Raw genomic sequence first — 57,671 nt, 5'->3', positions numbered from 1 at the left:
TTTCTACTTTAAAAGCAGAACTCAATACATCATATACAGTCATAGCCTCATCAAACTTCGGAATTTGTGCGACATGACCAATACGTGTACCTTTCTTCATATGAATGGCTCCTGCATCCAAACTCTCCATTCCCGTTAGAAGCCCAAAGATTGTTGTCTTCCCACTACCGTTACGACCAACTAATCCAACACGTTCACCATTCTTTATTTCAAGCGATATATTTTCAAATATAGTGTTTCCACCAAAAGATTTCGTTACATTATTTACACTACAAATAGTCATTTTCCGTACTCCTTTCAATATAAAAAACCATGAGAAAGAAACATTCCCCATGGTTTTCGGCATAGAAAAAGGAAGCCAAATAGCTCCCTTTTCACACGTTTATTAAAAATGGGTGAAGAGATTTCTATCGTTCAATAGTCACTATGCAATTGTTAAAAAAGGGCATACGTATCCCGTTAACAACTACATCATGAAAAATCGCACGACAAAAATAGATAAAATCTAAAAATTTGGCACGTGCAGCTAAAGAACGTTTCATCTCATTCACCCCTTTCGTACGGAATTTAATACTTACTTCTTTATTATACTTTCCAATTTCATGTTTGAATAGTCATTTTTCTGAAAATAATGAAGATAGACTAAACATTTCAATAAGTGACATCAAATCTTACAAAACTGTTATGTTCACGTAATGGAAAGCGATAGTACGAAAAGATGCCTCCCTATACAATAAAGATGTAAACAAGAGAGACAAACAAAAGGAGGAAACAAACATGATGAAAGAAATCGTAAAAGCAATCTTTGAGGTATTAGTGAACGGACAAGCAGTTGTAAAAGAACTAAATGAACTATAAAAAGGAGTGAAGAAATATGATGAACATGGTGAAAATGATTTTACACGCTTTAGTCGATGCAAAAGCAGTTAGCCAAGAATTAAACCAACAATAAAAAGGGGTATATGAATATGAAGAAAGCCATTATTATCATTGCAAGCACAGCAATTACTTTATACACAATAAAAAATAGAAAAAAGAGAAATAATGAAAATGTTCTATATTATCCATACACACTATTAGAGAAAAAATAAAAGACAAGGTACCCTATCGTAATGAGGATATCTTGTCTTTTATTTTTTCTATATTGCCTTTAGAGGATTTCCTTCTCCTTTTCCCGAATGTATTAAGCGGGATTTTTACACATATTTTAAAGGGGCATATATATAAATGGATACACAACAACTATATTTTTTAAACGATATCGGTAAACAAAAACCAGAAAGTATTCGGAATAGAAGCGCTGCATGTCCATTTTGCGATAAAGAACATTTAACGGATATTTTAGCAACTGATGGTTCTATTATTTGGTTAAAAAATAAATTTCCTACATTACAAGATACATTTCAAACAGTGTTAATTGAAACCGATAATTGCGAAGATCATATCGCAACATATACAGAAGAACATATGCGGAAATTAATGCAATTTTCTATTCAACATTGGTTACACTTACAGAAGAAAGAAGAGTTCGCGTCTGTGATTTTATACAAAAATCACGGTCCATTTTCAGGTGGAAGTTTGCATCATGCACACATGCAAATTATCGGAATGAAACATGTAGATTATCTTGAAAATATTGAAGAAGAAAATTTCCAAGGGGTAATTGTTCAAAAAAACGAACGCATTGAGCTTAACATTTCAGAGCGTCCCATTATTGGCTTCACTGAATTCAATATAATCATTGATAATATTTCATATATAGATGATATGGCAAATTACATTCAGCAAACTGTACGTTACATACTGACAGATTTCCATAAAGGATGCAGTAGTTATAACTTATTCTTCTATTACTTAAATGGAAAAATTATTTGTAAAGTTGTTCCTAGGTTTGTCGTTTCACCGCTGTATGTAGGATATAAAATACCTCAAGTTTCTACAAAACTAGAAGACGTAAAAATACAACTAGCGGAGTATTTCACAAAATGACACGATTATCAAAAAAAATAGAGTAGGTTAAAACCTACTCTTTTATTACACCTTTATTTCGATAGTACACATCTTCTAATCCGATGTTATACTTCATGTTATTATCCGTCCACTCTGGCCCTAAATTCCCTGGCCATCCAGATGTATTCGCTATATATTTCAGTAATGCAAAATCAGTCAAACCTTTTTGCACCCCGCGCTTATATCCTTTCAGTAAATGCGGCATTGCAATTTGTGCATTTGTACGTGGATCTTTTAGCTCATCATCAGTTAAATGTTCTGGTGCAAGCCCGCCGCCGCGGTGCAGTTGAAACAATCCGAATGAAGTTCCATTATCTCCAACACTCCTTGGATTTAATCGACTTTCATGCTCAGCAATTGCAAGAGGTATCCATTCCGGAAGATTTACTTTCTTCGCTTCCTCTATAATGATTTGTTTCACCTGTTTTGCTTCTTCTGAATCAACATAGCTTGTTCCATTCACTAGCTTATCCATTCCTTCAGACTTTCCTTGGAAATATAAATATACTCCAAGAACAACTAAAAATCCTACAAAGAATTTCTTCACTACCTCTACCTCTTTCTCCGCTGAAATTTTTCCCCTTTCAGCCTTCCCTTTACAATTACCTACATTCTATTACTCTTTTATCATAGCAAATAACTATACATATTATCATCATGCTTTAGACCGATTTTGTGAAAAAACAGCTGGTAAATACGTGCAAAAATGTAACTTTCATAGACTATAACGCATTTATTGTATATAATTGTAAATTGAATTCTAAATATAAACTAGGAGAATAATAATATGAAAAAATGGCTGTTACTCTTATTTAGTTTACTACTATTAATTCCTGTCCCTATTTCCGCACAAAAAACTGAACAACCAAAAACCCTTATTTTATATAGTTCAAACGATGATCAAATTACAAGCGATATCCAAATACTTAATACACAAGTAGGGCATTTCACTAATAATATAACAATTAAAAACATAAAACAGTTAGCTGAAATAACTGATAAATCTTCGTATACACATGTTATTTACATGGGTGAAAAACAAGAAGAACTTTCTACTGAAGCAAAGGAATTTCTAGAAGGCTTCCCAGGACCATTACTAGTTTTAGGTCAAAATATAGAACAGTTATCTACTCGTTTTTCATTTATCACACTTAAAAATGAAGATATAAACTCTGATACAATTGAATATCCAACACGTAAACTAAAGAATATATTAGAAGAAGAAAGATCAATTAAACAACTTGATACAAACGGAACAATTCTCGCACATGCTTTAAGAGGAAATAATACTTATCCATTAATTGTACAGCAAAATAATTCTTATTATGTAGCTACTTCTAACCTCTTTGATTGGATATCTTATTATATTGGCGAAAGCCTATTTTCTTATTTTCAGCAAAAACCCGAAACCAATAAAAAATTAGCTTATTTACGTCTTGAGGATGTTCACCCAGCAGCAGATATAAATCAATTGAAAGAAATTGCTGAATTACTAAAAGAGAAGAAGATCCCTTACATGATCACTGTTATTCCTGTATATACAGATCCAGATACAGGTAAAACACTACATTTAAAAGATAAACCCGAACTAGTCGATCTTTTACGCTCTATGCAAGATGATGGCGCAGCGATTATTATGCATGGTTACACTCACCAATTTTATGATAGTGAAACTGGGGAAGGTTTTGAATTTTGGGACGTAAAGACGGATCAACCAATTCGCCAATCGAAACATGAAAAACCGAAGAGAAAAGATGAATTTCCAAATATAGAGTCATATAACCAATATGTAAAAAAAGGGGAAGAGTTTGAGGAAAAATATACGACAGATCATATCGAAAAGGGGATTCAAGAACTTGTAGATGCTAAACTATATCCTGTCGCCTTTGAAGCACCTCATTACACAATGTCTCAAAAAGGGTATGAAATATTATCAAGATACTTTTCAACTTATGTAGGACAACTACAGTTAAGTGATACAACTTGGAAATCCATGCACTCTCCAGCATATAGAAGTACACCATCATTTCTACATGGAATGAAATTAATGCCTGAAACAGTCGGTTTTATTGAAGAAGATAAGCCACAAGCTATTGCTAAAATGAAAGCAAATGCTTTATCTGTTGCTAAATTATCCGATGGGATTATTGGAGCATTCTATCATCCTTACTTAGGTGTGAAACCATTAAAAGAAGTGTTAAAGGATCTAGAGAGTATTCCAAATATAGAATGGATTGATTTACAAAAGGAAAAGAATGAAGTAAAAATGAAAGATATTCATATTACTACGAATAAAGACGGCATTCACGTTAAAAAACCAACAAGTGCAAATGACATAATTGATTATATAAAGCAATATGGCTTCTTCCTTATACTAGGATTCGTTATCATTGTCTTTCTTTTATTATTAAAACGTGCGAAAAAATTAGAATCCTAATACAAAACCACCGAGCGGAACGCTTGGTGGTTTTTTGTCATATATCAAACCGTGGCATTTTACTAAATAAATTCAACTTTTACTTTTTCCGTTACATGATTAAAACTATAATTCCCCTATCCTTTCAAATAAAATTGACTTGTATTTTCATATATTGTTTTTGCGACCTTATCAATGGATATGTTTTTTATAGAACTAATTTCCTTTAATACCTCTCGAATCATTCTTGGGTGCGTTATAACATCCTCTTGAAATTCCCACGGACCATCTGTTTCTACCATCATATATTCAAGCGGATAATACGAAACGATTTTTCTAATCTTCTCCTTATGTAAAACATCCGGTGTAATCGAAATATAATAACCATTTCTCATCATCCGTTTCATTGTTTCATCGCTTCCTTTAAACCAATGGAAGTGTGCACGTGAAACTTTATATTTCTCTAGCAAATCACATACAATGTCAGCATCTTCATAAACTGCGTGTAATACAATCGGCAAATTATACTTACTAGCTAGTTCTATAAATTTTTTCAATACAGCTATGTATGGATCTGCAGCAATTCTTTCATCTTCTTTTCTCAAATAATAGGGCAAACCTACTTCACCAATCGCAACAATTTCCTCTGCGTTCTGTTCAATAAGTTGATAAATCTGTTCACACTCTTCTTTATGAATCTGTTGCTCTGGATGAAACCCTATCGCTGGATATATAAAGGGATACTTCTTCGCTAAAGATAACGTTTCCTTACAAGATTGATAATTCATAGATACCGCAATAAGCCCCTTTATTTCTTTACTATTTTCCACCTCTTTTAGTAATCTGCTCTTCTCTTCATCCTTATATTGATCAACATGTATATGACTATCAATCCATTTCATCTTTATGCCCCCATAAAAAAAACAAGAAAGGACTTCCTTTCTTGTTTTAGCATCTATATTATTTAACAATTAAGTTTGTTATGATATCAAATAATCCAATACACACTACGGCAACAGTAAAGTAGCTACAGAAATCTTTAATTGGTAACTTCACTACTTCTTCTTTACGCATCCCATTTTTCTCCCTTCTTACTAGATCCCTAATTATTTTTCTATCTGTATCTATTATGCAAAAAATATGACAAATTTACTATCGAATTAACTTACGTAAACCTTACAATGTTGTAAGGTTTAAAAAAGATCCCCATCTTTATTCAGATGAGGATTATTAAAAATTAGTTGGTTTTTCATTCTTCATTACAAACAGAAAGTAATACATTGATACTTTCTAGTTACACTATATGAAAATTACTATCTTTTAACTATCGAATTACATTACAGAAGGCTTACATGTTTGTAAGTTATGTGTAATGTAATTCGATAGTTCTCCTTACTTATATTTCGTACAATAAAGTTAGAAAGTAAGCCAAATAAGAAGAACAATCACATAACCAAATTACATTGCTAGTAGCTACTCTTCTTATACCTTTCACCCATGCTACTACAATGTACCCCCTTCCCCTTTATATAACAAAAAAGCCTTAGTCTATATGGACTAAGGCTTTTTTGTTAACCTTAAAAATACCCTTACCCAGTATTTTTATTTTCGACAAAAAATAGCTGGGGGTATATTTCGCTATCTCACCGTTAAAAGTTTACTCTTCGCATTTATAGGAATATTTGCAACCTCAATCTCTTCAATGGACTCACCGTAACGCCCTTTTGCAAAAACCTTTAATGCTTCATCTCTCTTTAACATATGCTTAACCGTTTTCTTTATTTTCTGCTCTCTACCACGTTCATCGAATGCAATAAATTCATATTCATACCACTCATCACCGATATGCTGACCAATTGTATTCACAACCGTATAGTATTCTTTCGTCTTATAAAATGGATTATATTTATCGATAACCGGTCCAAGTTTCGTAGGCAGTAACATTACTACTATCACTATCATCGCTATTATAGTAGTGATCATTTTTTTCTTCATAATAAACATTCCTCCTCTGCAGGATATATATACATCCATTTTAAAAAGGGGGAATAAAATCTACTATTGAATCTCATTACATTACACTTACATTTTTGTAAGAATTAAAAAAGGTGAACGAATTTACTCGTTCACCTTTTAGCTTGCTTTAAAGCCACCGCCAAGTACATCACGTACATCATGTATAACAACGAAAGCATCTTCATCTACCCGGCTAATAACTTGTTTTAACTTAACAAGCTCTTGTTTATTAATAACAACATATAAAACTTCTTTATTTTTACCAGTATATCCGCCGCGCCCTTCTAATACAGTAACACCGCGTGTCATATTTTTCGTAATAGCTTCACGAATTAAATCTGGTTGATTCGAAATAATCGTAACAGCCGTTTTTGTGTCCATTCCTTCTACAATGAAATCAATCACCTTCGCTCCAATGAACACAGCCACAAGTGTATACATCGCCTTTTCTTGCCCTATTATAAATACAGAACCAGCAATTACAACAATATCAATAATTAGTACGCCTTTACCTACACTCCAACCTAAATATTGATTTGCTAACTGAGCTAAGATTGCTGATCCTCCCGATGTACCTCCGGCTTTGAACATACAGCCTAATCCAATGCCCACAAATAAACCAGCAAATAAAGCTGCTAATAATGTATCACTATTTACATGATACTCAATATGTTCTGTAACGTATAAAAACAAAGATGTTTCTACAATCCCTAAAATTGTATAAATCATTGTTTTCTTATCAAAAAATTTATAACCAACAGCTAGTAAAATTGCATTTATAGCAAAGTTCACAATTCCTGGTGACCAATCAAATAAGTAGTACGTAACAACCGTTAAACCAATAATTCCACCTTCCGATAAACGGTTTGGAATTGCAAAGTAATTAATACCAATTGCGAATAATAATGAACCAATTGTAATTAGTGTTATTTCCTTTATACGTTGATTAACCATAGTTCATACCCTCCCCCCATTTGACATTGTATCACTATCTCCTAGAGGTTTAGAAGTGGTTTTTATTCCGCATTTTCCCTCTTAAAAATTGAAATATTATGTTTAAACAGAGGGTTGATTAATTATTCATATTTGCTCTAACTGCACGGACAAATCGCTCCACATTCCCTTTCTGAATATACTTAGCGCGAATGGTTTCATGACTACAAGTAAATTCAAAATACGGATGAAAATCTATGCTATCTATATGCAAATATGAATACTCTTTAAATGTTGAAGAATAGTACGGAAATTTCCCGTAAAAAAGGAGACGTCTAGTAGTGGCAACAAAAACCCCATGTTGATACGATAATATAAAATTATCCTTCTCAAATATCCCTACCACAAAAGCCAGAATCTTTTCATCATCATCTACATACTTTTTCATACTCGATAAAAGTTCATTCATGCATATTCCTCCAAATTCTATTCACTGCATTAACACTTGAAAAGAATCCATGGATTATTACAGACCGGTTTAACTCCTTTATAAAGTATGAAACGCGTTTCCTGTCAAAGATATTTCAAAAAAATAATCCGTTATGCGATTATACACATAACGGATTACGATTAAACTGTAGAGCGTTCCACAAGTTCGTATGGAATTTCCAGCTTTTCTTGTTCAGAACTCTCGTCATTCACTTTTCTATGCAACATTTCAAAAGCAGTTTTCCCTATCTCCTTTAAATTTTGATCAATAGTTGTCAATTGTAACACTTGCGAGATAGGTTGATTATCAAAGCCAATAATCGCTAAATCCTCAGGAACTTGAATCCCTAATTTTTCAACCTCTGTCATAACCCCAATCGCAACTTCATCACCTGCTACTATTAATGCTTCAGGAAGATCCTGCATCTCTTTTAACTTATGAGCCACTTTTACACCATCTTCTAGTGTAAAACATTCTGTAAAGATCCATTCTTCATTAACCTCTTCGTCTATAGATTGCAATTGCTGTTTATAAACATCAAAACGTTTTTGGCTACTTGGCCCTAATTTCCTTCCCGTGCAATAACCAATTTTTTTATAACCTTTCTCAATCAAATAATCCATTCCTAATTGAAAGGCCGCTGAATGATTCGTATATACACTTGAGATGTTTGAAATATCATTGTCTTCACAAGCAATTATTGCGCCGTAAGAAGCATACGGTTCTATCGTTTCCCAATCATTTGCACGTGAACAAATAATAAGACCATCCAATTGTTTTGTTTTTAACATATGTAAACTTTTCATTTCTTCTTTTTTATTATAATTCGTTTGGCAAAGTAGCACCCTGTAATTATGCGCTAACGCAGTCTCCATCATTCCGCTCACCATCGCATCAAAACACGGATGATTAATATACGGTAAAATCACACCAACAATATTCGTTTTTCCTTTTGATAAATGAACAGCATTTGCGTTTTGCGAGTAATTCAATTTCTCAACTATCTCTATAACCGCTTTCCTTTTTTCTTCACTTACATATGGGTGATCATTCAACACTCTCGAAACAGTCGTAACTGAAACTCCCGCCATCTTTGCAATATCTTTAATATTAGCCATTCACTCACCTCTACCTTTAACTTAATGAATCTCATGAACATATGTCAAATCTTCTTATCATTACACCTTCATTCGTTTCTCTTACAAAAGTGTAATTTTTCTGTAAGCTAATTCGATAGTTACTTTCCGCAACATTTCATACAATGGAGTCAGAAACAGGGTAACAACTATTCGAAAAGGAGCGGATTAATATGCTGAACAAAATGAAAACGAACAATTTCTTAAATACAATGGGCATGGTATTTTCCGCTCTTATCGACGCAAAAGCTGTTGCTTCTACATTAAACAAGTAAGGAGAATATATTATGAATAACATCACTTTTAACAAATTAGATTTTTTAGGACTAGCTAGTGGCTCGCTTCTTCTTACTGCTTTTATTTACGCCGCTACGCTTGTATAACTTTGTGTCCCCTTTCCCCTTTATTATAAATAGTAATAGAAAAGACGACCGTCTATGCCCGGTCGTCTTTTCTTATTTTTGATTTGATTGCAAAGCTTCTTTTAACTCCTCAAACTTCTCATTTAATTGATCTGTCATCATTTTCATAGCGGTTTTTCGATCTATTTGTTCTCCAGCCTCAATTTGAATTGGATCTCCAAAAATCAATTGTGCCTTTTTCCCCTTTATTAATTCTTTTACACTTGATGGACCAACATAAGCTGCCGGCACTAAAGGTACATTAGAACGCATCGCAATTGTCACAGCACCCGCTTTTAATGAAACATCTTCCGCTGATCTTGTTCCACTCGGAAAAATCCCTACTACCTTTCCTTCTTTTAATAAACGTGATGGAATTTTAAGTGTACTTGGTCCTGGATTCGCACGATCTACAGGGAATGCATTTACATTTTTAAAGAACCAATTTTTGAATTTCCCTTCAAATAATTCTTTTTTGGCCATGTAATGAATTTGAGTTGGATACATCCCTGTAGCTAACATTAATACATCCATAAAACTTGTATGTGTACATGCAACAACATACGGTCCACCTTCTGGTAGCTTTTCTCTTCCTTGTACTTCTACTTTCCCAGCTGTTTTAAATATATATTTCAACAAAAATGTAATTGGTTTATACATTTATTTCGTTCCTTTCTAAACATCCGAAGTATAATCATATTCTTATAATAATTATAACACTAAGTTTTAGGAGTTGGTAATAAAATTAAGGATGAATTGTTAAATTTCAATTCTTACAAAAGTGTAATTTTCTTGTAAGCTAATTCGATAGTTACTTCTTACTATATTTCATACAATTAAGTCAGAAACAGGGCAACAATTATTCGAAAAGGAGTGGATCAATATGATGAACAAAATGAAAACGAACAATTTCTTAAATACAATGGGCATGGTATTATCGGCTCTTTTCGATGCAAAAGCTGTTGCTTCTACATTAAACAAGTAAGGAGAATGTATTATGAATAACATTGCTTTTAACAAATTAGATTTTTTAGGATTAGCTAGCGGCTCTCTTCTTCTTACTGCTTTCATTTACGCTGCTACGCTTGTATAACTTTGTGTCCCCTTTCCCCTTTATATAGAAAAAGACGACCGTCTATGCCCGGTCGTCTTTTTAATTTTTTCTTTCTTTCAATTCTTTTAAAAGCTGTATCAGCTCAGCTTGTTGTTTTATCTTTTTACGACCATTTCGATTAATTGCTGCAAGCTCACAGGCAACTCCGACGGCGAAGAAAAACAATAAACTTTCTAACATGTGAAATCCTCCATTTGCCTATTAAACAGCTTGACGTAATTGCTCTTCTTGTAAAACTCTCTTATTTATATTTTCTTCTTTTCTCTGACAAACGTTATTGCGAATAAGCGCTGCAATAACAAGTACAGTCCCTATAATATCAAACATTGTGATCTGATACCCTTGCATCATCATAATAACTAAAGTCGTAATTGGTACAAAATTAATAAATAAAATCCCATTAATGGATGATAAAATTTTCACACCATAGTTCCAAGCAAGTAGCGCTACAATACCTGGCAATGTCATCATAAATAACAAATCGTACTTCACAATAGAAATCGTTCCCATACTAGGAACTGAAACATATCCAAGCGACGTAATAATTACCGTTATAATTCCTGTAACAGTCGTACCGAATACACACGTCAACGTAGAATAACGTAATGTTGACCAATCACTACACATTTGACCACCCATCGTATAAATAACCCAGCCTACAACACCAATAAATATAAATGCTAATGAGAACATATTATCTTTCAATGTTACAAAGAAACTCATGTCACCTTTTGTAATAACAAACACAGCTCCTACAAAAGCAATAACCATACTCGTTATCATATACTTCTTCGGTTTTATATGCTTATATCCCCATAAAATACAAATAGAAATCATCGGCATAAGTGATTCCATAATGGAAGCTACCATTACACCCGACTTACCCATTAACATTTGCCCTAAAAATATGAGGACATTATATACTGTAAATGCCATCGTTCCAAAAAAGACGAGTAACTTTCCTCTTCCCTCTAAACGAAATGCCTGTTTTCCTTCTTTCATTAACAACAATACAATCAGCATTATCGCCACTGCTCCATAACGAATAAGAGAAAAATAAAATGGATCTATGTATTCTAGCGCATGATCAGCAACTGGAAACATCGCTCCCCATGACATACTCGCAATTAAACACGCTAAAGCCCCTATTATCATTTGACCTCTTCTCACCGCAATCCCCCGTTTCTTTCTATTTGCACAAAGAGAATTGTAAAAGAAAAAATATATCACGTAAAATGATTCAAAATGATGTTAACTATCATTTATAATGATAGTTAACATCAAGGGGGATTACAAAATGGAATTACGAGACTTACAAATCTTTAAAAGCGTTGCCGACCAGGGTAGTGTAAGTAGCGCAGCAAAGGAATTAAATTATGTACAATCAAATGTAACTGCACGTATTAAACAACTAGAAAACGAATTAAAAACCCCACTCTTTTACCGCCATAAACGAGGAATGACTTTAACAGCTGAAGGAAGAAAAATGCTCGTTTATGTTAGTAAAATTTTGCAAGATGTCGACGAACTAAAACAAGTATTTTTAGATAGCGAAACACCCTGCGGTATATTAAAAATCGGTACAGTCGAAACAGTAAGTACACTGCCTACCATTTTATCTTCTTACTATAAAAGCTATCCGAATGTCGATTTATCATTACAAGCGGGTCTAACAGAAGAATTAATTAGAGAAGTACTTGATCATCAATTAGATGGCGCCTTTATATCAGGTCCTATTAAACATCCACTAATCGAACAATACGATGTTAGTACAGAGAAATTAATGCTTATAACACAAAATAAAGCCTTTCATATAGAAGAATTTACAACAACGCCTCTACTCGTTTTTAACCAAGGATGCGGATACCGTTCCAAACTAGAACGTTGGCTTAAAGACGAAGGTTTGCTACCAAAAAGAATTATGGAATTCAATATATTAGAGACAATATTAAACAGCGTTGCACTCGGCCTCGGAATTACACTCGTACCACAGTCTGCTGTCCATCATCTTTCTAAAGCAGGTAAGGTACATTGTCATGCAATCCCTGAAAAATACGGCAGTATTTCAACGGTTTTCATACGCCGTAAAGATAGCTATATGACGAATTCAATGCGTAGTTTTTTAAAAACAATTGAAGAACATCATCATATCAATATGCTGTGAAAGACATTCTTACATGAATGTCTTTTTTTCTTACAAAAGTGTAAGTCTTTCGTAAGCTAATTCGATAGTTGCAAGTGGACATATTTCCTATAATTAAGACATAAGCAGGGCAACAACAATTCGAAAAGGGGCGGATACGCATGATGAACAATATGAAATCAAATAAATTTTTAAATACAATGGGCATGGTGCTATCCGCACTTGTCGATGCAAAAGCTGTTGCAACTACATTAAACAAATAAGGAGAGATTATAATGAACAACATTACTTTCAACAAATCAGACTTTATCGGACTTGCAAGTGGAGCTACTCTTCTTACGGCTTTCATTTATACACTTGCTCAAGGTCTTGTTTAACACTTTGTTTCCCCAAACCCCTTTATATATAGAAAAAGCTGCTCGTCTTATAGACAAGCAGCTTTTTAGTTTGTTTCATATATAATTTGACCTGTTTTCGTAATATCATATCCGCCAATTGCATTTAATTCATTATGAAATTCTTCCGATTGCAGAATGTCTTTCACGACTTCAATCAGCTCTTCATTTTCTTTATTCTTCAAAATTACTAAATCATACTGTTCTTTCATGATTGGAATAAAGTCCACATTTACAATTTGCGAAAACTTTTCTGAACCTACTCCTACATCAGCTTTTCCATTTGCAACTTGCGTGGCAACACCCAGATGATTCGATTCTTCCCATTCATATCCACTAATATCAGCTTTATTTAATTTTTGGATTCGTAATTGTTCATCCACTAACACTCTAATACCAGAACCCTTTTCTCGATTTACAAACTTTATAGTGGATCCAGATATGTCGGCCCATGTCTTTATTTTCTTCGGATTTCCTTTTTGGACATAAAATCCTACATTTCTGGACAATAAATTAATCATAATACATGGCTGGCCTACTAAAATGCGTTTTACATAAGGAACATTATATGTACCCGTTTCACCATCAAACAAATGCAAACTAACGATACTTCCTTCTCCTTGATACATTTTCACTAAACTTGTTAAGCTACCTTGATACGCCCTTAAAACATTAGAACTTGGCAAACGATTTTCTATACGTTTAGCTAACATATCTAACGTTAGTTCTTGACCACTAATAATACACGTGTTCAAGATACTACTACCATCGTTTTTTACAGGAGTAACTTGTACCTTTCCTGTTTTCATTTGTTTTATATATTGATCTAAATCTGCTGCATCAATGCGCATCTGTCTACCAACTCTATAAGAAGGAAGTTCTCCTTTTTTAATTAAGTCGTATACAGTTAATTTTGATACTTTTAATCGCTTTGCTACTTCTTCCGTTGTGTAGGAATGATGATCCATAGACGATTCCTCACTTTCTTCTTTCATTGTAACAAAGAAAAGAATATTTCTCCTATTTTTTAAAAATAGATATATGTTCAAATTATATTCAATTATAACTAGTTATATTTAGTTATATTTAGTTATAATTAGATGTGTCAAAACGAAAGGGGATTTTTTTATGAATAAATTTACATTACGTTCGATTGGGGCACTTATACTTTCTTTTCTTCTTATATTTAGTGTTGCATGTATAAACGGAGATAAGAAAGAGAAATCAACTGCTAAAGAAGGAAAAGCAGTTGAACTTACTATCTCAGCTGCTGCAAGCTTACAAGATGCATTAAAAGAAATTGAAAAACAATATAAAGAAAAAGAACCAAATATTAAACTTTCTTTTAACTTCGGTGCTTCTGGAGCACTTCAACAACAAATTGAACAAGGTGCACCTGCTGATTTATTCTTCTCTGCTGCAGAAGATAAATTCCAAATCCTTGTAAAAAAAGGATTCATTAATGAAAAAGAAGGGAAAAATCTTCTTGGAAATGAACTAGTTCTAGTCATCCCTAAAGATAGTTCTCTTACAAAATTTCAAGATTTAAAAGATGAGAAAATCAAAAAAATCGCACTTGGTACACCTGAATCTGTACCTGCTGGCAAATATGCAAAGGCCTCTCTAACACACGAAAACCTTTGGAATGATGTTCAAAATAAAGTCGTATTTACAAAAGATGTTCGCCAAGTGTTAACATATGTAGAAACAGGGAATGTCGATGCTGGTATCGTATACAAAACAGATGCTCTCATTTCAGATAAAGTAAAGATTGGTGAGGCAGCAGCAGCTACTTCTCATGAGCCAATCCACTATCCTTTAGGTGTTATAAAAGAATCTAAACATAAGAAAGAGGCGAATTCATTTTATGAGTATTTGCAGTCAAAAGATGCACAATCTACCTTTAAGAAATATGGATTTACAGTCCTGTCGTAATTACTATGAGCATTGATGCTATTATATCGCCTGTCTTTCTATCTTTAAGAGTAGCTGCGTGTGCCACTATTCTCGTTACAATTTTAGGGACGATTGTCGGACGAGCACTAGCTCGCTCCTCATGGCGATATAAAGTACTATTAGAAACCATATTTTTATTACCAATGGTACTTCCACCAACTGTTATCGGCTTCTTTCTCATTATCATCTTTGGAAACAACAGCCCGATCGGAAGGTGGGTTGAATCATTATTTCAGCAGTCTATTATGTTCACATCTACCGCTGCGATCATCGCTTCTACAGTTGTTGCATTTCCACTTATGTACCAATCAGCGAAAACGGGATTTTCTATCGCAAATGTACAAATTGAAGAAAGTGCTCGTGACCTTGGCGCAAGTGAATATCAAGTTTTTCTGCACGTTACACTTCCGCTCGCATTTCCTGCATTACTAAGCGGGATGATTTTGAGCTTTGTCCGCGCGCTCGGTGAGTTTGGTGCTACACTCATGTTTGCCGGGAATATCCCTGGTAAAACACAGACAATCCCGACTGCAATTTACATGGCCATTGACGCAAGTAATATGCAACTCGCCTGGACACTTGTGGTTATCACTATTAGTATGTCACTCCTATTTCTGCTATGTATTCAGCTTATTAACAAAAGAATTACTAACCCTTAAAGCAGCTTTTTTGGAAGCTGCTTCTTTATTTCTTAGGAAATAAAATATACCACCGGGAAATAACTGAATTTTACCTCTTATTTAAATATACATTTTATTTGAATTCACTTTCTAAAATAGGCAATTTCCTGTTATTATATGGAGGTGTTTCAAAAAATGAAGAAATGAAAACGCATTTATATCGTGAATTCTTCATCCTGTTTTAGCGATCGGTAATCTTCTACTCTATTAGTGGGGCATTACCGATCGTTAGAACGATATGTAACTATATTGGTATAGCAAACCGAAGGGAGTTTTGTAATGGACATTTTATTAGCGCTTCTTCCTGCAATTGCATGGGGAAACATCTTATTAGTAAGCGTAAAAATGGGCGGTGGTGCATATAGCCAAACGGTAGGTATGACAATCGGTGCTCTATTCTTCGCAACAATTATGTATGTATTTACTCAACCAGCTTTAACAATGACAGTCTTAATTGTTGGGTTTATTTCAGGTTTATTCTGGGCTTTAGGACAAGTAAACCAATTAAAAACAGTTGAAAAACTAGGTGTTTCAACTACCGTAACAATTTCTACTGGTATGCAACTTGTTGCAACTTCTATCTTTGGGGTTATCGCTTTCCGTGAGTGGACTACTACTACAACGATTATTCTGGGAACGATTGCAATCCTATTAATCGTAGTTGGTGTTGTATTCACATCACTAGATGATAAAGAAAATGCTCAGCCACCAGGACAATTGAAAAAAGGACTTCTTACTTTAATTGTTTCTACTTTCGGCTATCTTGTATATGTAATTATTATTCGTTGGTATAATATCGATGGTTGGTCTGCTATTTTACCACAAGCAGTTGGTATGTTTGTTGGTGCGGTTGTACTGACATCTAAACATAAACCATTTAACAAATATGCAATCCGTAATGCTTTATCTGGTTTACTATGGGGAACTGGAAACTTATTCTTACTTCTTTCATTACCACGTGTTGGAGTAGCAACAAGCTTCCCATTATCTCAAACTGGAATCGTTATCTCAACATTCGGTGCGATTGTATTCTTAGGTGAAAAGAAAACAAAACGTCAATTGATCTTTATTGCACTAGGTAGTGTTTTAATTATCGGCGGCGCTGTATTACTTGGTATGACAAAAGCATAATCTTATATTCTATTAGTAAACCCCTGAAGCATATGTACTTCAGGGGTTTTTTAATTCTAATTATTTTCTAGATATAATTATTTGTATGTTCTTGCCCCTTATAATTGCTCTTCCACTCTAGCAAACCAGCTACACATATAAAGAGATTAATAATAGCTAATATTAGCATGACGTATAAACCAGTAGAAATATAAATTACAATGCTAACTACGTTATATAAAATCCATAAATGCCAGTTTTCTAATATTTTTCGACTTAACATAAATTGAGCCACTAGTCCCAATACGGCATTTAAAGCGTCTAAATATGGACTTGTTGACTCTAAATAACGGACTTGATAATAACCCCAACCAATCCAAGCAACTAAAATAAAACTTATATAAAAAGTCCACCCTTTCAAATCTAAACGAACTGTTGCTTTTACTTCTCCCTCCCCACTTTGTGCAATCCAATAATACCAACCATATACATTAAATATAAATTGAAAAGCGGCTAATACTGCCATTGCATATAAACCTTGTGTAATAAAAATGTATAGAAATACCGCAACAGTAATCATGCCAAATAAAAAATTGGATACTTTTTCTCTCGCTAATAACCAAACATTAATGATTCCCATAATTGATGCGAAAATTTCAATATAACTCGATTGAATATACAATCCAACTAATACACAAATAATACTAGAAACAAGTAAAAAAAGTGGACTTCTAACCATATTTATCTCTCCCCAGATGTGTAATAAATTCCCTATCACCAGTATAAGGAATAGCCCTTTCCTTTACCATGAATTTCCTCCTTCTCATTATCCATTCCATCTACGGTAAGTCTTTTCTTTTTACAAAATTCTCTTAAAGATGATATCGTTTTTATAACATATCTCTACTAGAAAGGAATAAAGGATATGCCTAACAAACATCGAATTTTATTTATTGGTGCTGGTCGTATGGCAGAAGCTATATTTTCCGGATTACTTAAAACAAGCAAAGAATACATCGAAGAAATTATCATCTCTAACCGAAGCAACGTAGAAAAGTTAGAACAATTACAAAGGCGATATAATGTGTCTATTACAACGGATTGGAAGCAGCATATTACATCTGTCGATACGGTTGTTTTAGCAATGCCACCTTCTGCTCATGAAGAATTATTAGCTGAGCTATCTCCGTTAATATCAAATCAACTTGTCGTAACAGTAGCAGCTGGCATTGGACCATCTTATTTAGAAGCTAGACTCCCAAAAGGCACACCTGTTGCTTGGATTATGCCTAATACAGCTGCTGAAATTGGAAAGTCTATCTCCTTATATACAATAGGACAATCAGTAGCCGAGATGCATCAAGAAACCCTGCAACTGCTTTTAAGAGGTATTGGTACTTCGCAACTTTGTACTGAGGAAGAAGTTCATCAGCTTACTGCAGTTACTGGAAGTGCACCAGCCTTCCTTTATTACTTTGCTGAAAGCTTAATTGAAGCAACAAAAAGTTATGGAGTCGATGAAGAAACCGCAAAACATCTTGTCATTCAAATGATTTCTGGCTCTGCTTCTATGCTTGAACAAACGCAAAATCCAGCTAACCTTCGCGAACAAGTAACAACGCCAGGTGGTTCCACAGCTGAGGGTCTCAAAACTTTATACGAATATAATTTTTCAGAGGCAATTCAAAAAGCAGTAGAAGCAACAAACAAAAAAGCTAGGGGGAAATAATATGATTTTAACAAGTTTAAAAGATTATACAACATTACATAACGGTGTAAAAATGCCTTGGTTTGGTTTAGGTGTTTTTAAAGTAGAAGATGGTTCAGAAGTAATTGATTCTGTAAAAGCAGCAATTAAAAATGGCTACCGCAGCATCGATACTGCAGCAATCTATCAAAATGAAGAAGGCGTTGGACAAGCGATTCGTGAATCCGGTGTTTCACGTGAAGAATTATTTATTACCTCAAAAGTATGGAATAGCGATCAAGGATATGAAACAACACTTCAAGCATTTGAAACTACATTAGAGAAATTAGGTCTAGAATATTTAGATTTATATTTAGTACATTGGCCTGTAAAAGGGAAATATACTGAATCATGGAAAGCATTAGAAAAACTTTATAAAGATGGCCGTGTTCGCGCTATCGGTGTGAGTAATTTCCACATTCACCACTTACAAGACGTATTTGAAATTGCTGAAATTAAGCCAATGGTCAACCAAGTGGAATATCACCCACGTTTAGCACAAGAAGAGCTACATGCATTCTGTAAAGAACATAATATCCAGCTTGAAGCTTGGTCACCATTAATGCAAGGACAACTACTAGATAATCCAACGTTACAAGAAATTGCGACAAAATATAATAAATCAACTGCGCAAATTATTTTACGCTGGGATTTACAAAACGAAGTTGTAACAATCCCTAAATCAATTAAAGAACATCGCATTATTGAAAATGCAAACATCTTCGACTTTGAATTAAGTGCTGATGATATGAAAGCAATTCAAGCTTTAAATGAAGATCGTCGCGTTGGTCCAGATCCAGATAACTTTAACTTCTAGTAGAAAAACCACTGCCATATGCAGTGGTTTTTCTGTTTAAGAAAACTGAAAATTTAAACTATATTCCATTTGGTTGACACTTCATTATTCAAGGTGTAAGATTTTCAATTATCAAAGAAACACAAAAATTAATAAAATTCATTCGTTTACTCATTGTATCAAGAGAGGTGGAGGGACTGGCCCTTTGAAACCTCGGCAGCAGGTTCATTTTGAATACTGTGCCACTTCCTGCAAGCTTTATGCTTGAAAGATAGAATGAGGGACTTCGTTTATATACGGGTGCATAACTTGTACGTAAAAATCCCTCTTTCTCAATATGAAAAGAGGGATTTTTTATTTTTCATTTCCCTCATCATCATCCAAACTTAATTATTTAGGAGGAAAATCAAATGAAAAAGAAGTTTGTACCCGGTATTGCATCAGTTGTAGGAGTAAGTATTTTATTAACTGGTTGCGGTAGTTATAAAAACGAAGCAAGCGGAGCAAATGCAAAAGACGAGGCACCTAGCAAACAGGTTTTAAACTTATCTTCACCTACTGAAATACGAACAATGGATACGGCCCGTGCTACAGATACTGATTCTGGTCAAGTAATGAGAAACGTATTTGAAGGTTTGTATAATCTTGGTGAAGGTAACAAACCTGTTCCTGGTGTTGCAAAATCTCATGAAGTAAGTGGCGATAAAACGAAATACACATTCCATTTGCGAGATTCAAAATGGTCAAACGGCACTCCTGTTACAGCGAAAGATTTTGTGTTCGCTTGGCAACGTGCCGTAGATCCAGCAACAGCCTCTGAATATGCATTTCTATTCTTTGATATTAAAAATGCAACAAAAATTAACAACAAAGAACTTCCAGCCGACCAACTTGGTGTAAAAGCAGTTGATGACCATACGTTTGAGGTAGAATTGGAGCGTCCTGTTCCGTATTTTATTAGCTTAACAGCGTTCCCAACATTTCTACCAATTAACGAGGAATTCTTTAAAGCACAAGGTGATAAGTACGCTTTAGAAGATAATACAATCTTGTACAATGGAGCTTTTACACTAAGCGATTGGAAGCACGAACAAAGCTTTAAATTTAAGAAGAACCCTACCTATTGGGATAAAGATACTGTCAAACTAGAAGAAATCAATTTTAACGTCGTAAAAGAAAAATCAACAGAAGTAAATTTATTCGAGTCAAAACAATTAGATCGTATAAAACTAACATCTGACTTCGTTGATAAATATAAAAAAGATGCTAACTTTAAAGAACGTCCAAATGTAGGCGTACAATTTTTACGCATGAATCAACAAAACAAAGTACTTCAAAACGTTTCTGCACGCCAAGCAATCGATCAAACAATTGATAGAAAATCCTTTGTAAATACGTTATTAAATGATGGCTCTACACCAACATTTGGTCTCGTTCCAAAAAACTTTGCAAAAGGACCTGAAGGAAAAGACTTCCGTACTGCAAACGGCGATTTAACAAAAGTTGATACAAAATCTGCACAAGAATTATGGAAAAAAGCTAAACAAGAGCTTGGTTCTGAAAAGATAACATTAGAATTATTAACGAGTGATGCTGACCTTGATAAGAAAACTGGTGAATTCTTAAAAGGGCAACTAGAAAAGAATCTAGATGGATTAACAGTAAATATAAAACCGCAACCGCGTAAGCAACAAGTTTCGCTTTTATTAAAAGGTGACTACGAAATCGGAATTGACGGCTGGAGCCCTGACTTTGCGGATCCAATTACATTCCTTGAGCTATTTACAACGAATAACCCTTATAACTTAGATCATTACTCTAATAAGGAATTCGATGAAACAATAGCAAAAGTGAAAACAACTTTAGCTGGTGATGAAAAAGCTCGCTGGGAAGCATTACTAGAATCCGAGAAAATATTATTTAAAGACTCTGTTATCGCTCCTCTTTACCAAAAAGGCGAATCTTATTTAGAACGTTCTTATGTGAAAGGAATTGTGCAAGTAGACTTTGCGGGTCAATTAAACTTCAAGTGGGCAAAAATTGAAAAATAAAGTAAAACCGTAATAAGTGGGGGTTCTTCATCCCCACTTATTATTAGCCCACATCAATTGTTTTTTTAGCAAAATATATTAAAAGTAGGTTCTCTCACACAAGAGAATCTACTTTTTTAATATATTATTCCAAGAAATTAACATTCTATTTTTATTATTGACATATAGTTCTTTCCAGTGTTAATATTCTAAATAATCAAAGAAACAAAATATTTCACCATCAAAATATAATGTCTACTAAGTTGAAACATATAACGATAGATTATAGCTCGACATGTATATACATATAGAACACCTGATTACCTATAAACAAATATTTATAATAGGTTCCATCTCCTTCTATAGCCACTTCAAGACATGGACATTATGACGTTACGAACAACACATTTAGGGAGGAACGAACAATGAAGAAAAAAGTTGTACCTGTTGTTGCATCTGTTTTAGGGGCAAGTCTATTACTAACTGCTTGCGGGGGAAATAAAGATAATGCAGGCGGAGCGAAAGCAAACGATAAAGTACCTGATAAACAAGCAATTAACTTATCATTCGCTTCAGAAATTCCAACAATGGATGTTGCAAAAGCAACGGATGGGGAATCCATGAATGTAATGCGCAATGTTTTTGAAGGCTTATATGCAATGGGAGAAGATAATAAACCGATTCCTGGTGTTGCTGAGTCGGTTGACATTAGTCCCGATAAAACAAAATATACATTCCATCTGCGTGATTCAAAATGGTCAAACGGTACTCCTGTTACAGCAAAGGACTTCGTCTTTGCTTGGCAACGTGCCGTAAATCCTGATACAGCAGCTGAATACGCATTCTTATTCTTCGATGTACAGAATGCGAAACAAATAAACCAAAAACAATTACCAATTGATCAACTAGGGGTCAAAGCTGTTGATGACAAAACGTTAGAAGTACAACTAGACCGTCCTGTTCCTTACTTCTTAAGCTTAACGACATTCTCAACATTCTTGCCAATTAATGAAGAGTACTTAAAGTCTCAGGGCGATAAATACGGTTTAGAAACAAATCATTTAATTTACAACGGTGCTTTCACATTAGATAACTGGAAACACGAACAAAGTTTCCAATTGAAGAAAAACCCTAACTATTGGGATGCTAAAACGGTAAAATTAGAAGAAATCAACTTCAATGTCGTTAAAGATAAGTCTACAGAAGTGAACTTATATGATTCAGGACAAATTGATCGCGTTGCTTTAACTGCAGAGTTTGTTGATAAATATAAGAGCGATCCAAACTTCAAGGAACGCGCTGAAGTCGGCATTCAATTCTTACGACTAAATCAGAAAAATGAAACATTAAAAAATCAACATGCACGCCTTGCTATTAACGGCGCAATGAATAAAAAGGCTTACGTAGAAACAATTTTAAATAACGGTGCTATTCCAGCTGAAGGAATGGTTCCTGCGAAATTTGCAAAGAGTCCAGAAGGCAATGACTTCCGTAAAGAAAATGGAAATCTAGTCAAGGATGATGTGAAAACAGCGAAAGAAAACTGGAAAAAAGCAAAACAAGAACTTGGTACTGACAAAGTAACAATCGAACTATTAACAAGTGACAATGCTTTAGCTAAAAAGACTGGTGAATATTTAAAAGGTGAATTAGAAAAAAACCTAGATGGATTAACAGTGAATTTAAAACCACAACCACGTAAACAACAGTTGAAACTACTATTAAGTGGTGACTATGAAATTGGTATTGACGGCTGGGGCCCTGACTTCGCTGATCCAATTACATTCTTAGATTTATTTACAACAGATAGTGCTTATAACTTCGATAAATACTCTAACAAAGAGTACGATGAGCTAATTCATAAAGTGAAAACAGATTTAGCTGGCGATGAAAAAGCACGCTTTGAAGCAATGAAGCAAGCTGAAAAAATTCTATTACAAGACGGCGCTGTCGCTCCTTTATACCAACAAGGTCGTTCTTACTTACAACGCTCTTTCATTAAAGGACTTGTAACGACTGACTTCGGCGGTGAATTTAACTACAAGTGGACAGAAGTTGCAAAATAACAAAAGTAAAAAGGTATCCTACGAAGGATACCTTTTTACTTTTATACAACTTTAACTACAGAGCTTCTTCTTCCCTTTACCATTCCTTTTATAGCTAAAGTCTTCACTGCTACTAATTGTGTAACCAATACAATAGCTAATAATGAAATAATATTTCTCTCTAAACTAACTCCTCCGAATATTATTGTATAATAGCCATTTGCTGCATATGTTACTTGAAATGGTTTGATACGTTTTAGAAAGCATTTCAGTACCTCCCTCACAACTTCAATTTACCATATACATACAAATCATTTTTGATTTAAATTGCGGATTAATCCTTGAAGCTACAAGTCAAAATTTTATTTTCAACACATACATAATTACATGATTTTAGGAAAAACTTGTATAGAACAAATTTACATAAGGAGGAATTTATAATGAGAATTTTACTATCAGTTTTATTAGCTCTTATGCTAGTACCTGCATTAACAGGATGTAAAGCTCCTGCAAAGGAAGACACGACTTCTAATAAAAAGACTACAGAAGAGGCGAAGAATGAAGCCCCTGCTGATTTAAAACTAAATTTCAATGAATTCGATTTAAAGGCAGACTACCAAGATACTAAGAAAGACTACGAAGCAGACTATAAAAATGTAGCAGCTGATAAAAAAATGGAAGCAAAAATTGAAGATCATAAAGCAGATGTAAAATTAACAGGAGATGAGGCTATCACAAAATTAAGCCCACTTCTACAAGAATTAAAATTTGATAAAGATACTGCTGACCAAGAAGTAATCGATCAAGTAGTGAACGTGTTCAAACTTGATAAAGACTACCAAAAATTCGATTTAGAAGTTGTCTTCTCTGATGGAACGAAAAAAGAATATAAAAGAGAAATAAAATAAAGAAGTAGGCAATTGCCTACTTCTTTATTTTTTAATTTTTGCGTATCTTAGTTCTGGACTAGAACCGATAATGAACTGAACACCAGATACTGATGGTTTTTGTAAATATGAAGCACTTGGGAAAATAATTGGGATTAATGGTGAATCTGTAAACATAATATCTTCCGCTTTATGCAATAAGTCAAAACGCTTATCTTCATTTTGTTCAACTTCTGCTTCCTTCACTAAAGCATCAAATTCTTTATTATGCCATTTTGCATAATTGTTTGGACCATCACCTGCATATAAATCTAATTTAGTAATTGGGTCTAATAGAGAACCGCCCCATCCCATATATGCTAATTGGAAATCACTTTGCTTATATGTGTCGATGTAACTCTTCCACTCTTTATTTTCTAATTTAATATCTACGCCCAGATTTTTCTTAAACATTTCTTGCATTGCTTCTGCTACTTTTTTATGTTGTGTATCTGTAGTGAATTTTAATGTTACTTCAGGTAATGTAGACCAGCCTTGTTCTTTCATGCCTTCTTCTAATAATTTTTTCGCTTCTGCTGGATCAAATTTAACGTAACCACCTTTTTCTTTACGGAAATCACGCCCACTTTGTGTTTTTGCTCCTTCTGGAACGAATGCATTTGCTTCTTGTGCATTGTTTTTATACAGTTTTTCAACAATAAACTTACGATCAACTGCTAAAGAGAATGCTTTACGTACTTTCGCATTTGTGAAAGGCTCTTTTTCTACGTTAAACGAATAAATATAAGATGAAAATCCTGCAACACGTTTATATTCTTTATTTCCTTTTTCTTTTTCAATCATCTCTTGTGGTAAACCACTTAGTAAATCTAATTCTTTTGATTTAAATAATTGATACGCTGTTTTAGAGTCTGGAATAATACGAAACTCAATTTCTTTTAATGTTACCTTTTTATCGTAGTATTCTTTATTTTTTTGTACTGTAATACCCTGGTTATGCTTCCACTCTTTTAACTTGAATGGTCCATTCGTAATTAACTCTTTTGGATCTGTTTTTAATTTATTATTATCATCAATTGATTTTTTAGATAATGGAATGAATAATGAACTTGCTAATTTCTGTTTAATAGAAGCAACTGGATGTTCAAGAGTTACCTTTAATGTTTGAGGATCAACGACTTGAATACCAACTTGTCCCTCTTCACCTTTTCCAGTATTATATGCCTCTGCCCCTTTAATGAAATACATTTCTGTCGCATTCATAGAACCCGTTTTCGGATTTAATAATCGCTTCCATGCAAATTCAAAATCATTTGCCGTAATAGGAGAACCATCTGACCATTTAATATCTTTCTTCAAATGGATTGTATATTCAGTTCCATCAGCATTTACTTCTTCTTTCTCTGCTAATTCATTTTGATATTTCCCATCACTATCTTGCGTATATAAACTTGAAAACAACTGCCCAATGATATAACCTGACGTGCTATCTGTTGCAATAGCAGAATCAAGTGTGTATGGATCACTACTAATATTCGTTACTAATCGATCGCCTTCTCCCTTACCAGCACTCGCCTTTTGCGTCTCTTTCTTACCGCAAGCGACCGAAGTAATCGCTAAAACAGTCATAATGATAAACAGTAAAAACTTCTTCATCCTACATTCTCCTTTAACCCGAAATTTTTGGTGTTGATGCTAACAATGTTTTTGTATAAGAATGTTGTGGATTACGGAACACTTCGTCCGTATTTCCAAATTCAACAAGTTCTCCTTTATATAAGACAGCCACTTTTTCACATAAATAGTGAACCATCGGCAAATCATGTGCGATAAATAAATATGTATAGCCTTGTTCCTTTTGAATTTTTTGCAGCAGATGTACAATTTGAATTTGCAATGAAACATCTAATGCTGAAATTGGTTCATCAAGAATCAATACTTCTGGCTCACACAATAACGCTCTTGCAATAGCAATTCGTTGACGTTGTCCTCCGCTAAATTCGTGCGGATAGCGATCGATATATCGTCTATCTAATCCCACACGTTCTAGCGCATCACCTGCTACTTTATCCTTTAATCCTTTATCACCTAAACCGAATGAAATATAACCTTCCGTTACGCTATCGCGTACTTTCCAGCGCGGATTTAATGCTGCTGTGGAATCTTGAAAAATGAACTGTACTTTCTGTAAGAAATCACGTTTATGAGCTGCCTTCAACTTGTGAACGACTTGACCGTTATAATCAATTTCACCAGACGTTGGGCTCTCGATCCCAGCTATGAGCTTACCAAGTGTTGTTTTTCCTGAACCACTTTCACCAATAATGCCAAGTGTTGTTCCTTTCGGAATAGAAAGTGATATGTCTTTTAACGCTGTGATTTTTTTACTTTTACTTCCATACGTTTTCTTTACTTGCTTTATAGTAATTAAATCTGTCGTCATGAGGCATTCACCTTCTCTTTTGATTTCGCTTTATTATGCTCTAGAACATGTTGCCAACAATGTGAACTATGCTCCTTAGAATATGTGGTTCTCTCTGGAAAACGATGAATACATTCTTTTATCGCTACTGGACAACGATTTACAAAAGGACAACCAAAGCTATTTAATGTTTCAATGGAAGGTGTGGTTCCTTCTATAGCACGTAATACCTTTTCAGAATCATCCATATTCGGAATTGCTTGTAGTAAGCTTTTTGTGTATGGATGTTTAGGGGAACCTATCACTTCCTCTATCGTTCCTTTTTCAACGACACGTCCCCCATACATAACAACTACTCGATCAGCTACTTCACGTACAAGTGCCAAATCATGTGTAATTAATAAAATACTCGTATTTTGTTTTTCTTTTCTTTCTTTTAATAGCCCCATAATTTGTTTCTGAATCGTTACATCTAACGCTGTTGTCGGCTCGTCTGCAATTACAAGCTTTGGGTGACAAGCAAACGCAATTGCTAAACAAATACGCTGCCTCATACCTCCGCTTAATTGATGTGGGTACTGTTCAAAGCGTTTCTCTGCTTCATGTATCCCTAAACCTGTTAACAAGTTAATCGCAATTTCCTTCGCTTCTCTTTTCGATTTTTTCCCATGTTGCAAAACTACTTCTGTAATTTGTTTGCCTACCTTCATCGTTGGGTTTAAAGATGAAAGCGGATCTTGAAATATAAAGGAAATATCTTTTCCGCGAATTTGATTCCATTCTGACTCTTGTAAATTCGTTAATTCCTTTGCTTGGAAAGCTATATTCCCATCATCGATATGAATTGATTCTTGATTCAAGCCGATAATGGATTGTGCTGTGACACTTTTTCCCGAACCACTTTCTCCTACAAGTGCAACTATTTCACCTTCGTTAATAGAAAAGGAAACATGTTTCACAATCGCTTGCTTACTATTCTCTTTTTCAACGGCTAACGTTACGTTTTCTAAAGATAAGATTTGTGCCATGTTTTTTCTCCTTTCGATTTCGTTTGACGATTTTTGGATCAATCGCATCTTGCAAACCATCACCAATTGCATTAAATGCGAACATAATGAGAGCAATCATGATTGCTGGGAAGAATAGCTGCCACCATTCCCCACTCAATAATGTCCCAAGTGCATCATTCGTCATCGTCCCCCAGCTTGCTGCCGGTGATTGCACTCCTAGTCCGATAAAGCTTAAAAATGATTCTGAAAAAATAGCTGCTGGAATTGTAAATGATAAATTCACGATAATAATCCCTGTTAAATTCGGAATTAAATGCCCATATATAATTTTCATATGTGATGTACCTAATCGCTCTGCTGCAATAACAAACTCTCGTTGTTTTAAAGACAATACTTGTGCTCGAATGAGACGAGCCATTCCAATCCATCCCGTTAATGCAAGAGCGATAATAATGGTGAAAAGACCTGGTTTCATAACAATTAATAGTAAAATAACAATTAATAAATATGGGATGCCGTATAATACTTCAATTCCTCTTATAATCCACTCATCAATTAACGTTCCAAGGCGATTACGTCCTCTCACATATCCACTAAATCCACCAATCAGTACACCAAGACCTATATCGAGGGCAGCTGCTACTAATCCAACTGTTAGTGAAATCTTCCCACCAGCCCAAGTACGTGCCCAAATATCTCTCCCTAGATCATCTGTTCCAAACCAATGTTCACTACTCGGCGGTAAATTTGTTGCCTCTTTTACTTGTTCACTCGCAGTAAATGAAGTTAAACTTTCGCCAATAAGCGAGAAAACAATAATTAGCAATAACGTCACTGTTCCTAAAACTGCGATTGGATTCGATATAAACTTACGAAACACTTCTTTCTTTCTGCTAATCTTTTGCTGATCTTTATTTATCGTTAATTCTTTTTTCTCTTCTTTCGTTAATAACTGTTCATTAATCTCATAAGCCCCCATTTAAATATCCCCCCTCCTTATGTAATAGAACGAATACGCGGATCAACAATGCGATGAATAATATCTGTAATGAAAATACAAGCAATTAATAATGCACTATAGAAAATCGTTGTTCCCATAATCACCGGATAGTCTCGGTTAAAAATACTATCTACAAAATATTTTCCTAGGCCAGGAATTGAAAAGATTTTTTCAATAACGAAAGTCCCTGTTAAGAGTCCAGCCATTAACGGTCCAACAAATGTAAGTACTGGAACAATCGCATTTCGAAGAGCGTGCCTTATAATAATCTTCTTAATTGGTATACCTTTTGCTCTTGCTAGCTTAATATAATCACTCTGCAGTACTTCGATCATATTAGAACGAACAAACCTTGTAATAACTGCGATTGGCCCTAACGCTAATGCAAAGGATGGCAATACCGTATGTTCGAATGTTCCCCAAGAGGCTACTGGTAAAAACTCAAATTGGATAGCGAATACTTGTATAAATAGTGGCGCTAAAATAAAACTTGGAATAGAAATACCTAAAATTGCGAGCAAACTCACACTATAGTCAATTACTCTCCCATGATAGAGAGCAGCAAATGTCCCTGCCGCAATTCCTACTAACAATGAAATAACAAGTGCTTGTAGACCAATAATTGCTGATGGACCAAAGCCAGTTGTTATAATTTCTGATACACCTTGCCCGGTTGATTGAACAGATTCACCAAAATCAAAATGAACTACACCGTCTAAATAAGCAACATATTGATTCCATAACGGTTCATCAAGGTGATACTTCGCTCTCATGTTTTGGATCACTTCTTCAGGAAAGATTTTTGCATCTGATGAAAATGGATCTCCCGGAATAATATGCATAATTAGAAATGTCACTGTCGTAATAACCCATAGTGTGAACACCATAACCGATAATTTTTTAATTACATACACTTCAATAACCCCCTAAACACATGAATTTACTTTGTTTTATGAACGTACTTTTTCCATTACTCCCTTTTCTATTTTTAGAATACAAAAAGCCTTGATCTTAAAAAATAAGATCAAGGCTTAACAAACAAAGGCCCATCACTTATCTTTCAAGACTTGCTTGCTGGAATTAGCACGGTGTTCCTATTACAGAACCCGCTGCTGAGGTGTCATAGGGCCAGTCCCTCTACCTCTCTGGATAAGTAAATTGCTATATTATTATTTGGTTCAAATTGTATATTTCGAATTATAATTCTGAAAAATTGAAAAGTCAATCAGATTGGATAAATTTAGAAAAATCAGTTTTTAATTCATTTATCGAGATTACAGGCTTATAATAAAAAGAAATAATGTTAAAGGAGTTATAAGATGGATCCCTTACTTCTTGCTACTATAGGATTATCCTTAACTATCGTTATACTTGTCATCATCGGCTTCTATAAACTCTTTATTAAAAAGAAACGTATCACTTCTTTCTTATACCCCTTTCGATAATATTACCGGGCAAACTATTTCCGAATTTCACGAAGAACAGAAAATATTAGTATCCGAGGATGCAGACGGAGATGGTAAGAAGAAAAAATAACCTTGCACAGGCAAGGTTATTTTTTCGTTTCTGCTTGAAAGCGTTTATAGTATGTCGATGCTGTTGCAAAATTAATTTCTATATCACGAATCAACGATGAATCTTCTTCTTTAGCTAACTTCTGTAATTTTTTCATCGCTTGTTCCGATTCATTCAAGAAACCAACATATACTTCATGTTCTTGCTCTTTCGACTTCGGCACACGAATTTCTTTACGTATATGATCAATATCTTCTAACATGCTCGTTGTTACCTTTTGCACATCTTCTTTATATGTAGCATTCGTTATTTCCTTACCGCCCTTTTCTTTTGCCACTTCAAATAACTGCAGTGCTTTATTAATTTCTTTATTCATTTTTATATCGTATTTTTCATGTACTGCAAGGTATTCTTTCATCTCTTCTGTTTGTTCAGCAGATTGCTCTACCTTTTCTTTCGTTTCTTTCGTATCTTTATTTCCATTACACCCTGCTAGAAGGAGCATACTTCCCATTACAGCAATACCCAAAACCTTCTTCATCTCTTCTTCTCCTTTTATCTACAGCTATTACTCATTATAGTTTCTTTTATCTCCACTTGTTATTATACCGAGAACGCCCTACTTTTTACACTTAAGACGACATCGTAATATATATACCAACATGTTTGTCACAGTATCGTCACTTTATACAAATAACTTTTGCAATGCTTTACTACATCACCTTACAAAACTGTAAGCACACATAAAGAACAAACCATGCTAGACTTACATATGCATAACGCAAACATATGTAAGTTTTTAAGGAGAATCATCTATGTACAACACAATGCCTTTTATGGGAGAAGATATTCGTGTCCTTATTCGCGAAAAATCACTTCATATCGAAAATACAGAGAGCCTTCGCCGCGTATTAAAGAAGAAGCATGCTCCATTTAAGTTAGCTCAATATTTAAAACAACAACATACAAATCAATTTCATACCGTGCTAAATATATCGGATAAATCATTAACAATCGAAATCATCGGTCATGTCTACATTGGAAACTTCGCAGATATCTTAAAAGAAATCCCACGTATACCGAAGATTGCTCCTATTATCGTTAAAAAAGCGTATAAAATTACGGACCATACCGATATTATCGACTGCGGGGAAAAAGAAGTCGATAGTAATCGCTGGGTGTGGGATAAACTTGCTGTTTTATATGATACGATCATGAATAATATGTATGAGGTATTTCAAAGAAATGAAAAAAAGAACTGATTCAAACATTCCCTTTGAATCAGTTCTTTTTTGTTAAGCCTCTAAATTTTGTCTTTGTTGCAGTTCAAACTGCTTCTCACTTCTTCTGGCCATAAATAGATAACATAATACTGCCCCTACTTCACAAAGCGCAATAACAACACCCATCGGTAACGCTGTATTACTCCCACCAATACCTACTAGCGGAGCGACAAGCGCTCCTGAAATGAACTGTAATAAGCCTAATAAAGCTGACGCTGTTCCTGCAGCTTGCTTCTGATTTCTCATCGCTAATGAGAACCCAGTTGTTGATACCACCCCGACACTTGATACAACAAGGAATAACGAACATAAAACACCGATTAAACCTATTCCTAGTACGATTGTCAGTAGTAAAGATAGGCCACCAACAGCTGCGATAATAATACCAGCAACAAATAATGTCTTCTCATTCACTTTCCCCGCTAAACGACCCGTTATCTGACTAGCAATAATAATACCGATGCCGTTAATCGCAAAGAATAAACTAAATTGCTGTGGCGATGCTCCGTATATGTTCTGCAACACAAATGGTGAGCCCGAAATGTATGCAAACATTGCCGCTGTTACTAATCCTTGTGACAATGCATATCCCATAAACAGACGGTCCTTTAACAATTTTCCGTACGTCGCCAAAGTCCCTGACAAACCACCCGTTTCTCTTTCTTCAGGAGGTAATGTTTCACGCAATACAAAAGTAGCTGAGATTAACATGAATACGCTAATTGCTCCAAGAACGATGAAAACACCGCGCCACGTTGTAAACTGTAACAATTGCCCTCCAATAATTGGTGCCAAAATAGGTGCTGCTCCGTTTACTAACATAAGCAGTGAGAAAAACTTCGTCATTTCAGAACCTGAGTACATATCACGTACCATTGCACGTGATATAACAATCCCGGCTGATCCTGAAGCTCCTTGTAGGAAGCGCAATAATACTAATGTCCAAATAGATGGCGCAACAGCACAAAGTAAAGAAGAAGCAACATAAATAATAAGAGCAATAATAAGTGGTTTGCGTCTTCCGTAAATATCGCTAATTGAGCCAACAAATAATTGTCCTACTGACAACCCAAGCAAACAAGCTGTTAATGTAAGCTGCGCTAGGGATGCACCTGTTTGCAAGTCATCCGTTAACTTCGGTAATGAAGGCAAATACATATCAATAGATAATGGCCCAATCGCCGTAAGTGTTCCTAATACAAGAATCATCCATAACCTGTTTGCCTTTACAGGTTTATATATTTCGTGATTAACTTCATTCACTTTTTCAATTCACCCTTTCCTATACACACTGAATCGTAACAATTATAGTTACATCATAAACATACGTCAAGTACAGCGCATTTTCCTCTTTCATAATGTAAAAAAAGCGATAGAAATTCTATCGCTTTACTTTTTCACATTGCTATTCGTAAATTTAGATACCGAGGCCATCGTCTCTCCTGTATCTAAATATGTAATTTGAATTGGGTCTCCTACTTCTGTAAACATAGCATACGGGAATTTCTTCACCGGTATCATAAATACCTTTTGTTCATTCTCTAAAAGTACGTACACGATTGTATTTTCACCTGATTTCTCTTTATATACACGTTGTACAATACCTTCTTTTTGCGCTTCTTTTCCTGTTGAGGTTGGTCTAAAGGTATCACCATTACCACTCATTACGTTTTTATAATTCTCAAGCGCTTCTTTCTGCGTCGAACCTGTCGCAAATATTTTTGCATTAGCAGCATATACAACTGTATGTGCACGTACTAGGCCTCCGTCATCAACAACCGGAATAATCCAAGCTGGTTTTCCGTATACGTTATAAATGACAGGCATTGTCCCATGCCATTTCTCTCTCTTAAAGGAATTATCTACTACTTCTGTAGCTGCTGAACCATCCATAATCCCCTTTACTTCTTTTCCATTATAGTAATATAGCTTGCCTGTGCGTGCATCTACTAATGAATAGCCTAGGGCTGAATCTACTCCTTCTTTTGGAGAAGTAAAGTCTGTAAAATAATACAGTGTTCCATCTTTACCAAAGATCGGGGTCACGCCTTCTTTCGTTCCCCACTCAGTCGGAATTTTCATATCTGTTTGTGAGAATTTCGTATTCCAAAATCCGTGAATATATTTACCAAAGTACGTATTTAACGTAGATGCAGTCTCATGATTTAATACACCATCAACAAATTTAGGTGCCTTTCCTTTATCATATCTTTTCACTTCACCTGTTTGTGCATCTACTACGACAACACCTTCTACCTCAAATCCAGATCTTCCTGAAATAAATTCACCATACGTCATTGTATAATATGGTTTTCCTTTATCATCAACCTCAAATTTAGGTTTTCCTTTAAAGATTAAATTTGGTTCTGCTTGCCTTACCACACGCTCTAAATTATTACCAAAAAACATGCTTGGCACATATTTCATTTTATAACCGAGGTGCAGTTTCGCTTCCGCATCAGGATTCGTACCTGACATCGTTACATACCCTGGAATTGTCTCAGCTTTACGCGCTTTAAAAAATCCTGAAACTTCAATCGGCGCTACATATAAAGCTTCGCCGTTTACCATTTGTGGCGTTAATTCTCCTAGCTCAAAATAAGCTACTTTCGGAATATCACCAAATACTTTTTTCATCTTATTCTCCGCTGTCTTTGGCGGCACTGTAAACGGCTGATCATTTTCAGTAAATGGCTCTGAAATATCTTTCTCTATCTTAACAACAGAATCATATTTCTTTTGCGAGATTACTATATCGTGCAAATAACCAAAGTAGCCGTAACTTGCGAGTAAAATAAACATTAGAAGTCCTTTTAATGTACCTTCTAATTTCCCTATTTGATCTTGTGAAAATAAAACAAGCCCAATTAAAATTGCTACTGCAACAGAATAATGAGTAAGAATCGAATCTACTCGATCATCAATTAGCCAAAAGTATTCATAGATTGCAATACCTATCCAAAATAAAACAGGAATAACTAAAATAGATGATTTCTTACCCTTTACAACCTTCTTATCTCCCTTCTTATCCACTGCTCGAAGCTTACTACTACTTCTTGTCCATGGAATCAAAAACAAAGTAAGAATAGCTAAAACTACAAATTTCATCAAAGGCACTGTCCCCTTTTCTTTTGTATTCCCTTTTAGTATAACAAATAAAGGGTATTAAGGTGAAAATAGGAATAGTTATATTTTTTTACTACTTAATACAATCCCGCTCACTACATATAGAATAGATGCAATATAAAAAATTGTACCGATCGTAAAGAAATCTACTAAATATCCCGTGGCAATAACCGCTACTGCTCCGCCAATGGATGTCCACACATGGTATTTTCCAATCTCATAACCAGCCTTTTCCTGCGCAACCTTTCGTGCTAATGAAGTCTTCTCAGTATTACGCTGCACAGCACCTAAAACTCCCATTACAATTTGAAGAATATACACATGCCATACTTCCGTGGCAATCGGAAAGCAAAGCATTAAGATTGCCATGGACCAAGCGTATATGATTAATAATTTTTTATCACCTACTTGATCAGATACCTTTCCTACTAGTGGATATACAAGTGCTGATGTTAAAGCAAATAAGCCATACGCCCAGCCAAATTGCGAGAAGCTATTTCCAACGTTTCGAAGTAATAATATATAAAAAGGAAATACCATACTTCCTGCCATCATGATAATACTTTGCGAAGCCACAAATCTTCTATATGTCATTTCGTATACTCCCTATAAAATAAATTAACAAATCTCTCTTCTGAATCTACTTCCTTCTTTTTCTTGAGAAATTCTTCAATACGAGGATATGCCCTTTTTAACTGCTCTTTCGTTGGATAAGAATAGTACGGCAAATAGTAACTACCGTTATGCTTTAAAGTAACATCAATCATCTTCCGAATGACATCCTCTGTTTTCTTTATCTCACTCTCTGAGCGTCCCTGGTTAATCAAAAGAACCAGCGCAAACATATCATCTTTCGCATAGGACAAAACTGCATTTTCATTCTTTTCCACGTAACGAATCGTAATGTTGAGTAAATTAAACTCTTCTTCATTTAATGCGTTACGTAAATCATCTATATACTCCGTGAAAGCATCTATAGGCACAAAGTATTCTTGTAACACTTCGGTCCTATTTGGATTTTCATATTCCATAAAAGCACTATCTGATCTCATAACATTATTACGCGTCTCATACTTTCCATCTGTACGTTCAAAATAACCTCTTTGTATATCCCAAAATGTATTCTTTCCCCAATCACTATAACGTGATAACCCAAGTAAAAATTTAGGTGCAGCTATAATATTTTCTTCCTTTAATTCACTGTACTCTTCTCTCATATTTTGATTTTGTGCCAAAGTATAATCCGTCACATACATCTCTTTTAAAAATGAATTTGGAGCAACAGAAATACGCGCTAAGTGCATACGAACATTCTCATCTCTTTTCACTTTCTCTTTGAAATAAGATGCGTATTCTTTATAATCTATCATTCTCGTGTGCATTTCATATAATTCATCATCTGTTAACTTCAGCGTCACATCTAAAATAACTCCAAATAAACCGTAACCCCCAATGACATATGGAAATAACTCTGCATTTTCTTCTCTACTTACATTACGTACCGTGCCATCTGCCATTAACAATCTAAATGAATCTACTGTATCAATTAGTGCCTCATGACGAATATCACGCCCATGTACATTTACACTTAATGAACCACCAACAGTAAAAATATTTTGAGACTGCATGACCTGTACCGCAAGGCCATATGGATTTATTTTCTTCTGAATATCATTCCACGTGACACCACTTTGAACTGTAATACGCTTCTTCTCTGGATCGAATTCTAATATTTTATTATATCCTTTCATATCGAGCATCGTGCCATTCGGATAATATGTCTGTCCTCCTTGGCTATGTTGCATGCCTGCAATGGAAATTTTCTCTCCTGAAACTTTTGCATCTCGCACTAATTTTATTAACGAGTGCTCTTCCGTAGCACTTTCAACACGTTTTATTTTTGTCGGAAGCAATTTACCTACATCACTCATAATAGGATGATCAATTTGTTTTTTATACGTATGTACAGACGTTGCAAGCAAAACCGTATATGCGACAATGACCACTACTATCTTTCTTTTTTTCAAAGGACACTCTCCTTATTAGCAACAAAAAGAGATACCCGTTCTTTCAGGTACCTCTCTTGACAGTGATTACTTTGCTGCTGGCAATTGTATTGGATCAAATTTATCATACGATGTAAACTTCGCATCCGTAATAATGTGCGCTTTATCCTCACCATTGCTACTCATAACCATATCTATCTTTGCTGATTCATATTTAAAATCTTTTGTAATAATATATTCTCCATCTATTTCTTCTATCTTTGCATTTTGGCCTTGTAGCATTTGTTTCTGCTTTTCATCCATACTAGCTAACATACTCTCTGTCTCTTGCCCTTTTAATGCAAACTTCAGCTTATAATTATCTCCACTTTTCTCCATCTTCACTTTATTTAAAATTTCCGATGGAATCTCTAAATTATCTACCATTCCTTGAGTCGCATTCATTCCGTTAGCATTTAATTGTTCCTCTGGTACAGACATCACTTCACCCGTATTAGGATTTTTCAACTGACCAGCAATTTTGCCACCCACATCATAAACAACAACCTCTGTACCAGAAACATTCATTTCAGAACGAGAATTTTTTTGCTTCGGCTCTAATTGCATTTTGGCCTTTATTACATTCATCTCTGTTCCTTCAGCCTTTATTCCCACATCATATGTCATCGTTACATTTTCTTCGTTTTTAAAAGCTTCATTCGCTTTATTGAAAACATCCTTCGCTGTTAATTCCTTTTCTTTCTGCACAGCTTCTTTTTTCGGCTCATCAGTCTTTTTTGTTTTCTCATTACTACACCCTACTCCTAGACCGACTGCAAGTACTAAACTTGAAATTAAAATAAATTTTTTCATAACGTCCCCTCCTTCCCAAAAATAATATCATCTCTTTTCCTATGAAATCTATATAATTCGTAATATTCTTCTTTAAATTTATTTCCTATATAGCAACATGTTTGAGAAAAAGTTTAAATATGATGTAAATAATAACAACTCATTTCAGGAGGTCATTATGAAAGCTATTATTTGCACAAAGTATGGACCACCTAATGTTCTCCAGCTTCAAAATATAGAAAAACCTAAACCTAAGAAAAATGAAGTATTAGTTAAAATTCACGCAACAAGTGTATCGACTGGAGATTGTAGAATACGTGGCTTTAATAGCCCCCTCTTATTTTGGATTCCTATGCGGATCATATTAGGTTTCAGAAAACCGAGAAAACCTATACTTGGCGTAGAGTTATCCGGTGAAATCGAAGACATTGGATCAGATGTAACACAATTTAAAAAAGGAGATCCAGTTTTTGCATTAACAGAACTAAACCTTGGTGGTTATGCGGAATACACATGCGTGCATGAAAGTGGATTAATAGCATTAAAACCTACCAATGTGACATATGAAGAAGCTGCCGTTATTCCTTTTGGCGGAACTTCAGCATTGCACTTCCTTAGAAAAGGACAGATAAAAAAAGGGCAACGAGTACTTATATACGGCGCCTCTGGGTCAGTAGGGACAGCTGCCGTACAACTTGCGAAATACTTCGGGGCGACTGTCACAGCCATTTGTAGTAGTTCGAATTTCGATTTAGTAACAGCTTTAGGGGCAGACAACGTAATTGATTATATGAAAGAAGATTTTACTAAGCGGGGCGATCACTACGATATTATATTTGACGCAGTTGGAAAATATAAAAAGTCTCTTTGTACAGATGCATTAATGTCTAATGGAAAATATGTATCTGTGAACGGAATGATGGCAAAAGTCAGTAAAGAAGATATGAACCTACTAAAACAACTAGCTGAAACAGAAAAGCTAAAACCTGTTATTGATAGAACTTACCGATTAGAAGAAGTTGTAGAAGCCCATACGTATGTAGAAATGGGCCATAAGAAAGGAAATGTTTCGATTACCTTAAAATAAAATATATTCTGAAAATATCATTGACAATTCTTTTTGTAAGATTTACTATTAGTACCATATTCAAAACTACATACACATACTCTTATCAAGAGTGGCGGAGGGACTGGCCCGATGATGCCCGGCAACCGAGCTTATGACGTATAAGCTAAGGTGCTAATTCCTGCAAAACGAGTTTTCGTTTTGGAAGATAAGAGAGGAATCTATTTCGTCTATTCGGCACCTCTCTTATTTTTGGGAGGTGCTTTTTATTTTGGAACGTATATGAAGGGGGATTTATAGATGAAAAAGGTATTATTAAGCATTGTAAGCGGAGCAGTATTATTATTAGGCGCATGTAGCGCGAGTTCAGATAAAGAGGTAAAAGCATTAGACGAGAAAAAGATTACTGTCGGTGTAACAGGTGGGCCGCATGAACAAATTTTTGAAAAGGTAAAAGAAGTTGCAGCAAAAGATGGTCTGGAAATTGACATAAAAGTATTTAATGATTATGTAGCGCCAAACGTATCTTTAGATGAAAAAAGCCTTGATGTAAATAGCTACCAAACAAAATCGTATTTAGATGTATTTAAAGCTGAACGCAATATGAAATTAGCTGAAGTATTTTCAACAGTAACATTCCCTATGGGTGTATATTCTAAAGATATAAAAGATGTAAAAGACTTAAAAGAGGGCGATGCAATTGCTGTACCAAATGACCCAACGAATGAACTGCGAGCTTTAAAATTATTTGAAAAAGCAGGGGTTTTAAAAGTTGATCCAAAGGCTACAGAAAAAGCGACTGCAAAAGATGTAATTGAAAATCCAAAAAAATTAAAGATTGTCGAATTAGAGGCATCTCAATTACCAACGCAACTAAGTGAAGTGAACGCAGCTGCAATTAACACAAACTTTGCATTAGGTGCAAAATTAAGTCCGGCGAAAGATTCTATTTTCCGCGAAGGAAAAGATTCACCATATGTGAACTGGGTCGTTGTTCGTACTGAAAATAAAGATGATGCCGTTGTAAATAAATTAAAGAAAGCTTATCAATCTAAAGAAGTAAAAGAGTTTATCGAGAAAAAATTTGATGGTTCAGTTTTACCATCTTGGTAGGAGCTGACGATAATGATTGAATTAAAAAACATATCCAAAGTATTTTCAACAAAAAAAGGGACTGTTGAGGCTCTTAAGTCTACTTCCCTTAAAGTAGAAAAAGGCGAGGTATTTGGAATCATTGGGTATAGCGGCGCTGGTAAAAGCACATTGATTCGATGTGTAAATTTATTAGAAAAACCAACGACAGGAAATATCATTGTAAACGAACAAGACTTAACAACGTTATCGACAAAAGAACTAGCAAAAGCGAGACAAAAAATCGGAATGATCTTTCAAGGATTCAATTTACTTAAAACTGTTACCATCTATGAAAACATTGCATTACCTTTACGCCTTGCTGGCATTCCAAAAGCGGAAATTAAAAAAAGGGTAGAAAAATATTTACGCATTGTCGATCTTTTCAATCGAAAAGATGCTTATCCAAGTGAACTTTCTGGCGGTCAAAAACAGCGCGTTGCAATTGCACGTGCACTATCACATGAGCCTGAAGTGTTATTAAGTGATGAAGCAACGAGCGCTTTAGATCCAGAAACAACTGATTCTATTCTTGATTTGTTATTAAAGATTAACGAAGAAATTGGAATTACGATTTTACTCATTACACACGAAATGAACGTTATCCAACGTATATGCGACCGCGTTGCCGTTATGGAACATGGATCTGTAGTCGAAAGCGGGACTGTGAAAGATATTTTCACAAACCCACAACATGTAACAACGAAGAAATTTGTAAATAGCGCCTTTGCAGCTAAAATTCCAGAAGAGGTACAGAAAGAACTACAGAATACTGGAGAAATTGTAACACTTTCATTTATTGGCACTACTTCAGGTGAACCTGCCTTAGCTGTTGCCACAAAACGTTTCCAAGTGTATCCGAATATTTTATCCGGTAATATTACGCAGTTAAAACATGAAGCATATGGGAAACTAGTCGTTCATATGCAAGGAGAACAAAATGAAATCCACCGTGCTTTATCATTTTTACAAGAACAAGGAATCATCGTAGAAGGAGGTAGAACAGATTATGGGAAACAAGTCCTTTTTGGATGAATGGGGTAAAGTCATATGGGAAGCCACAATTCAAACCTTTCAAATGACATCTATTTCATTACTCATCTCAATCCTTATTGCACTGCCACTTGGCGTCACACTTGTTTTAACGAAACCTGGTGGGCAGCGTGAAAATAAAATCATCTATCCTATTCTTAATACAGTTATTAATATCATTCGCTCTCTTCCATTTATCATTCTATTATTCTTCATCTTACCTTTTACAAAGTTTCTAATGGGAACATCCATTGGCGTGCAAGGTGTTATCGTACCACTTGTCGTCTTCACAGCTCCCTATATCGCACGTTTAATGGAGACAGCCTTACTAGAAGTAGATCGAGGGGTTATTGAGGCCTATCAAGCGATGGGAGTCTCTACTATAAAAATCATTTGGCACGTCATGGTTAAAGAAGCTCGTCCCTCCCTTGTACTTGGATTAACAATTGCAACGATTGGCTTAATCGGCGCAACAGCAATGGCTGGTCTTGTAGGTGCTGGCGGGCTAGGGGACTTAGCATATCGCTTCGGACATTTACGCTATGAACCTGAAGTAATGTATGCAACCGTCTTTATTCTAATTATCCTCGTTCAAGGATTACAGTCTTTAGGTAATGGGGTTGCACGAAGACTGAAGAAAGATTAAAAAAGAAGGTATCTCACCAGGGTGAGATACCTTCTTTTTATCTTTTAAATCCGCCTTCTGAATGAATAACTTGCCCCGTAATCCACTCAGCTTCTTCACTTACTAAAAATTTAATGAGTCTAGCTGCATCCTTTGGCTCACCAATTCTGCCAAAAGGAAACATTGGCTTTAACCCTTGTTTTATCTCTTCAGTCATCCATCCTGTATCGGTTGGTCCTGGATTAATTGCATTCACTGTTATTCCTAATTGAGCTACTTCTGCTGACAACGTACTAGTAAGAGCATCAATAGCTCCCTTCGTTGTCGCATAAGCTAGTTCTCCTGCCATAGGACCTTGAAATTGCCCCGAAGTCATATTAACAATTCTACCACCAGATTTCTTATCAAATCCTCGGGCAAATTGACTACTGAGCAATGTAGTCGCACGAATATTAACCATATAATGCTTATCTAATTCTTCAGCAGTCAACGTAGAGAAATCATTATTCGTAGAATATGCTGCATTATTAATTAATATATGAGGGTACCCTAATTGTTCAGTAACTTTATTTAAAAGCTCTTTCGGTGCATCATTCCGAGTTAAATCTAACTCCATGCTCAATACTCTAACACCTTTTTGTAATAGCTCTTCTTTTAATTGTATTTGTTCATTTTTATCAACGCCCCAAGGCATCTCTTTATCATAATCCGTCCAATACGTAAAAAATATATCGTATCCTGCCTCAGCTAATTCTTTACAAATCGCTGCTCCTATACCGTCTAGACGACTTACGCCTGTAACAACTGCTACTTTATTTTTTAATTGGTTCATCATATACTCCTCCAAGTTTAAAGGACGCATATTTTATATAAGAGATATAAATTTCCCCACCTAGACCTCTGTCCTTACAAAAGGGATGTACAAGCCAACTATGCAGTCCTTGCATGATTTACAAATAGCTAAATAAACCCTCACTTATGAGAGAAAAATTCATCTATCCAATTTCTAATCATTACAAGTTCATCCACATATCGAGTCCTTGTCTCCTTTCCATATATCTCTGTTTCTATCATACCAATATGATGTACTATTTCAAATGATAAAAAAATAAAAACCAATATTCCATTCCAAACTTCTATCGAATTTATTATATTATAATAAATAATGGAAATAATCAGAAAAATACTGGTAAATATTGACTAACCTTCTTATAATAAAACGTGGGGCTAATGTGAGAATTTAGTTTTAAACAAATAGGGGGAAGAAATATGTCAAAAAAATTACTTTCTTTATTTTCTGCAGTAATCGTAGCAGCTTTTGTAATAACCGGCTGTGGTCAAAGCGATACGACAAATAAAGAACAAAAAGAGAATGCAACAAAAGAAAGCAAAACGGAAAAAACAGATACAACGAAAGAAAGTAAACCTACTGAAAAAAAATCCGAAGATAAAAAAACTGAAGATAAAAAGCCTGAAAATACAGCTACTGGATCAAGCGACTACTCTAAGCTGATTTCCTATATGGAAAAAGAAACAGGTGGTAAAACAAAAGTTCTTTTTGAAAATAAAGAACCACAAGTCTATAAAGCTGAAGATGTTTCAGTATCAATGAATAGTTACACATTAGTTGAATTAAATGGATTCCATACAAACTTCGATATTCCGTTTAATCGTCAAACAGAAGGCGGAGTTATTCTTGTGAACTACAGCGTAAAAAATAGTTCAGCTAAAGATATTTATTATATGCCAGCATTGGACATGTCATTTACTGGCGCGCAGAAAGCATATAGTAACTATAAAGATTTAATTCCAAAAGAAGATCAGCTCCCAACTAAACTTGCTCCAACGAATGATTACTTAGTAAAAGCAGGAGAAACTATTTCTGGTTATATCGCTTATCCATTCGGAAAAGATGATCTAGCGAAAATTTCAAGTCTCTCAACAGTCTCAGTCACAGTCCCAACTGCACAAGCTAATAAAGGAAAATTTGATGCTCCAATCGGAAATCCTGGAAGCTTTTCATTAAGTTTAAACAAACAGGGTGCTGAAAAAGTTGCAACAGATAATACTTTCTACCAAGATAAAGCTACAGCTAATAACATGGGCGATAAAAAAATGTTAAAAGAGAAATCAAGTATTAATAACAACCAAGAATTAGGCGCTGTTAATGTTACATTAGACGGATACCAATTCACTCAATTCACACCAAATTCCGTCGAAGCTCCACGCTTTGCAAATTTTAAAAACGGTCTTGTTCTGTTAACAGTAAAATTCAAGCTTGATAACAAAGATGTTCAAGACGTTTCACTATCTCCTATAAGCTCTACATTAAGAGTGAATGATGGTACACAATATACGATTAATGAAGGTATGCTATTAAATTATGACTATAATGCTGCAGTTAAAACTGGAACATCTGGAGAGTTACTACAAGTATATATTTTAGATCAAGAGCAGTATGAAAAGATTTGGAAAGACAAAAGCTTTGAGATTGAGTTAGGACCTATGAGAAATAAAGAAGCTAAAGATATTTCACAAGGTAAAAAAGCTAAATTTACATTACCTAAATAAGTTACTAAGTATATATTAGAAAAGGCATATAACATATGATTGTTATATGCCTTTTTCATTTTATAAAAACACCATTTTTGTTCACACTTTATCCATTGTGAATCTTTTCACAATGGATATATAATAAACTTGTAAATACAATATTGGAGGGATTTCAATGATTATCAATTTTTTAAGAACTGATAAACGTGCTGCTTTCATATTATTACTTTTACGGCTTTACATAGGGTATACATGGCTCGCTGCTGGGATAGGTAAAGTTTTCGGACAATCTTTTGATGCAAGTGGTTTTCTAAAGGGCGCTATCGCTCAAGCATCAGGTGACCATCCTGCAGTACAAAGTTGGTGGGCAGATTTTCTTCAACATTTTGTTCTTCCAAACGCAGACCTATTTAGCTTTTTAGTTCAATGGGGAGAAATTTTAGTAGGTCTAGGTTTAATTTTAGGCGGATTAACAAAAACAGCTGCATTTTTCGGAATCATAATGAATCTTTCATTTTTATTAAGCGGAACTGTTAGTGTAAACCCAAATCTGCTTATTTTAACTATGTTCATTTTAGTTGCAGGGCAAAACGCTGGACGTATTGGATTAGATGGCTATGTTTTCCCTAAACTTTTCCGTAAAAATAACCACGGAACATATAAATTAAGTAAAACTGCGTAGTAACAGTTTACTTTTAAAATATAAATAAGAAAAAGAGCCTGAGTATAGGATCTTTTTCTTATTTATCCTAATTTAAACTTTTAACGAGCCACGAAAACCTCTGGCAGCATAGTAAGAGTCTGCTCCATTGTGGTACACGAAAACATGTCCGAAGCGATAATCACAAAATAGAGCACCACCGAGTTCTCGAATATCTGAAGGTGTTTGTACCCAACTTGATGATTTCATGTCAAAATCCCCAAGTTGTTGCAATTCCCGATATTGTTCTTCCGTTAATAGTTCAATGCCCATAGCATTTGCAACATCAATAACATTATTTTCTGGTTTATGTTTTTTTCTTGATTCTAACGCTTCAAGATCATAACAAAGACTTCTGCGGCCTTTAGGACTCTCCTTTGAACAATCATAGAAAGTATATTCGTCCTTTTCTTCATCATAACCGACAACATCCGGCTCACCGCCAGTTACTTCCATTTCGTTAAGTGACCATAATTTTTCAGCATTAGCTTCTATCTTAGCTTCAACCTTAGCCCATTCAAGACCTTCATGGCGGTTCATATTTTTCTCAAAACGAGCTTGCAATACTTTCAATAACTCTTGACGTTTTTCTACTAGTAAGTCATTTTTATTTCCTGTCATATTAGTCCTCCCTGATGTGTGTACAGATATTAGTTTAAGTATATATTTTATAATAAATCATCTCAAGATGAAGACCGTTTCAACCTTATGTCTTGTACAAACATCCATTATAAAGTTCTAAAACCCTCCATACTTTCTCCAAGAATATAGTGTGAAAACCACATCAAATTCTGCTTCATAATAGCTACATTCATTCCCGGCTGATTAGGACTATATGCCATTCCTTTAAATATAATTAATTCTGTATCCACTTCCATATCCATTAATCCTTGATATAGATCATATGCATTTGTAATTGGAATTCTTGCATCCTTTTCTCCATGCTGAATTAAGGTAGGCGTACAAGCTGATTTAATATACGTCATAGGTGATGTCTTCGTATATATCTCTGGATCATTCCATGGAGTATTTCCTAAATACATTCTAATAAAGTAAGGTATATCTGTATTTACATAATGGGTACTCCAGTTAGTGATTCCACCGCCAACTGAAATAGCTTTAAATCGACTACTAAATGTAGAACAGAAAGCTGATACATATCCACCGTTGCTCCATCCCATAACTCCTACTCTATCCTTGTCTACCATCCTTTTTTCTACTAGTTCATCCACTCCAGATATAACATCATCGTAGTCAGCAATCCCCTGTTTTCTATAGTTAGCTTTTAAAAATTCATTACCATAACCTGAACTTCCTCTGTAATTTGGTTCTAAAACGATAAAGCCTTTTTCAATAAACTGTTCAATCGGATATTTCTCATTGAAGCAGTCTGAAAATATCGAAAAAGACGCCCAAGCCGGACCGCCGTGAATTACTACTAATAAAGGATATTTTTTATTAGTATCAAACTCTACTGGCGTTGATAAAACACCTTCTATTTCAAGACCATCGCTACTTTTCCATGAGATGATTTCTCTGTTACTTTTAAGTTTCCCTTTGAAAAAGCTATTTTCATCCGTTATTTTTTTATCGTCTAAATAGATTTCAAAGGTTTCATTTGTTCTAGCCTTATTATAGGATATATGTTTTCCATCCTTTGTTATAGAAGCATCCATTATAAAGCCATCTACTTTTTCGCCTAATATTTCCACAGTTCCATCTTCAGCTAGCAACCCAATAAGATAATTCGTTTTATTCTGCCATCTAATTAAAATCCCTTTAGCTGTCCACTGTAATGGCATAACCGTACTATCAAAATCTGTTAAAGGTTGAATTAGCTCTCCATTATGAATATCATATATCTCTAACGTACTATCTTGTATATAGTTTCTATAGTAATCCCTCTCTCTTATGCTTGCTGAGTAACAAATTTTGCTGCCCTCTGGAGAAAAGCAAACACTCCCTCCCAACAATTTATCCACATTCAGCTTTTGTAGCTCTCCAGCTTTAATATGGAGTATGTATAGATCTCCATTTATATAATCTGCCATATTTGAGCTTGGTGTCGCCATAAATACAACCTTTTTAGCATCATTTGAAATATCAAATTCATGGATATGAAAATCCTTACCATCAGTTAATCGATAAACAACTCTGTTCTCATGTTCATCTGTATCACTTTGTATCACCTTTTCTATTTCAATGTAATATAAACAATTATTCTGGTGTTCCTTACTTACATGATGGAAATCTCCATATAATTCCTTACGTTTCTTTATTTCCTCACATTCTTTTGACTGTGCAACATAATAAAAACCTTTGCCAGCAGGATCCCATTTGAATGTACTAATTCCTTCCTTCTCATCAGTAATTTGAACCTCGCTATAACCATCTAGCGACTTAACAAATATCTGATTTTTCCCATCACCAACTGGACTAAGATATGCGATACACTTAGCATCTGGAGACCATAATGGGTGTGTACTATCTATATCCCCATTTGATAATGGGTAACTCTGCTTCTTATCTTTTTCATATATCCATACATGATTCCTATATGTATTGTCTTTCCAATCAGCCGTCTTCTTTACAAATGCTACGTTTTTACCATCATCACTTATGTTTGTACTTGATAAGGTTGGTAATGAAATAATCTCTTCTATACTTAGATATGTTTTTTTAATCGTTTTCATCAATATCCCCCCCTGAAATGTCCATAAATCTCTCGTCTCTTTTTGTCGTAATCAAAGAAATTATTCATGAATACTTAAAATAATAATGGAAAATTCAGATAAATAAAAGTGAATTCGATAAAGTAAAACTTTAATCTATAGGGTTCTATCCACTTACCAATTCTAGATGTTATTTTTCGACACAAAAACACCCCTTTAGATAAAATATCTAAAGGGGTACAAATTTGTAAATTTATTTTAAAGCTACAACTATATTTATTAACCTACCAATCTCCTACTCAACAGTAACAGACTTAGCTAAGTTACGTGGCTTATCAACGTCACACTCGCGGTGAAGTGCTGCGTAGTATGAAATAAGTTGTAATGGAATAACTGCTACTAGCGGTGCTAGTGCTTCGTGTACAGCTGGTAATACGAAGCTGTCTCCTTCCATTTCTAAGCCTTTCATTGAGATGATACATGGGTTAGCTCCGCGTGCTACTACCTCTTTCACGTTGCCGCGAATTCCAAGGTTTACGTGCTCTTGTGTAGCAAGTGCGATAACTGGTGTACCATTTTCGATTAAAGCGATTGTACCGTGTTTTAACTCTCCTCCAGCGAATCCTTCTGCTTGGATGTAAGAGATTTCTTTTAGTTTTAACGCACCTTCTAATCCTACGTAGAAGTCTACGCTACGTCCGATGAAGAAACAGTTACGCGTTGTCGCTAAAAATTGTTTTGCTAATGCGTCCATTTCTTCTTTTTGATCACAAAGTTCTATCATTGCATTTGCTACAAGTCCTAGTTCGTGTGTTAAATCGAAATCAAGAACTTCACCTTTTGCTTTAGCAATATCAGCTGCTAAAATTGAAAGTACTGCAAGCTGTGCTGTGTAAGCTTTCGTTGATGCAACTGCAATTTCTGGTCCAGCGTATAACGGAAGTGTATAATCAGCTTCACGAGAAAGAGTAGAACCAGGCACGTTTGTAATTGTTAATGCTTTATGACCCATTTCATTTGTTTGTACAAGTACTGCACGGCTATCAGCTGTTTCACCACTTTGTGAAATGTAAATGAAGAATGGTCTTTCTGTTAATAATGGCATGTTGTAAGAGAATTCACTTGCTACATGCACTTCAACTGGCATTTTTGCAAACTTCTCGATAAATTGTTTTCCAACAAGACCTGCATGATAACTCGTTCCACATGCAATGATGTAAATACGATCGCTATCTAAAATCGCATTGCGGATGTCTTGATTTAATTCAATTTCGCCATTTTCATCTTGATACTTTTGAATTATATTACGGATTACAAGTGGTTGCTCATCGATTTCTTTAAGCATGAAGTGAGGATATGTTCCCTTTTCAATATCACTTGCGTCTAATTCCGCTGTAAACGGTGCACGTTCAATCGTTTCACCTTGTAAGTTTTTAATTGTAATACTTTCTTTCGTTACGATTACGATTTCTTTATCCATTAACTCAATAAATTGATCTGTAACTTGTAACATCGCCATAGCGTCGCTTGCCACAACATTAAAGTTGTCACCAACACCTACTAATAGCGGGCTTTTGTTTTTAGCAACATAAATCATGTTTGGATTTTCAGCATCAAGTAATCCGATTGCATAAGAGCCATGTAAAAGAGATAGCGTATTACGGAACGCTTCTTCTACACTTAATCCTGTGCTCACTTGTTGTTCCATAAGCTGTACGATAATCTCTGTATCTGTTTCACTTACGAACGTTACATCTTGTAAATATTCCTTTTTCACTAATTCATAGTTTTCAATTACACCGTTATGAACTAGTGTAAAGCGTTTTGATGTACTTTGATGCGGATGCGCGTTTACTTTACTTGGAACACCGTGTGTAGCCCAGCGTGTGTGTCCGATACCTACGCTTGCTGCTACGTTCTCATCTACGATTTCACGAAGTTTTGCGATACGGCCTTTTTCTTTGTATACAACAACACCGTTCTCTGCTTGTACTGCAATACCTGCTGAATCATATCCACGATATTCTAGCTTTTCTAAACCTTTTAATAAAATTTCCTTTGCATCTTGCTCTCCAATAAATCCTACGATTCCACACATGTTTAGTCGCCGTTACAAATGCTTACACTGCTCTGCGAACATGTAACGACATAGTCCGATACCATTTTTATTTATACTAAAAAAACGGATTACATATTGCTAGCCCTGTAAGCTTGTAACGGCTTTCACCTTCCTCTCGATTGGGTTTAAGTCCGTATATACTTATACAGCTAGTTTTCATCCGTTCCTCTTCTCTCATCACACTTTCACCTTTGTCCACTAAGTCACCTTAATGATTTAAGTAAAAGTTTGCGGTTGTGATGAACAACCGGGAGTCATCCGCCGAAATCTCGATAAACCCCACCTCGTCAACTACACTATTTGTAGTTCTGGCGCTTTTATAATTTACAATATTTCCTTTGAGAAAAAGAACAAGACCATCTTATAACAAACATGGATAAACCGTCAATGAAATTTTTTTCATCGTCTATAAAACATATGAAAAAGGAGCACTTTTTGTGCTCCTTTTTCATATAAATTCAGCTAATTACTCAGCGCCAACTTCGGCTTTCACAACTTCTACAATGCGATGTACATATGCATCACAAACTTCTTGTGTTGGTGCTTCTGCCATTACACGAATAAGTGGCTCTGTTCCAGATGGACGAACAAGAATACGGCCATCACCGTTCATTTCTTCCTCTACAACACGAATAATTTCTTTAATTTTTTCATTTTCTAATGCTAATTTTTTATCTGTTACACGAACGTTTACTAGCAATTGTGGGAATTTCGTCATTTCTCCTGCAAGCTCAGATAATGGTTTTTTCGTCATTTTCATGATGTTTACAAGTTGAAGTGCACTTAACATTCCGTCACCAGTTGTAATGTAATCAAGTAAGATAATATGGCCTGATTGTTCTCCACCTAAGTTGTAACCACCGCGTTTCATCTCTTCCATTACATAGCGGTCACCAACTGCTGTTTTATCACTTGTAATATTGTTTGCTTCAAGTGCTTTGTAGAAACCTAAGTTACTCATAACAGTTGAAACAACTGTATTATGTTTTAATTGACCAGTTTCTTTCATGTACTTCGCACAAATAAACATAATTTGATCACCGTCAACGATGTTTCCTTTTTCGTCTACAGCAATTAAACGGTCGCCATCGCCATCAAAAGCAAGTCCGATATCCGCACCTTTTTCTTTTACCAATTCAGCTAAGCCTTCTGGATGTGTAGATCCTACACCCTCGTTAATATTCATACCGTTTGGAGAAGTTCCCATTGTTGAAATATCAGCTTCTAGGTCTGCAAATAAGTATGGAGCTAGAGACGAAGTTGCACCATGTGCACAATCTAAAGCGATATGTAGGCCAGAGAAATCTTCTTCAACAGTTTGTTTAATGTACTGTAAATATTTTTGTCCACCTTCAAAGTAATCACTCACTTGTCCAAGATTAGTACCTGTCGGACGTGGTAGTTCATCAACTTCTTTGTCTAATAAAGCTTCAATCTCAGCTTCTTGCTCATCTGTTAATTTAAAGCCGTCTGAACCAAAGAATTTAATACCGTTATCTTGTACTGGATTATGAGATGCAGAAATCATAACACCTGCTTGTGCATCTAGTGCTTTTGTTAAATAAGCAACGCCCGGTGTAGAAATAACGCCAAGGCGCATTACTTCTGCTCCAGTTGATAATAGACCTGCTACTAAAGCTCCTTCTAACATATGACCAGATACACGTGTATCACGACCGATAATTACTTTTGGACGATCTGTATCTTTTGTTAATACATAACCACCAAAACGCCCAATTTTGAAAGCTAATTCAGGTGTTAACTCCTTATTTGCAACTCCACGTACTCCATCTGTACCAAAATATTTACCCATTATGATTCGCTCCTTTTTCTTGCTCTTTTTGATTATGGTTATCTACCGTTGGTTCTTGACTATTTTCTTTATCTTTATTTTGATTACTTTCCTGTTCCGTTTCTTTTTCTTGATTGGATTCAGGATTTTTTGGCTTCTCATTTTGATTTTCTTGATTGGTGTTTGAATCCGGTTGTTGACCGTTACCCTGTACTTCTTTATCTGGTTTTTCTTTCTTTACAATAGTAACTTTAGCACTTTTTTGTTTTGGCTCTATTGAAATATTACCAGGACCACTCACTTGAATAGAAATATCTTTCGTCCCTGAAGATACATTTTGCAAATTAATTACCGCTGTTATTTGGGCAGCTGTTATTTTATCTACTATACTTGCTTCTCCTGAAATATCAACACTTATCTTTCCGTCTTGCGGCGAAATTAGCTGAGCCGTAACATCTTTAGAAAGTCCATTTTTTTGGATTGGGATGCCATCAATCGTTTTTGTTTTCGTTTGTTTTGTTTTTTGCACTCCCACTGAAACCTTCACTTGATTCGGTTTTGCACTGGTTACACCCTTGGGTAATAAAACAGAGGCATCGAATGTTGTAGACTCTGTCAATTGACTAAGATCTACTTCGACCCCCTCTAGCGATTGTATATTATCCAAAATATCTTTTGGACCAGCTATCGTTACCTCTCTCGGCTCGACACTGATATTTGTAACTGCCAATCCTTCTGCTAAACTCCCCTTCTTCGTATACGTTACAGGAACAGTTTTTTCAGTATTATTGGCTGTAGTTTGCGTTGCCACATTCAACGTTACACTAATTTTAGATGGACTTGTTCTTACATTTAAACGTTTTCCTTCTTTATTGTATAATGTAACTTCGGGCGTTTTTGTAACAGTTTTATTAACACCTTTTAAATCAACATACGCTTTGGCAGATGAAATGCTTTCAATTTCTTCTTTCGTCCCAACTACCTCAACAGTATCCGGTTTAATGCTTGATTTTTCGAGAGTAGCCCCCGCTGGCATTTGATCCTCATTTGATAATTTCAAATCTACATGAACATATTTTCTCGCCTTTTCATGAAGAGTAACTTTAATTGTTGATGGCTGAACTGTTCCTTTCACATCGTCTGGAAGCCCGTTCGTTTTTAAAGAAATCTCATAAGTTCCTTTTGGACTATCTCGCAAATCAATTGGTATGTCAAATTGTTTTTTTGCTTTTGCTGTAGCAACTGATGCTTTTGGGCCTTCTAACTTCACCTTAACGCCCTCTGCTGGAATACCACTTACAATATATTTCTCCTCATCATACTTAAGATTAATCTCATAATTAGTTAATGTTTCTTTCGTATCATTTGCAAAAGGTAATATACCTGATGTCGTATTTTTCTCAGTTAACGTCGCTGACATAAAAAGCATACACGCCAATAGTAATGAGATCCCTTTTAAAAACCAATGATTCTCCATTAACTTATCCATGACGCTTTCTCCTCCAATTCCATAAAGACGAAGAAGTCGTTTTTTCGTTCCCACTAAATTCAGCTAATAACATATCCTTCAGCTGTTCTGTCTTCAAATCACGATGCAACTTACCATTTTTCGTTAAAGAAATTTGACCAGTTTCTTCAGACACAACTACTGTAATACTATCAGTAACTTCACTAACTCCCATTGCAGCACGATGTCTAGTTCCTAATTCTTTAGAAATAAACGGACTTTCTGATAATGGAAGATAGCATGCTGCTGCTTTAATTGTACTTCCTTGCATAATTACCGCTCCGTCATGAAGAGGTGTATTTGGAATAAAAATATTAATAAGTAATTCCGATGATACGTTTGCATTCAGCGGAATACCCGTTTCCACATAATCACCCATACCGGTCTCTTTTGACAAAGTAATTAATGCACCTATTCTACGTTTCCCCATATATTCGGTTGCTTTTGCTATCGCTGTTGCAACCATTTCAGGTTCATCATCCTCATGCGGTCCAACACGCGAAAATAAACTCCCGCGCCCTAGCTGCTCAAGTGCTCTTCGCAATTCTGGCTGAAAGATAATAATAACGGCTAAAAATCCCCACGTTAATACTTGTTCAGTTAGCCAAGATAGCGTACGCAATTCAAGGAAAATACTGATCATCTTAACGACGATAATAACTGTAATCCCTTTTAAAAGTTGAACAGCTTTCGTCCCTCGGATTATGAGAATCAGCTTATATATAATAAACCATACAATGGCAATATCTAATGCCGTACTAAGATATTTCAAAATGGTCGTATCTTCAAAAGGCATGCTATCCCTTCCTCCTACTTACGAGCAATTCTATCCATATATTGAAATATTGTTTTATGCTCTATCTGTATGTATTTCCAACAACTAGTTAATTATACCATACATGAAACAAACGACAATTACAAACAACCCCCTTTAGCTCAAATTGGTAAGATGTCAAACATTTTTATCTTACAGTATAATATAAATCATTATTATACGCCTATTTTCAAATAAAAAAAGCAACTTCTCAGTTGCTTTTCTTACATTTATTTTAGTTTTTCACCGAATAAAGAACCCATTAAAGCAACTGCTGTTGTTGCCGTTCTATTTCTCTCATCTAAAATCGTATTTACCTCAACAAATTCAGCAGATGTGATAATATCCGCTTCTGCTAACATTTCCATCGCCAAGTGACTTTCACGATAAGATAGACCACCAATTACAGGCGTCCCAACACCTGGTGCATCATGAGGATCAAGACCATCTAAATCTAATGATAAGTGTACACCATCAGTATGAGATAAATATGCGATTGTTTCTTCCATAACAGCCGTCATCCCCATACGATCAATTTCATGCATTGAGAACACTTTAATACCTTCATTGCGAATGAAATCTTTTTCTCCTTCATCCAATGCACGCGCACCGATAATTACGACATTCTCTTTTTTCACCTTTGGATATGCTCCATATAAATCTACAAGTGAAGAATGTCCATAACCTAAACTTGCTGCAAGTGACATACCGTGAATATTTCCAGATGGTGAAGTTTCCTCTGTATTTAAATCACCGTGTGCATCATACCAAATAACACCTAAGTTTTTATAATGTTTTGCTACACCAGCTAATGTACCGATAGCAATACTATGGTCACCACCTAATACAAGTGGAAAACGACCTTCTTCTATAATATGATCCACCTTACTTGCTAATTCATTACATACAGTTGCAACTTGTGTAAGGTTTCTTAATTTTGTATTTTCATCTATCTCTTTTTCTCTCTCTATACGTATATCTCCCATATCTTTAACGTCATATCCAATTTCTTCAATTCTTTCAATTACCCCTGCATAACGGATTGCGCTCGGTCCCATATCAACGCCACGACGCATCTGCCCTAAATCCATTGGAACTCCAATAACTGAGATTTCTTTTTTCATAGATAGTATCCCCCTTCTGTGCCTTCACTAAATATTTTAAATCTTTTATATAGTCTGACTCAACTCGACATTTTTCTGTATGGATATACAAATTATTCACTTATATTCACGTTCAAAATCAAATTTCAAGACTATTCTATGTATAAAGTTAACTTAATGAAACAATCACAATCACTATTATTAAATAATAATAAAAAAACACCCCTACATTTAGAAGTGTTTTTCTGACGCTATTTTCCATACTGTTGCAATATTCTTCGTTGTCATTTCAATATTTTCTTCTGCTACTCTATATGCTTCTTCTAGTGTCATCGGTCTCGTTGTAATACTAAATACCGCATCTATTCCTTTCTCGTACACGGCTGAATAATCAGATGATACAGACCCTCCAATGGCAATTACAGGCACAGAAAAACGTTTCGCACGCCCCGCAACACCAACAGGAGCCTTCCCATATGCAGTTTGTTCATCTATTCTACCTTCACCAGTTATAATGAGATCTGCATCTTCTATATGTTTATCGAAATTTGTATAATCCAATACAATTTCAATGCCCCTTCGCAAGTCTCCCTTTAGCACTGAAATAACAGCCGCCCCCATTCCTCCTGCTGCCCCTGCACCAGGTATTTCAGATACATCAGAAGATACATATCTTTTAAGGATATTCGCATAATGTTTTAAATTCTCATCTAGCTCTTTCATCATCTCTATATTCGCACCCTTTTGTCTCCCAAATACGAAAGATGCTCCCTGCATTCCGACTAATGGATTATCCACATCACATGCCGCTTCTATCTTTACCCCCTTTAAGCGTGGGTCCATTTGTGAAAAATCAATAGCAACAATCGAATGTAACGTACCTCCAGATGGATCTATTACTTCACCCTTATCATTTATAAATCTTACTCCTAAAGCTGCTAACATGCCTGCCCCACCATCATTTGTAGCACTTCCTCCAAGTCCTAAAATTATGTACTCCGCCCCTTGATTTAGCGCATGTAATATAAGTTCTCCTGTTCCTTTTGTCGTTGTAATAAGTGGGTTTCGCTTTTCAACTGGAACGTGCTGTAATCCTGATGCTGCTGCCATTTCAATAAACGCTGTCTTTTTATCTTTAGACACGCCATAAAAAGCTTGCACACTTTCTCTAAGCGGTCCTGTCACACTAATTGATATAATTCTCCCCCCTGTAGCATCAACAAGCGATTCAACCGTCCCTTCTCCTCCATCTCCAATTGGTATTTTCACATACTTTGCATTAGGAAAAATTGCTCTAAAACCTCTTTCAATAGCTTCACATACTTCTATAGCTTTTAGGCTTTCTTTATATGAATCAGATGCAATAACAACTTTCACAATTATCCCCCATCCCTTATTTTTACGTTTTCTTCATTTTAAACGATAAATATAAAAGTTGTCTTTTTAAACACAAAAAAGCTTACATCATATGATGTAAGCTTTTTCTATTTAGATGGAGCCTAGCGGGATCGAACCGCTGACCTCCTGCGTGCAAGGCAGGCGCTCTCCCAGCTGAGCTAAGGCCCCTTAGTAATAAAGCGGAAGACGGGATTCGAACCCGCGACCCCAACCTTGGCAAGGTTGTATTCTACCACTGAACTACTTCCGCGAAAATGGTGAGCCATGAAGGATTCGAACCTTCGACCCTCTGATTAAAAGTCAGATGCTCTACCAACTGAGCTAATGGCTCGTAAATGGCTGGGCTAGCTGGATTCGAACCAGCGCATGACGGAGTCAAAGTCCGTTGCCTTACCGCTTGGCTATAGCCCATTAATATTTACTAGTATGGTTATCTTCTCAAAAAAATAAACCCTTTCAGGTTATTTTTAAGAAAATGGTGGAGGGGGGCAGATTCGAACTGCCGAACCCGAAGGAGCGGATTTACAGTCCGCCGCGTTTAGCCACTTCGCTACCCCTCCGACATTTAAACATATATGGTGGAGGATGACGGGATCGAACCGCCGACCCCCTGCTTGTAAGGCAGGTGCTCTCCCAGCTGAGCTAATCCTCCAAAAGTGGTGACCCGTACGGGATTCGAACCCGTGTTACCGCCGTGAAAGGGCGGTGTCTTAACCACTTGACCAACGGGCCAAAAATTTAAAAACTTTTCCAAGCTTCCAACCGGGCTTGAACCGGTGACCTCTTCCTTACCATGGAAGTACTCTACCAGCTGAGCTATGGAAGCATAATGGCTCCGCAGGTAGGAATCGAACCTACGACCGATCGGTTAACAGCCGATAGCTCTACCGCTGAGCTACTGCGGAATAATACAAGCCTGGCAACGTCCTACTCTCACAGGGACAAGGTCCCAACTACCATCGGCGCTAGAGAGCTTAACTTCCGTGTTCGGTATGGGAACGGGTGTGACCTCTCTGCCATCATTACCAGACTTTTATCATTATACACATTCTTTTCAGAATGTCAAAAGGAATTTTAAATATATATTCCTTCAAAACTAGATAACATTGCTACATATTATATGGTTAAGTCCTCGATCTATTAGTATTCGTCAGCTCCACATGTCACCATGCTTCCACCTCGAACCTATCAACCTGATCATCTTTCAGGGATCTTACTAGCTTACGCTATGGGAAATCTCATCTTGAGGGGGGCTTCATGCTTAGATGCTTTCAGCACTTATCCCTTCCGCACATAGCTACCCAGCTATGCCCTTGGCAGAACAACTGGTACACCAGCGGTGCGTCCATCCCGGTCCTCTCGTACTAAGGACAGCTCCTCTCAAATTTCCTACGCCCACGACGGATAGGGACCGAACTGTCTCACGACGTTCTGAACCCAGCTCGCGTACCGCTTTAATGGGCGAACAGCCCAACCCTTGGGACCGACTACAGCCCCAGGATGCGATGAGCCGACATCGAGGTGCCAAACCTCCCCGTCGATGTGGACTCTTGGGGGAGATAAGCCTGTTATCCCCGGGGTAGCTTTTATCCGTTGAGCGATGGCCCTTCCATGCGGAACCACCGGATCACTAAGCCCGACTTTCGTCCCTGCTCGACTTG

At 35.5% G+C, this 57,671-nt stretch carries 55 protein-coding genes, 9 tRNA genes, 2 rRNA genes, 3 pseudogenes and 3 riboswitches (2 of these 72 cut by a window edge); of the genes and pseudogenes, 23 read left to right on the top strand and 46 right to left on the bottom strand.

The genetic code is table 11. The annotated features are described in order from the left end of the window. Both abc-f and AC3EMB_RS01220 read right to left on the bottom strand, forming a co-directional pair. Positions 1 to 334, bottom strand: partial view of a ribosomal protection-like ABC-F family protein gene (abc-f, locus tag AC3EMB_RS01225; RefSeq protein WP_140155682.1) — the 5' portion only. It extends 1,598 nt beyond the left edge of the window; only the first 334 of its 1,932 coding nucleotides appear in the window; its start codon is at positions 332 to 334; its stop codon lies beyond the left edge, outside the window. A 73-nt stretch (positions 335 to 407) separates the two neighbouring features. Beyond that, positions 408 to 542, bottom strand: coding sequence for an RAxF-45 family protein (locus tag AC3EMB_RS01220; RefSeq protein ID WP_000830643.1), 135 nt, complete (start codon positions 540 to 542; stop codon positions 408 to 410). Positions 543 to 962: 420 nt separating this feature from the next. Here AC3EMB_RS01220 and AC3EMB_RS01215 point away from each other — a divergent pair, with 420 nt between their 5' ends. Together AC3EMB_RS01215 and AC3EMB_RS01210 are read left to right on the top strand one after the other, a co-directional pair. Continuing rightward, entirely contained in the window at positions 963 to 1,091 is a 129-nt protein-coding gene (locus AC3EMB_RS01215) for a hypothetical protein (RefSeq protein ID WP_053565418.1), read from the top strand. Between the two features lie 136 nt (positions 1,092 to 1,227). Further along, entirely contained in the window at positions 1,228 to 1,989 is a 762-nt protein-coding gene (locus AC3EMB_RS01210; RefSeq protein ID WP_053565419.1) for a DUF4931 domain-containing protein, read from the top strand. A gap of 34 nt (positions 1,990 to 2,023) precedes the next feature. On the opposite strand, the gene AC3EMB_RS01205 is transcribed toward AC3EMB_RS01210, so the two are convergent. After that, entirely contained in the window at positions 2,024 to 2,557 is a 534-nt protein-coding gene (locus AC3EMB_RS01205; RefSeq protein WP_000713252.1) for a transglycosylase SLT domain-containing protein, read from the bottom strand. A 240-nt stretch (positions 2,558 to 2,797) separates the two neighbouring features. On the opposite strand from AC3EMB_RS01205, the gene AC3EMB_RS01200 reads away from it, so the two are divergent. After that, positions 2,798 to 4,447, top strand: a complete 1,650-nt coding sequence (locus AC3EMB_RS01200; protein ID WP_053565420.1) for a DUF2334 domain-containing protein — start codon at positions 2,798 to 2,800, stop codon at positions 4,445 to 4,447. Positions 4,448 to 4,563: 116 nt separating this feature from the next. Here the strand turns inward: AC3EMB_RS01200 and AC3EMB_RS01195 are convergent, their stop codons facing one another. The 5 genes from AC3EMB_RS01195 to AC3EMB_RS01175 form a co-directional block, all read right to left on the bottom strand. Next, on the bottom strand, positions 4,564 to 5,328 hold the full coding sequence (locus AC3EMB_RS01195; RefSeq protein ID WP_053565421.1) for a TatD family hydrolase: 765 nt from the start codon (positions 5,326 to 5,328) through the stop codon (positions 4,564 to 4,566). Positions 5,329 to 6,064: 736 nt separating this feature from the next. Further along, positions 6,065 to 6,421, bottom strand: coding sequence for a YxeA family protein (locus AC3EMB_RS01190; RefSeq protein WP_000728423.1), 357 nt, complete (start codon positions 6,419 to 6,421; stop codon positions 6,065 to 6,067). A gap of 138 nt (positions 6,422 to 6,559) precedes the next feature. Beyond that, complete coding sequence (locus AC3EMB_RS01185; protein ID WP_000248045.1) at positions 6,560 to 7,396, bottom strand: YitT family protein; 837 nt, start codon at positions 7,394 to 7,396, stop codon at positions 6,560 to 6,562. Between the two features lie 118 nt (positions 7,397 to 7,514). Beyond that, complete coding sequence (locus tag AC3EMB_RS01180; RefSeq protein WP_001004245.1) at positions 7,515 to 7,844, bottom strand: PH domain-containing protein; 330 nt, start codon at positions 7,842 to 7,844, stop codon at positions 7,515 to 7,517. Between the two features lie 161 nt (positions 7,845 to 8,005). Further along, a complete protein-coding gene (locus AC3EMB_RS01175) occupies positions 8,006 to 8,983 on the bottom strand; it encodes a LacI family DNA-binding transcriptional regulator (protein ID WP_001273903.1) in 978 nt (325 codons plus the stop codon). A 305-nt stretch (positions 8,984 to 9,288) separates the two neighbouring features. Between AC3EMB_RS01175 and AC3EMB_RS01170 the strand changes: the two genes are divergently transcribed. Next, positions 9,289 to 9,384, top strand: a complete 96-nt coding sequence (locus AC3EMB_RS01170; protein ID WP_001060007.1) for a DUF3948 family protein — start codon at positions 9,289 to 9,291, stop codon at positions 9,382 to 9,384. 72 nt (positions 9,385 to 9,456) lie between these two features. Here AC3EMB_RS01170 and AC3EMB_RS01165 read toward each other — a convergent pair whose 3' ends face one another. After that, complete coding sequence (locus AC3EMB_RS01165) at positions 9,457 to 10,062, bottom strand: lysophospholipid acyltransferase family protein (protein WP_000277778.1); 606 nt, start codon at positions 10,060 to 10,062, stop codon at positions 9,457 to 9,459. A gap of 337 nt (positions 10,063 to 10,399) precedes the next feature. Between AC3EMB_RS01165 and AC3EMB_RS01160 the strand changes: the two genes are divergently transcribed. Next, positions 10,400 to 10,495 (top strand): DUF3948 family protein, encoded by a 96-nt coding sequence (locus tag AC3EMB_RS01160; RefSeq protein WP_001059387.1) that lies wholly within the window; start codon positions 10,400 to 10,402, stop codon positions 10,493 to 10,495. A gap of 60 nt (positions 10,496 to 10,555) precedes the next feature. Here the strand turns inward: AC3EMB_RS01160 and AC3EMB_RS01155 are convergent, their stop codons facing one another. Together AC3EMB_RS01155 and AC3EMB_RS01150 are read right to left on the bottom strand one after the other, a co-directional pair. Further along, on the bottom strand, positions 10,556 to 10,696 hold the full coding sequence (locus AC3EMB_RS01155) for a YrzO family protein (protein ID WP_000894065.1): 141 nt from the start codon (positions 10,694 to 10,696) through the stop codon (positions 10,556 to 10,558). Positions 10,697 to 10,717: 21 nt separating this feature from the next. Continuing rightward, a complete protein-coding gene (locus tag AC3EMB_RS01150; protein ID WP_488517404.1) occupies positions 10,718 to 11,686 on the bottom strand; it encodes a DMT family transporter in 969 nt (322 codons plus the stop codon). Between the two features lie 127 nt (positions 11,687 to 11,813). On the opposite strand from AC3EMB_RS01150, the gene AC3EMB_RS01145 reads away from it, so the two are divergent. Both AC3EMB_RS01145 and AC3EMB_RS01140 read left to right on the top strand, forming a co-directional pair. After that, on the top strand, positions 11,814 to 12,680 hold the full coding sequence (locus tag AC3EMB_RS01145) for a LysR family transcriptional regulator (protein WP_064531607.1): 867 nt from the start codon (positions 11,814 to 11,816) through the stop codon (positions 12,678 to 12,680). A 254-nt stretch (positions 12,681 to 12,934) separates the two neighbouring features. Further along, positions 12,935 to 13,036 carry a DUF3948 family protein gene (locus tag AC3EMB_RS01140; protein ID WP_001060018.1) on the top strand — a complete coding sequence of 34 codons (102 nt, stop codon included), beginning with the start codon at positions 12,935 to 12,937 and terminating at the stop codon, positions 13,034 to 13,036. A 65-nt stretch (positions 13,037 to 13,101) separates the two neighbouring features. Here AC3EMB_RS01140 and AC3EMB_RS01135 read toward each other — a convergent pair whose 3' ends face one another. After that, positions 13,102 to 14,022, bottom strand: coding sequence for a substrate-binding domain-containing protein (locus tag AC3EMB_RS01135; protein ID WP_016513342.1), 921 nt, complete (start codon positions 14,020 to 14,022; stop codon positions 13,102 to 13,104). Between the two features lie 160 nt (positions 14,023 to 14,182). Between AC3EMB_RS01135 and modA the strand changes: the two genes are divergently transcribed. The 3 genes from modA (at position 14,183) to AC3EMB_RS01120 (ending at position 16,821) form a co-directional block, all read left to right on the top strand. Then, on the top strand, positions 14,183 to 14,989 hold the full coding sequence (gene modA / locus AC3EMB_RS01130) for a molybdate ABC transporter substrate-binding protein (RefSeq protein ID WP_416474992.1): 807 nt from the start codon (positions 14,183 to 14,185) through the stop codon (positions 14,987 to 14,989). 5 nt (positions 14,990 to 14,994) lie between these two features. Beyond that, positions 14,995 to 15,669, top strand: coding sequence for a molybdate ABC transporter permease subunit (modB, locus tag AC3EMB_RS01125; protein WP_002152004.1), 675 nt, complete (start codon positions 14,995 to 14,997; stop codon positions 15,667 to 15,669). A 300-nt stretch (positions 15,670 to 15,969) separates the two neighbouring features. Beyond that, positions 15,970 to 16,821, top strand: coding sequence for a GRP family sugar transporter (locus AC3EMB_RS01120; RefSeq protein WP_000353546.1), 852 nt, complete (start codon positions 15,970 to 15,972; stop codon positions 16,819 to 16,821). A 67-nt stretch (positions 16,822 to 16,888) separates the two neighbouring features. Here AC3EMB_RS01120 and pnuC read toward each other — a convergent pair whose 3' ends face one another. After that, positions 16,889 to 17,539 carry a nicotinamide riboside transporter PnuC gene (pnuC, locus tag AC3EMB_RS01115; RefSeq protein WP_089170283.1) on the bottom strand — a complete coding sequence of 217 codons (651 nt, stop codon included), beginning with the start codon at positions 17,537 to 17,539 and terminating at the stop codon, positions 16,889 to 16,891. A gap of 186 nt (positions 17,540 to 17,725) precedes the next feature. Between pnuC and proC the strand changes: the two genes are divergently transcribed. The 4 genes from proC (at position 17,726) to AC3EMB_RS01095 (ending at position 23,439) form a co-directional block, all read left to right on the top strand. Continuing rightward, complete coding sequence (gene proC, locus AC3EMB_RS01110; RefSeq protein WP_053565425.1) at positions 17,726 to 18,529, top strand: pyrroline-5-carboxylate reductase; 804 nt, start codon at positions 17,726 to 17,728, stop codon at positions 18,527 to 18,529. A gap of 1 nt (position 18,530) precedes the next feature. Further along, complete coding sequence (locus AC3EMB_RS01105) at positions 18,531 to 19,364, top strand: aldo/keto reductase (RefSeq protein ID WP_000604196.1); 834 nt, start codon at positions 18,531 to 18,533, stop codon at positions 19,362 to 19,364. A 152-nt stretch (positions 19,365 to 19,516) separates the two neighbouring features. Beyond that, a riboswitch (SAM riboswitch) is annotated at positions 19,517 to 19,621 on the top strand. A 132-nt stretch (positions 19,622 to 19,753) separates the two neighbouring features. Further along, the gene (locus tag AC3EMB_RS01100) at positions 19,754 to 21,394 is read left to right on the top strand and encodes a peptide ABC transporter substrate-binding protein (RefSeq protein WP_053565427.1); all 1,641 of its coding nucleotides are present in this window, start codon (positions 19,754 to 19,756) and stop codon (positions 21,392 to 21,394) included. 404 nt (positions 21,395 to 21,798) lie between these two features. Further along, positions 21,799 to 23,439, top strand: a complete 1,641-nt coding sequence (locus tag AC3EMB_RS01095; RefSeq protein WP_000731063.1) for a peptide ABC transporter substrate-binding protein — start codon at positions 21,799 to 21,801, stop codon at positions 23,437 to 23,439. A 41-nt stretch (positions 23,440 to 23,480) separates the two neighbouring features. On the opposite strand, the pseudogene AC3EMB_RS01090 reads toward AC3EMB_RS01095, so the two are convergent. Further along, positions 23,481 to 23,685, bottom strand: a pseudogene (locus AC3EMB_RS01090) (hypothetical protein). Between the two features lie 173 nt (positions 23,686 to 23,858). On the opposite strand from AC3EMB_RS01090, the gene AC3EMB_RS01085 reads away from it, so the two are divergent. Then, the gene (locus AC3EMB_RS01085; protein WP_001221551.1) at positions 23,859 to 24,326 is read left to right on the top strand and encodes a YusW family protein; all 468 of its coding nucleotides are present in this window, start codon (positions 23,859 to 23,861) and stop codon (positions 24,324 to 24,326) included. A 24-nt stretch (positions 24,327 to 24,350) separates the two neighbouring features. Here the strand turns inward: AC3EMB_RS01085 and AC3EMB_RS01080 are convergent, their stop codons facing one another. Genes AC3EMB_RS01080 through AC3EMB_RS01060 form a run of 5 tightly spaced genes read right to left on the bottom strand, consistent with a single transcriptional unit; the run spans position 24,351 to position 29,651 of the window. Continuing rightward, positions 24,351 to 25,961 carry a peptide ABC transporter substrate-binding protein gene (locus AC3EMB_RS01080; protein WP_488517403.1) on the bottom strand — a complete coding sequence of 537 codons (1,611 nt, stop codon included), beginning with the start codon at positions 25,959 to 25,961 and terminating at the stop codon, positions 24,351 to 24,353. A gap of 13 nt (positions 25,962 to 25,974) precedes the next feature. After that, positions 25,975 to 26,748, bottom strand: coding sequence for an ABC transporter ATP-binding protein (locus AC3EMB_RS01075; RefSeq protein WP_488517402.1), 774 nt, complete (start codon positions 26,746 to 26,748; stop codon positions 25,975 to 25,977). Then, entirely contained in the window at positions 26,745 to 27,755 is a 1,011-nt protein-coding gene (locus AC3EMB_RS01070) for an ABC transporter ATP-binding protein (RefSeq protein WP_053565432.1), read from the bottom strand. The genes AC3EMB_RS01075 and AC3EMB_RS01070 overlap by 4 nt, the downstream gene beginning before the upstream one ends. Continuing rightward, complete coding sequence (locus AC3EMB_RS01065; RefSeq protein ID WP_053565433.1) at positions 27,712 to 28,716, bottom strand: ABC transporter permease; 1,005 nt, start codon at positions 28,714 to 28,716, stop codon at positions 27,712 to 27,714. The genes AC3EMB_RS01070 and AC3EMB_RS01065 overlap by 44 nt, the downstream gene beginning before the upstream one ends. 17 nt (positions 28,717 to 28,733) lie before the next feature. Continuing rightward, positions 28,734 to 29,651, bottom strand: coding sequence for an ABC transporter permease (locus AC3EMB_RS01060; RefSeq protein ID WP_000289326.1), 918 nt, complete (start codon positions 29,649 to 29,651; stop codon positions 28,734 to 28,736). Between the two features lie 136 nt (positions 29,652 to 29,787). Continuing rightward, positions 29,788 to 29,893, bottom strand: a riboswitch (SAM riboswitch). 163 nt (positions 29,894 to 30,056) lie between these two features. Between AC3EMB_RS01060 and AC3EMB_RS01055 the strand changes: the two are divergent. Further along, positions 30,057 to 30,273: pseudogene (locus AC3EMB_RS01055) on the top strand (DUF3951 domain-containing protein). 16 nt (positions 30,274 to 30,289) lie between these two features. Here AC3EMB_RS01055 and AC3EMB_RS01050 read toward each other — a convergent pair. Beyond that, complete coding sequence (locus AC3EMB_RS01050; RefSeq protein ID WP_029441438.1) at positions 30,290 to 30,793, bottom strand: hypothetical protein; 504 nt, start codon at positions 30,791 to 30,793, stop codon at positions 30,290 to 30,292. 274 nt (positions 30,794 to 31,067) lie between these two features. Between AC3EMB_RS01050 and AC3EMB_RS01045 the strand changes: the two genes are divergently transcribed. Then, entirely contained in the window at positions 31,068 to 31,514 is a 447-nt protein-coding gene (locus tag AC3EMB_RS01045) for a hypothetical protein (protein WP_000282867.1), read from the top strand. 33 nt (positions 31,515 to 31,547) lie between these two features. Here AC3EMB_RS01045 and AC3EMB_RS01040 read toward each other — a convergent pair whose 3' ends face one another. The 5 genes from AC3EMB_RS01040 to AC3EMB_RS01020 form a co-directional block, all read right to left on the bottom strand. Next, positions 31,548 to 32,807, bottom strand: a complete 1,260-nt coding sequence (locus tag AC3EMB_RS01040; protein ID WP_245912954.1) for a multidrug effflux MFS transporter — start codon at positions 32,805 to 32,807, stop codon at positions 31,548 to 31,550. 117 nt (positions 32,808 to 32,924) lie between these two features. After that, on the bottom strand, positions 32,925 to 34,643 hold the full coding sequence (locus AC3EMB_RS01035; RefSeq protein ID WP_069354754.1) for a DUF3981 domain-containing protein: 1,719 nt from the start codon (positions 34,641 to 34,643) through the stop codon (positions 32,925 to 32,927). A gap of 78 nt (positions 34,644 to 34,721) precedes the next feature. Next, positions 34,722 to 35,255 (bottom strand): MFS transporter, encoded by a 534-nt coding sequence (locus AC3EMB_RS01030; RefSeq protein ID WP_000222367.1) that lies wholly within the window; start codon positions 35,253 to 35,255, stop codon positions 34,722 to 34,724. Continuing rightward, on the bottom strand, positions 35,252 to 36,688 hold the full coding sequence (locus AC3EMB_RS01025) for an FAD-binding oxidoreductase (protein WP_000746313.1): 1,437 nt from the start codon (positions 36,686 to 36,688) through the stop codon (positions 35,252 to 35,254). The genes AC3EMB_RS01030 and AC3EMB_RS01025 overlap by 4 nt, the downstream gene beginning before the upstream one ends. A 66-nt stretch (positions 36,689 to 36,754) precedes the next feature. Then, positions 36,755 to 37,519 carry a DUF6612 family protein gene (locus tag AC3EMB_RS01020; RefSeq protein ID WP_000713524.1) on the bottom strand — a complete coding sequence of 255 codons (765 nt, stop codon included), beginning with the start codon at positions 37,517 to 37,519 and terminating at the stop codon, positions 36,755 to 36,757. Between the two features lie 157 nt (positions 37,520 to 37,676). Here AC3EMB_RS01020 and AC3EMB_RS01015 point away from each other — a divergent pair, with 157 nt between their 5' ends. The 4 genes from AC3EMB_RS01015 (at position 37,677) to AC3EMB_RS01000 (ending at position 41,373) form a co-directional block, all read left to right on the top strand. Beyond that, positions 37,677 to 38,585, top strand: a complete 909-nt coding sequence (locus tag AC3EMB_RS01015; protein ID WP_200458789.1) for an NAD(P)-dependent alcohol dehydrogenase — start codon at positions 37,677 to 37,679, stop codon at positions 38,583 to 38,585. A 79-nt stretch (positions 38,586 to 38,664) separates the two neighbouring features. Further along, a riboswitch (SAM riboswitch) is annotated at positions 38,665 to 38,779 on the top strand. Between the two features lie 85 nt (positions 38,780 to 38,864). Then, complete coding sequence (locus AC3EMB_RS01010; RefSeq protein WP_088022858.1) at positions 38,865 to 39,677, top strand: MetQ/NlpA family ABC transporter substrate-binding protein; 813 nt, start codon at positions 38,865 to 38,867, stop codon at positions 39,675 to 39,677. A 12-nt stretch (positions 39,678 to 39,689) separates the two neighbouring features. Beyond that, positions 39,690 to 40,730: a methionine ABC transporter ATP-binding protein gene (locus AC3EMB_RS01005; RefSeq protein WP_016084002.1), complete on the top strand. Its 1,041-nt coding sequence runs from the start codon at positions 39,690 to 39,692 to the stop codon at positions 40,728 to 40,730. Beyond that, positions 40,705 to 41,373: a methionine ABC transporter permease gene (locus tag AC3EMB_RS01000; protein WP_488517401.1), complete on the top strand. Its 669-nt coding sequence runs from the start codon at positions 40,705 to 40,707 to the stop codon at positions 41,371 to 41,373. The genes AC3EMB_RS01005 and AC3EMB_RS01000 overlap by 26 nt, the downstream gene beginning before the upstream one ends. Before the next feature lie 37 nt (positions 41,374 to 41,410). Here the strand turns inward: AC3EMB_RS01000 and AC3EMB_RS00995 are convergent, their stop codons facing one another. Further along, positions 41,411 to 42,187: an SDR family oxidoreductase gene (locus AC3EMB_RS00995; RefSeq protein WP_002094237.1), complete on the bottom strand. Its 777-nt coding sequence runs from the start codon at positions 42,185 to 42,187 to the stop codon at positions 41,411 to 41,413. A gap of 434 nt (positions 42,188 to 42,621) precedes the next feature. On the opposite strand from AC3EMB_RS00995, the gene AC3EMB_RS00990 reads away from it, so the two are divergent. Together AC3EMB_RS00990 and AC3EMB_RS00985 are read left to right on the top strand one after the other, a co-directional pair. Then, a complete protein-coding gene (locus tag AC3EMB_RS00990; protein WP_071731284.1) occupies positions 42,622 to 43,923 on the top strand; it encodes a DUF5068 domain-containing protein in 1,302 nt (433 codons plus the stop codon). Between the two features lie 157 nt (positions 43,924 to 44,080). After that, complete coding sequence (locus AC3EMB_RS00985; RefSeq protein WP_488517400.1) at positions 44,081 to 44,587, top strand: DoxX family membrane protein; 507 nt, start codon at positions 44,081 to 44,083, stop codon at positions 44,585 to 44,587. A 72-nt stretch (positions 44,588 to 44,659) separates the two neighbouring features. Here the strand turns inward: AC3EMB_RS00985 and AC3EMB_RS00980 are convergent, their stop codons facing one another. From AC3EMB_RS00980 to AC3EMB_RS00885, 20 genes and pseudogenes are all read right to left on the bottom strand, one after another. Next, positions 44,660 to 45,226, bottom strand: a complete 567-nt coding sequence (locus AC3EMB_RS00980; RefSeq protein ID WP_000147403.1) for a DUF4256 domain-containing protein — start codon at positions 45,224 to 45,226, stop codon at positions 44,660 to 44,662. A gap of 107 nt (positions 45,227 to 45,333) precedes the next feature. Further along, positions 45,334 to 47,298, bottom strand: a complete 1,965-nt coding sequence (locus AC3EMB_RS00975; protein ID WP_454501109.1) for a S9 family peptidase — start codon at positions 47,296 to 47,298, stop codon at positions 45,334 to 45,336. Between the two features lie 274 nt (positions 47,299 to 47,572). Further along, positions 47,573 to 49,375, bottom strand: coding sequence for a glutamine--fructose-6-phosphate transaminase (isomerizing) (glmS, locus tag AC3EMB_RS00970; protein ID WP_000334155.1), 1,803 nt, complete (start codon positions 49,373 to 49,375; stop codon positions 47,573 to 47,575). 12 nt (positions 49,376 to 49,387) lie between these two features. Beyond that, positions 49,388 to 49,574 (bottom strand): annotated as a pseudogene (locus AC3EMB_RS00965) (hypothetical protein). Between the two features lie 288 nt (positions 49,575 to 49,862). Beyond that, positions 49,863 to 51,209 (bottom strand): phosphoglucosamine mutase, encoded by a 1,347-nt coding sequence (glmM, locus tag AC3EMB_RS00960; RefSeq protein ID WP_000521476.1) that lies wholly within the window; start codon positions 51,207 to 51,209, stop codon positions 49,863 to 49,865. Further along, positions 51,202 to 52,677 (bottom strand): CdaR family protein, encoded by a 1,476-nt coding sequence (locus AC3EMB_RS00955; protein ID WP_064531579.1) that lies wholly within the window; start codon positions 52,675 to 52,677, stop codon positions 51,202 to 51,204. The genes glmM and AC3EMB_RS00955 overlap by 8 nt, the downstream gene beginning before the upstream one ends. Next, entirely contained in the window at positions 52,670 to 53,491 is an 822-nt protein-coding gene (gene cdaA, locus AC3EMB_RS00950) for a diadenylate cyclase CdaA (RefSeq protein ID WP_053565445.1), read from the bottom strand. Before cdaA ends, AC3EMB_RS00955 begins: the two co-directional genes overlap by 8 nt. A 248-nt stretch (positions 53,492 to 53,739) precedes the next feature. Then, a complete protein-coding gene (rocF, locus tag AC3EMB_RS00945) occupies positions 53,740 to 54,633 on the bottom strand; it encodes an arginase (protein WP_000711574.1) in 894 nt (297 codons plus the stop codon). Between the two features lie 210 nt (positions 54,634 to 54,843). After that, complete coding sequence (locus AC3EMB_RS00940) at positions 54,844 to 55,989, bottom strand: glycerate kinase (RefSeq protein ID WP_086422769.1); 1,146 nt, start codon at positions 55,987 to 55,989, stop codon at positions 54,844 to 54,846. Positions 55,990 to 56,105: 116 nt separating this feature from the next. Further along, a tRNA-Ala gene (locus AC3EMB_RS00935) sits at positions 56,106 to 56,178 on the bottom strand. Positions 56,179 to 56,188: 10 nt separating this feature from the next. Continuing rightward, a tRNA-Gly gene (locus tag AC3EMB_RS00930) sits at positions 56,189 to 56,260 on the bottom strand. A gap of 5 nt (positions 56,261 to 56,265) precedes the next feature. Beyond that, positions 56,266 to 56,341, bottom strand: a tRNA-Lys gene (locus tag AC3EMB_RS00925). A 5-nt stretch (positions 56,342 to 56,346) separates the two neighbouring features. Beyond that, a tRNA-Gln gene (locus AC3EMB_RS00920) sits at positions 56,347 to 56,421 on the bottom strand. A 65-nt stretch (positions 56,422 to 56,486) separates the two neighbouring features. Further along, positions 56,487 to 56,570: transfer RNA gene (locus AC3EMB_RS00915), tRNA-Tyr, on the bottom strand. A gap of 16 nt (positions 56,571 to 56,586) precedes the next feature. Further along, positions 56,587 to 56,662 (bottom strand) — tRNA-Val (locus AC3EMB_RS00910). A gap of 5 nt (positions 56,663 to 56,667) precedes the next feature. Continuing rightward, positions 56,668 to 56,742 (bottom strand) — tRNA-Glu (locus AC3EMB_RS00905). Positions 56,743 to 56,763: 21 nt separating this feature from the next. After that, positions 56,764 to 56,836: transfer RNA gene (locus AC3EMB_RS00900), tRNA-Thr, on the bottom strand. A 4-nt stretch (positions 56,837 to 56,840) separates the two neighbouring features. Continuing rightward, positions 56,841 to 56,915 (bottom strand) — tRNA-Asn (locus AC3EMB_RS00895). A gap of 9 nt (positions 56,916 to 56,924) precedes the next feature. After that, a 5S ribosomal RNA gene (gene rrf, locus AC3EMB_RS00890) occupies positions 56,925 to 57,040 on the bottom strand. Positions 57,041 to 57,130: 90 nt separating this feature from the next. Continuing rightward, a 23S ribosomal RNA gene (locus tag AC3EMB_RS00885) occupies positions 57,131 to 57,671 on the bottom strand (it continues 2,381 nt past the right edge of the window).

The organism is Bacillus sp. LQ16, from assembly GCF_057784645.1.
This window is presented reverse-complemented; position numbering and strand designations above follow the sequence as displayed.

Coding starts and splice junctions, on each gene's coding strand:
- AC3EMB_RS01180 (WP_001004245.1), bottom strand. CDS start 7,844: ATGAATGAACTTTTATCGAGTATGAAAAAGTATGTAGATGATGATGAA.
- AC3EMB_RS01015 (WP_200458789.1), top strand. CDS start 37,677: ATGAAAGCTATTATTTGCACAAAGTATGGACCACCTAATGTTCTCCAG.
- AC3EMB_RS01000 (WP_488517401.1), top strand. CDS start 40,705: ATGGGAAACAAGTCCTTTTTGGATGAATGGGGTAAAGTCATATGGGAA.
- AC3EMB_RS01085 (WP_001221551.1), top strand. CDS start 23,859: ATGAGAATTTTACTATCAGTTTTATTAGCTCTTATGCTAGTACCTGCA.
- AC3EMB_RS01155 (WP_000894065.1), bottom strand. CDS start 10,696: ATGTTAGAAAGTTTATTGTTTTTCTTCGCCGTCGGAGTTGCCTGTGAG.
- AC3EMB_RS01140 (WP_001060018.1), top strand. CDS start 12,935: ATGAACAACATTACTTTCAACAAATCAGACTTTATCGGACTTGCAAGT.
- AC3EMB_RS00985 (WP_488517400.1), top strand. CDS start 44,081: ATGATTATCAATTTTTTAAGAACTGATAAACGTGCTGCTTTCATATTA.
- pnuC (WP_089170283.1), bottom strand. CDS start 17,539: ATGGTTAGAAGTCCACTTTTTTTACTTGTTTCTAGTATTATTTGTGTA.
- AC3EMB_RS01010 (WP_088022858.1), top strand. CDS start 38,865: ATGAAAAAGGTATTATTAAGCATTGTAAGCGGAGCAGTATTATTATTA.
- AC3EMB_RS01215 (WP_053565418.1), top strand. CDS start 963: ATGAATATGAAGAAAGCCATTATTATCATTGCAAGCACAGCAATTACT.
- proC (WP_053565425.1), top strand. CDS start 17,726: ATGCCTAACAAACATCGAATTTTATTTATTGGTGCTGGTCGTATGGCA.
- rocF (WP_000711574.1), bottom strand. CDS start 54,633: ATGAAAAAAGAAATCTCAGTTATTGGAGTTCCAATGGATTTAGGGCAG.
- AC3EMB_RS01160 (WP_001059387.1), top strand. CDS start 10,400: ATGAATAACATTGCTTTTAACAAATTAGATTTTTTAGGATTAGCTAGC.
- AC3EMB_RS01200 (WP_053565420.1), top strand. CDS start 2,798: ATGAAAAAATGGCTGTTACTCTTATTTAGTTTACTACTATTAATTCCT.
- glmS (WP_000334155.1), bottom strand. CDS start 49,375: ATGTGTGGAATCGTAGGATTTATTGGAGAGCAAGATGCAAAGGAAATT.
- AC3EMB_RS01165 (WP_000277778.1), bottom strand. CDS start 10,062: ATGTATAAACCAATTACATTTTTGTTGAAATATATATTTAAAACAGCT.
- AC3EMB_RS00975 (WP_454501109.1), bottom strand. CDS start 47,298: ATGAAAACGATTAAAAAAACATATCTAAGTATAGAAGAGATTATTTCA.
- AC3EMB_RS01035 (WP_069354754.1), bottom strand. CDS start 34,643: ATGAAATTTGTAGTTTTAGCTATTCTTACTTTGTTTTTGATTCCATGG.
- AC3EMB_RS00995 (WP_002094237.1), bottom strand. CDS start 42,187: ATGATGAACCAATTAAAAAATAAAGTAGCAGTTGTTACAGGCGTAAGT.
- AC3EMB_RS01170 (WP_001060007.1), top strand. CDS start 9,289: ATGAATAACATCACTTTTAACAAATTAGATTTTTTAGGACTAGCTAGT.
- AC3EMB_RS01045 (WP_000282867.1), top strand. CDS start 31,068: ATGTACAACACAATGCCTTTTATGGGAGAAGATATTCGTGTCCTTATT.
- AC3EMB_RS01080 (WP_488517403.1), bottom strand. CDS start 25,961: ATGAAGAAGTTTTTACTGTTTATCATTATGACTGTTTTAGCGATTACT.
- AC3EMB_RS01175 (WP_001273903.1), bottom strand. CDS start 8,983: ATGGCTAATATTAAAGATATTGCAAAGATGGCGGGAGTTTCAGTTACG.
- AC3EMB_RS00955 (WP_064531579.1), bottom strand. CDS start 52,677: ATGGATAAGTTAATGGAGAATCATTGGTTTTTAAAAGGGATCTCATTA.
- AC3EMB_RS01195 (WP_053565421.1), bottom strand. CDS start 5,328: ATGAAATGGATTGATAGTCATATACATGTTGATCAATATAAGGATGAA.
- AC3EMB_RS01210 (WP_053565419.1), top strand. CDS start 1,228: ATGGATACACAACAACTATATTTTTTAAACGATATCGGTAAACAAAAA.
- AC3EMB_RS01190 (WP_000728423.1), bottom strand. CDS start 6,421: ATGAAGAAAAAAATGATCACTACTATAATAGCGATGATAGTGATAGTA.
- AC3EMB_RS01075 (WP_488517402.1), bottom strand. CDS start 26,748: ATGACGACAGATTTAATTACTATAAAGCAAGTAAAGAAAACGTATGGA.
- AC3EMB_RS01100 (WP_053565427.1), top strand. CDS start 19,754: ATGAAAAAGAAGTTTGTACCCGGTATTGCATCAGTTGTAGGAGTAAGT.
- AC3EMB_RS01050 (WP_029441438.1), bottom strand. CDS start 30,793: ATGAAGAAGGTTTTGGGTATTGCTGTAATGGGAAGTATGCTCCTTCTA.
- AC3EMB_RS01095 (WP_000731063.1), top strand. CDS start 21,799: ATGAAGAAAAAAGTTGTACCTGTTGTTGCATCTGTTTTAGGGGCAAGT.
- AC3EMB_RS01005 (WP_016084002.1), top strand. CDS start 39,690: ATGATTGAATTAAAAAACATATCCAAAGTATTTTCAACAAAAAAAGGG.
- AC3EMB_RS01135 (WP_016513342.1), bottom strand. CDS start 14,022: ATGGATCATCATTCCTACACAACGGAAGAAGTAGCAAAGCGATTAAAA.
- modB (WP_002152004.1), top strand. CDS start 14,995: ATGAGCATTGATGCTATTATATCGCCTGTCTTTCTATCTTTAAGAGTA.
- AC3EMB_RS01120 (WP_000353546.1), top strand. CDS start 15,970: ATGGACATTTTATTAGCGCTTCTTCCTGCAATTGCATGGGGAAACATC.
- cdaA (WP_053565445.1), bottom strand. CDS start 53,491: ATGCCTTTTGAAGATACGACCATTTTGAAATATCTTAGTACGGCATTA.
- AC3EMB_RS01020 (WP_000713524.1), bottom strand. CDS start 37,519: ATGAAAAAATTTATTTTAATTTCAAGTTTAGTACTTGCAGTCGGTCTA.
- modA (WP_416474992.1), top strand. CDS start 14,183: ATGAATAAATTTACATTACGTTCGATTGGGGCACTTATACTTTCTTTT.
- AC3EMB_RS01145 (WP_064531607.1), top strand. CDS start 11,814: ATGGAATTACGAGACTTACAAATCTTTAAAAGCGTTGCCGACCAGGGT.
- AC3EMB_RS01105 (WP_000604196.1), top strand. CDS start 18,531: ATGATTTTAACAAGTTTAAAAGATTATACAACATTACATAACGGTGTA.
- AC3EMB_RS01185 (WP_000248045.1), bottom strand. CDS start 7,396: ATGGTTAATCAACGTATAAAGGAAATAACACTAATTACAATTGGTTCA.
- AC3EMB_RS01065 (WP_053565433.1), bottom strand. CDS start 28,716: ATGGGGGCTTATGAGATTAATGAACAGTTATTAACGAAAGAAGAGAAA.
- AC3EMB_RS00980 (WP_000147403.1), bottom strand. CDS start 45,226: ATGACAGGAAATAAAAATGACTTACTAGTAGAAAAACGTCAAGAGTTA.
- AC3EMB_RS01070 (WP_053565432.1), bottom strand. CDS start 27,755: ATGGCACAAATCTTATCTTTAGAAAACGTAACGTTAGCCGTTGAAAAA.
- AC3EMB_RS01030 (WP_000222367.1), bottom strand. CDS start 35,255: ATGACATATAGAAGATTTGTGGCTTCGCAAAGTATTATCATGATGGCA.
- AC3EMB_RS00990 (WP_071731284.1), top strand. CDS start 42,622: ATGTCAAAAAAATTACTTTCTTTATTTTCTGCAGTAATCGTAGCAGCT.
- glmM (WP_000521476.1), bottom strand. CDS start 51,209: ATGGGTAAATATTTTGGTACAGATGGAGTACGTGGAGTTGCAAATAAG.
- AC3EMB_RS01220 (WP_000830643.1), bottom strand. CDS start 542: ATGAAACGTTCTTTAGCTGCACGTGCCAAATTTTTAGATTTTATCTAT.